The 55,214-nt window shown below is 63.6% G+C and carries 54 protein-coding genes (1 of these 54 running past the window's edge); 31 read left to right on the top strand and 23 right to left on the bottom strand.

Features of this window, described 5'->3' with window-relative positions; all coding sequences use genetic code 11:
• Positions 1-220: 220 nt before the first annotated feature.
• The 3 genes from ACODSK_RS02105 to ACODSK_RS02095 all read left to right on the top strand — a co-directional run bounded on the left by ACODSK_RS02105 (position 221) and on the right by ACODSK_RS02095 (position 3,741).
• Complete coding sequence (locus ACODSK_RS02105; RefSeq protein ID WP_489013519.1) at positions 221-2,239, top strand: TonB-dependent receptor family protein; 2,019 nt, start codon at positions 221-223, stop codon at positions 2,237-2,239.
• Positions 2,240-2,348: 109 nt separating this feature from the next.
• Positions 2,349-2,789 (top strand): lysozyme, encoded by a 441-nt coding sequence (locus tag ACODSK_RS02100; protein WP_489013517.1) that lies wholly within the window; start codon positions 2,349-2,351, stop codon positions 2,787-2,789.
• A gap of 76 nt (positions 2,790-2,865) precedes the next feature.
• Positions 2,866-3,741, top strand: coding sequence for a LysR substrate-binding domain-containing protein (locus tag ACODSK_RS02095; protein ID WP_489013515.1), 876 nt, complete (start codon positions 2,866-2,868; stop codon positions 3,739-3,741).
• A 38-nt stretch (positions 3,742-3,779) separates the two neighbouring features.
• On the opposite strand, the gene ACODSK_RS02090 is transcribed toward ACODSK_RS02095, so the two are convergent.
• The 4 genes from ACODSK_RS02090 to ACODSK_RS02075 all read right to left on the bottom strand — a co-directional run bounded on the left by ACODSK_RS02090 (position 3,780) and on the right by ACODSK_RS02075 (position 6,037).
• Entirely contained in the window at positions 3,780-4,061 is a 282-nt protein-coding gene (locus tag ACODSK_RS02090; protein WP_489013513.1) for a type II toxin-antitoxin system RelE family toxin, read from the bottom strand.
• Complete coding sequence (locus ACODSK_RS02085; protein WP_489013511.1) at positions 4,051-4,296, bottom strand: type II toxin-antitoxin system prevent-host-death family antitoxin; 246 nt, start codon at positions 4,294-4,296, stop codon at positions 4,051-4,053. The genes ACODSK_RS02090 and ACODSK_RS02085 overlap by 11 nt, the downstream gene beginning before the upstream one ends.
• 138 nt (positions 4,297-4,434) lie before the next feature.
• Positions 4,435-5,268 (bottom strand): bifunctional allantoicase/(S)-ureidoglycine aminohydrolase, encoded by an 834-nt coding sequence (locus tag ACODSK_RS02080; RefSeq protein WP_489013510.1) that lies wholly within the window; start codon positions 5,266-5,268, stop codon positions 4,435-4,437.
• Positions 5,269-5,404: 136 nt separating this feature from the next.
• Positions 5,405-6,037: an START domain-containing protein gene (locus tag ACODSK_RS02075; RefSeq protein WP_489013508.1), complete on the bottom strand. Its 633-nt coding sequence runs from the start codon at positions 6,035-6,037 to the stop codon at positions 5,405-5,407.
• A 424-nt stretch (positions 6,038-6,461) separates the two neighbouring features.
• Between ACODSK_RS02075 and ACODSK_RS02070 the strand changes: the two genes are divergently transcribed.
• The 7 genes from ACODSK_RS02070 to ACODSK_RS02040 all read left to right on the top strand — a co-directional run bounded on the left by ACODSK_RS02070 (position 6,462) and on the right by ACODSK_RS02040 (position 15,145).
• A complete protein-coding gene (locus ACODSK_RS02070; protein WP_489013506.1) occupies positions 6,462-8,579 on the top strand; it encodes a type VI secretion system Vgr family protein in 2,118 nt (705 codons plus the stop codon).
• A complete protein-coding gene (locus tag ACODSK_RS02065) occupies positions 8,579-9,454 on the top strand; it encodes a DUF4123 domain-containing protein (RefSeq protein ID WP_489013504.1) in 876 nt (291 codons plus the stop codon). Before ACODSK_RS02070 ends, ACODSK_RS02065 begins: the two co-directional genes overlap by 1 nt.
• A gap of 10 nt (positions 9,455-9,464) precedes the next feature.
• On the top strand, positions 9,465-10,250 hold the full coding sequence (locus ACODSK_RS02060; protein WP_489013503.1) for a toxin VasX: 786 nt from the start codon (positions 9,465-9,467) through the stop codon (positions 10,248-10,250).
• Between the two features lie 48 nt (positions 10,251-10,298).
• Positions 10,299-12,029, top strand: a complete 1,731-nt coding sequence (locus tag ACODSK_RS02055) for a T6SS effector BTH_I2691 family protein (RefSeq protein ID WP_489013502.1) — start codon at positions 10,299-10,301, stop codon at positions 12,027-12,029.
• Entirely contained in the window at positions 12,029-13,024 is a 996-nt protein-coding gene (locus ACODSK_RS02050) for a DUF6708 domain-containing protein (RefSeq protein ID WP_489013500.1), read from the top strand. Before ACODSK_RS02055 ends, ACODSK_RS02050 begins: the two co-directional genes overlap by 1 nt.
• A gap of 66 nt (positions 13,025-13,090) precedes the next feature.
• Positions 13,091-14,083 carry a DUF6708 domain-containing protein gene (locus ACODSK_RS02045; protein ID WP_489013499.1) on the top strand — a complete coding sequence of 331 codons (993 nt, stop codon included), beginning with the start codon at positions 13,091-13,093 and terminating at the stop codon, positions 14,081-14,083.
• 66 nt (positions 14,084-14,149) lie between these two features.
• Positions 14,150-15,145 (top strand): DUF6708 domain-containing protein, encoded by a 996-nt coding sequence (locus tag ACODSK_RS02040; protein WP_489013497.1) that lies wholly within the window; start codon positions 14,150-14,152, stop codon positions 15,143-15,145.
• 115 nt (positions 15,146-15,260) lie between these two features.
• Here the strand turns inward: ACODSK_RS02040 and ACODSK_RS02035 are convergent, their stop codons facing one another.
• From ACODSK_RS02035 to ACODSK_RS02020, 4 genes are all read right to left on the bottom strand, one after another.
• Complete coding sequence (locus ACODSK_RS02035; protein ID WP_489013495.1) at positions 15,261-17,204, bottom strand: autotransporter outer membrane beta-barrel domain-containing protein; 1,944 nt, start codon at positions 17,202-17,204, stop codon at positions 15,261-15,263.
• A gap of 219 nt (positions 17,205-17,423) precedes the next feature.
• Positions 17,424-21,674 (bottom strand): AAA family ATPase, encoded by a 4,251-nt coding sequence (locus ACODSK_RS02030; protein WP_489013494.1) that lies wholly within the window; start codon positions 21,672-21,674, stop codon positions 17,424-17,426.
• A 6-nt stretch (positions 21,675-21,680) separates the two neighbouring features.
• Complete coding sequence (locus tag ACODSK_RS02025) at positions 21,681-23,258, bottom strand: hypothetical protein (protein ID WP_489013492.1); 1,578 nt, start codon at positions 23,256-23,258, stop codon at positions 21,681-21,683.
• 15 nt (positions 23,259-23,273) lie between these two features.
• Positions 23,274-24,146, bottom strand: a complete 873-nt coding sequence (locus ACODSK_RS02020; protein ID WP_489013491.1) for a helix-turn-helix transcriptional regulator — start codon at positions 24,144-24,146, stop codon at positions 23,274-23,276.
• 417 nt (positions 24,147-24,563) lie between these two features.
• Here ACODSK_RS02020 and ACODSK_RS02015 point away from each other — a divergent pair, with 417 nt between their 5' ends.
• The 5 genes from ACODSK_RS02015 to ku all read left to right on the top strand — a co-directional run bounded on the left by ACODSK_RS02015 (position 24,564) and on the right by ku (position 27,129).
• Positions 24,564-25,169 carry an SCO family protein gene (locus tag ACODSK_RS02015; protein WP_489013490.1) on the top strand — a complete coding sequence of 202 codons (606 nt, stop codon included), beginning with the start codon at positions 24,564-24,566 and terminating at the stop codon, positions 25,167-25,169.
• Entirely contained in the window at positions 25,169-25,642 is a 474-nt protein-coding gene (locus ACODSK_RS02010; RefSeq protein ID WP_489013489.1) for a copper chaperone PCu(A)C, read from the top strand. Before ACODSK_RS02015 ends, ACODSK_RS02010 begins: the two co-directional genes overlap by 1 nt.
• A 177-nt stretch (positions 25,643-25,819) precedes the next feature.
• Positions 25,820-25,993 carry a con-10 family general stress protein gene (locus tag ACODSK_RS02005; protein WP_330075391.1) on the top strand — a complete coding sequence of 58 codons (174 nt, stop codon included), beginning with the start codon at positions 25,820-25,822 and terminating at the stop codon, positions 25,991-25,993.
• A 102-nt stretch (positions 25,994-26,095) separates the two neighbouring features.
• The gene (locus ACODSK_RS02000) at positions 26,096-26,275 is read left to right on the top strand and encodes a hypothetical protein (RefSeq protein ID WP_489013487.1); all 180 of its coding nucleotides are present in this window, start codon (positions 26,096-26,098) and stop codon (positions 26,273-26,275) included.
• Between the two features lie 23 nt (positions 26,276-26,298).
• A complete protein-coding gene (ku, locus tag ACODSK_RS01995) occupies positions 26,299-27,129 on the top strand; it encodes a non-homologous end joining protein Ku (RefSeq protein WP_489013485.1) in 831 nt (276 codons plus the stop codon).
• A 65-nt stretch (positions 27,130-27,194) separates the two neighbouring features.
• On the opposite strand, the gene ACODSK_RS01990 is transcribed toward ku, so the two are convergent.
• Genes ACODSK_RS01990 through ligD form a run of 5 tightly spaced genes read right to left on the bottom strand, consistent with a single transcriptional unit; the run spans position 27,195 to position 32,688 of the window.
• Positions 27,195-27,848 (bottom strand): glycosyltransferase family 2 protein, encoded by a 654-nt coding sequence (locus ACODSK_RS01990; RefSeq protein ID WP_489013483.1) that lies wholly within the window; start codon positions 27,846-27,848, stop codon positions 27,195-27,197.
• Positions 27,845-28,444 (bottom strand): class I SAM-dependent methyltransferase, encoded by a 600-nt coding sequence (locus tag ACODSK_RS01985; RefSeq protein WP_489013481.1) that lies wholly within the window; start codon positions 28,442-28,444, stop codon positions 27,845-27,847. The genes ACODSK_RS01990 and ACODSK_RS01985 overlap by 4 nt, the downstream gene beginning before the upstream one ends.
• Entirely contained in the window at positions 28,441-29,193 is a 753-nt protein-coding gene (locus ACODSK_RS01980) for a PIG-L deacetylase family protein (protein ID WP_489013480.1), read from the bottom strand. Before ACODSK_RS01980 ends, ACODSK_RS01985 begins: the two co-directional genes overlap by 4 nt.
• Positions 29,190-30,233 (bottom strand): acyl-CoA dehydrogenase family protein, encoded by a 1,044-nt coding sequence (locus ACODSK_RS01975; RefSeq protein WP_489013478.1) that lies wholly within the window; start codon positions 30,231-30,233, stop codon positions 29,190-29,192. The genes ACODSK_RS01980 and ACODSK_RS01975 overlap by 4 nt, the downstream gene beginning before the upstream one ends.
• A gap of 25 nt (positions 30,234-30,258) precedes the next feature.
• A complete protein-coding gene (gene ligD / locus ACODSK_RS01970) occupies positions 30,259-32,688 on the bottom strand; it encodes a DNA ligase D (RefSeq protein WP_489013476.1) in 2,430 nt (809 codons plus the stop codon).
• A gap of 152 nt (positions 32,689-32,840) precedes the next feature.
• Between ligD and ACODSK_RS01965 the strand changes: the two genes are divergently transcribed.
• Together ACODSK_RS01965 and ACODSK_RS01960 are read left to right on the top strand one after the other, a co-directional pair.
• Positions 32,841-33,308, top strand: coding sequence for a phosphotransferase system, HPr-related protein (locus tag ACODSK_RS01965; RefSeq protein ID WP_489013475.1), 468 nt, complete (start codon positions 32,841-32,843; stop codon positions 33,306-33,308).
• 18 nt (positions 33,309-33,326) lie between these two features.
• Positions 33,327-33,563 (top strand): metallothionein, encoded by a 237-nt coding sequence (locus ACODSK_RS01960; RefSeq protein WP_489013473.1) that lies wholly within the window; start codon positions 33,327-33,329, stop codon positions 33,561-33,563.
• A 36-nt stretch (positions 33,564-33,599) separates the two neighbouring features.
• Here the strand turns inward: ACODSK_RS01960 and ACODSK_RS01955 are convergent, their stop codons facing one another.
• Both ACODSK_RS01955 and ACODSK_RS01950 read right to left on the bottom strand, forming a co-directional pair.
• The gene (locus ACODSK_RS01955) at positions 33,600-33,971 is read right to left on the bottom strand and encodes a Rho termination factor N-terminal domain-containing protein (RefSeq protein ID WP_489013747.1); all 372 of its coding nucleotides are present in this window, start codon (positions 33,969-33,971) and stop codon (positions 33,600-33,602) included.
• Positions 33,972-34,149: 178 nt separating this feature from the next.
• On the bottom strand, positions 34,150-35,067 hold the full coding sequence (locus ACODSK_RS01950; protein WP_489013471.1) for a DUF72 domain-containing protein: 918 nt from the start codon (positions 35,065-35,067) through the stop codon (positions 34,150-34,152).
• A 180-nt stretch (positions 35,068-35,247) separates the two neighbouring features.
• Here ACODSK_RS01950 and ACODSK_RS01945 point away from each other — a divergent pair, with 180 nt between their 5' ends.
• The 5 genes from ACODSK_RS01945 to ACODSK_RS01925 all read left to right on the top strand — a co-directional run bounded on the left by ACODSK_RS01945 (position 35,248) and on the right by ACODSK_RS01925 (position 38,377).
• Positions 35,248-35,643, top strand: coding sequence for a low affinity iron permease family protein (locus tag ACODSK_RS01945; RefSeq protein ID WP_489013470.1), 396 nt, complete (start codon positions 35,248-35,250; stop codon positions 35,641-35,643).
• A gap of 27 nt (positions 35,644-35,670) precedes the next feature.
• Complete coding sequence (locus ACODSK_RS01940) at positions 35,671-36,222, top strand: ATP-dependent Clp protease proteolytic subunit (protein WP_489013468.1); 552 nt, start codon at positions 35,671-35,673, stop codon at positions 36,220-36,222.
• Positions 36,223-36,677: 455 nt separating this feature from the next.
• Complete coding sequence (locus ACODSK_RS01935) at positions 36,678-37,562, top strand: EamA family transporter (RefSeq protein WP_489013467.1); 885 nt, start codon at positions 36,678-36,680, stop codon at positions 37,560-37,562.
• A 138-nt stretch (positions 37,563-37,700) separates the two neighbouring features.
• Positions 37,701-37,892 (top strand): hypothetical protein, encoded by a 192-nt coding sequence (locus tag ACODSK_RS01930; RefSeq protein ID WP_489013466.1) that lies wholly within the window; start codon positions 37,701-37,703, stop codon positions 37,890-37,892.
• Between the two features lie 182 nt (positions 37,893-38,074).
• A complete protein-coding gene (locus ACODSK_RS01925) occupies positions 38,075-38,377 on the top strand; it encodes a hypothetical protein (RefSeq protein WP_489013464.1) in 303 nt (100 codons plus the stop codon).
• Positions 38,378-38,439: 62 nt separating this feature from the next.
• Here the strand turns inward: ACODSK_RS01925 and ACODSK_RS01920 are convergent, their stop codons facing one another.
• Both ACODSK_RS01920 and ACODSK_RS01915 read right to left on the bottom strand, forming a co-directional pair.
• Positions 38,440-38,859 carry a group II truncated hemoglobin gene (locus tag ACODSK_RS01920; protein ID WP_489013462.1) on the bottom strand — a complete coding sequence of 140 codons (420 nt, stop codon included), beginning with the start codon at positions 38,857-38,859 and terminating at the stop codon, positions 38,440-38,442.
• Between the two features lie 112 nt (positions 38,860-38,971).
• A complete protein-coding gene (locus tag ACODSK_RS01915) occupies positions 38,972-39,304 on the bottom strand; it encodes a hypothetical protein (protein WP_489013461.1) in 333 nt (110 codons plus the stop codon).
• Between the two features lie 468 nt (positions 39,305-39,772).
• Here ACODSK_RS01915 and ACODSK_RS01910 point away from each other — a divergent pair, with 468 nt between their 5' ends.
• Positions 39,773-41,263 (top strand): DASS family sodium-coupled anion symporter, encoded by a 1,491-nt coding sequence (locus ACODSK_RS01910; protein ID WP_489013459.1) that lies wholly within the window; start codon positions 39,773-39,775, stop codon positions 41,261-41,263.
• Between the two features lie 28 nt (positions 41,264-41,291).
• Here ACODSK_RS01910 and ACODSK_RS01905 read toward each other — a convergent pair whose 3' ends face one another.
• The 3 genes from ACODSK_RS01905 to ACODSK_RS01895 all read right to left on the bottom strand — a co-directional run bounded on the left by ACODSK_RS01905 (position 41,292) and on the right by ACODSK_RS01895 (position 44,577).
• Positions 41,292-41,840, bottom strand: coding sequence for a cupin domain-containing protein (locus ACODSK_RS01905; RefSeq protein ID WP_009408871.1), 549 nt, complete (start codon positions 41,838-41,840; stop codon positions 41,292-41,294).
• A gap of 115 nt (positions 41,841-41,955) precedes the next feature.
• A complete protein-coding gene (locus ACODSK_RS01900; protein ID WP_489013457.1) occupies positions 41,956-43,134 on the bottom strand; it encodes an MFS transporter in 1,179 nt (392 codons plus the stop codon).
• 186 nt (positions 43,135-43,320) lie between these two features.
• A complete protein-coding gene (locus ACODSK_RS01895; RefSeq protein ID WP_489013455.1) occupies positions 43,321-44,577 on the bottom strand; it encodes an OprD family porin in 1,257 nt (418 codons plus the stop codon).
• 178 nt (positions 44,578-44,755) lie between these two features.
• Here ACODSK_RS01895 and ACODSK_RS01890 point away from each other — a divergent pair, with 178 nt between their 5' ends.
• Both ACODSK_RS01890 and ppnN read left to right on the top strand, forming a co-directional pair.
• Entirely contained in the window at positions 44,756-45,964 is a 1,209-nt protein-coding gene (locus ACODSK_RS01890; protein WP_489013453.1) for a Bcr/CflA family multidrug efflux MFS transporter, read from the top strand.
• A 174-nt stretch (positions 45,965-46,138) separates the two neighbouring features.
• Positions 46,139-47,512: a nucleotide 5'-monophosphate nucleosidase PpnN gene (gene ppnN, locus ACODSK_RS01885; RefSeq protein WP_489013451.1), complete on the top strand. Its 1,374-nt coding sequence runs from the start codon at positions 46,139-46,141 to the stop codon at positions 47,510-47,512.
• A gap of 99 nt (positions 47,513-47,611) precedes the next feature.
• On the opposite strand, the gene ACODSK_RS01880 is transcribed toward ppnN, so the two are convergent.
• Positions 47,612-48,049, bottom strand: a complete 438-nt coding sequence (locus tag ACODSK_RS01880; RefSeq protein WP_489013449.1) for a hypothetical protein — start codon at positions 48,047-48,049, stop codon at positions 47,612-47,614.
• 155 nt (positions 48,050-48,204) lie between these two features.
• Here ACODSK_RS01880 and ACODSK_RS01875 point away from each other — a divergent pair, with 155 nt between their 5' ends.
• The 5 genes from ACODSK_RS01875 to ACODSK_RS01855 all read left to right on the top strand — a co-directional run bounded on the left by ACODSK_RS01875 (position 48,205) and on the right by ACODSK_RS01855 (position 51,768).
• Positions 48,205-48,492: a hypothetical protein gene (locus ACODSK_RS01875; protein WP_489013447.1), complete on the top strand. Its 288-nt coding sequence runs from the start codon at positions 48,205-48,207 to the stop codon at positions 48,490-48,492.
• Between the two features lie 105 nt (positions 48,493-48,597).
• A complete protein-coding gene (locus tag ACODSK_RS01870) occupies positions 48,598-49,122 on the top strand; it encodes a DUF3455 domain-containing protein (protein ID WP_489013445.1) in 525 nt (174 codons plus the stop codon).
• A gap of 67 nt (positions 49,123-49,189) precedes the next feature.
• The gene (locus ACODSK_RS01865) at positions 49,190-49,723 is read left to right on the top strand and encodes a sigma-70 family RNA polymerase sigma factor (protein ID WP_489013443.1); all 534 of its coding nucleotides are present in this window, start codon (positions 49,190-49,192) and stop codon (positions 49,721-49,723) included.
• Positions 49,720-50,424 carry an anti-sigma factor gene (locus ACODSK_RS01860; protein WP_489013441.1) on the top strand — a complete coding sequence of 235 codons (705 nt, stop codon included), beginning with the start codon at positions 49,720-49,722 and terminating at the stop codon, positions 50,422-50,424. The genes ACODSK_RS01865 and ACODSK_RS01860 overlap by 4 nt, the downstream gene beginning before the upstream one ends.
• 195 nt (positions 50,425-50,619) lie before the next feature.
• On the top strand, positions 50,620-51,768 hold the full coding sequence (locus ACODSK_RS01855; RefSeq protein ID WP_489013439.1) for an HPP family protein: 1,149 nt from the start codon (positions 50,620-50,622) through the stop codon (positions 51,766-51,768).
• Here the strand turns inward: ACODSK_RS01855 and ACODSK_RS01850 are convergent.
• Both ACODSK_RS01850 and ACODSK_RS01845 read right to left on the bottom strand, forming a co-directional pair.
• On the bottom strand, positions 51,765-52,628 hold the full coding sequence (locus ACODSK_RS01850) for a LysR family transcriptional regulator (protein WP_489013437.1): 864 nt from the start codon (positions 52,626-52,628) through the stop codon (positions 51,765-51,767). The genes ACODSK_RS01855 and ACODSK_RS01850 overlap by 4 nt on opposite strands.
• A 182-nt stretch (positions 52,629-52,810) precedes the next feature.
• Complete coding sequence (locus ACODSK_RS01845; protein ID WP_489013435.1) at positions 52,811-54,295, bottom strand: aldehyde dehydrogenase family protein; 1,485 nt, start codon at positions 54,293-54,295, stop codon at positions 52,811-52,813.
• Between the two features lie 260 nt (positions 54,296-54,555).
• Here ACODSK_RS01845 and ACODSK_RS01840 point away from each other — a divergent pair, with 260 nt between their 5' ends.
• Positions 54,556-55,214, top strand: partial view of a p-hydroxyphenylacetate 3-hydroxylase oxygenase component gene (locus tag ACODSK_RS01840; protein ID WP_489013433.1) — the 5' portion only. The gene runs 511 nt beyond the window's last position; the window shows 659 of its 1,170 coding nt (coding positions 1-659); the start codon lies at positions 54,556-54,558; the stop codon falls past the right edge of the window.

Below are 55,214 nucleotides of genomic sequence, written 5' to 3'. Positions count from 1 at the left end.
CAAGCCACGCTCCTACAGAAACAACGTAATCACATGTAGGAGCGTGGCTTGCCCGCGAAAGGACCGCAAAGCGGTCCCCTAATCCCCTGCCACTCCTACTTTCGACCCCCGCCCCAAGTACCGCAAACCCCGGCCCCAAGCCTGATAGTCCTATGCCCACCCGCTTGTTTATGGTCCACTCAGCCAGCCTCTCCCCTGGCACCACTTGACGGAACGACTCATGCCAAACAGCCAGCGGCAACGCGCCGCCCACCGCCGCGCAGCCCTTGGCGCCCTGTTGCTGACCTCCACTGCCGCCCTCGCCGACAGCCCTGCGGAAATCGACCCCGTGATCGTCAGCGCCACCCGCAGCGGTGATGAGTGGGCCCAGGCCGCACTCTCCGCCAGCGTGGTCGATGCCAACGACAGCCGCGGCGAACAGGCGCTGACCCTCGGCAACCTGCTGTCCACGGTCCCGGGGGTGGTGGTGCAGAGCCGCTACAACGCTGCCCAGGGACTGCGTCCGGCGATCCGTGGTTTCGGTTCACGTTCCAGCTTCGGGGTGCGTGGCATTCGTGTGCTGGTGGATGGCGTGCCGCTGACCATGCCCGATGGCCAGACCGAACTGGACGGCTTCGACCTGGGCCTGGTCGAGCGCATGGAAGTCCTGCGCGGCCCGGCGGCAGTTCTCTACGGCAACGGCGCCGGCGGGGTACTGGCGATCGAAACCCGCGAGCCGGGCGACCATCCCGGCGTCTCCGCCGATATCAGTGCCGGCAGCTACGGCTTCCGTCGGCAGAGCGTCGAGGCCAGCGGCACCGAGGGCAATTTCGGCGCGCTGATGGCCGTCAGCTCGACCCAGTCCGAGGGCTATCGCCAGCACGCCACCAGCGAGGCCAACAACCTCACCGGCAAGCTGCGCTGGTGGGGCGACACCGGTCGCCTGGCGCTGACCCTGCACGCGCTCGACAACCGTTCGGAGGACCCGGGTGGACTGACCCTTGGCCAAGTGCGTGCGGATCGCAATCAGGCGCGTCCGCAAAGCCTGAGCTTCGATTCCGACGAGCGCATCAGGCAACAGCGCCTGTCGCTGGTCTGGGATGGCCAGCCAGTGGGGGAGGACTCCTACCAGATCCGCAGCTACATCGGTCAACGCGACTTCGAGAATCGCCTGCCGCTCGCAGCCAACGGCCAGACCAGTTACGAACGCCTGTTCGCCGGTGTTGGCGCCAACTACACCCATGTCGCCGACTGGTTCGGCCTCAAGCACAAGCTCACCTTCGGCGGTGATCTCGAATCCCTGCGCGACGACCGCGATCGCAACAACAACATCGTCGGTGGCGAGAAGGGCGCGCTGACCTCGCGCCAGCGCGAAGAGGCCCGCAGCCTTGGCCTGTTCGTGGAAAACCAGACCGAGCTCGGCGAGAACTGGCTGCTCAGCCTCGGCCTGCGCCACGACACCGTGCGCCTGAGTGTCGATGACCGCTACCTGCGTGACGGCGATGACTCCGGCAAGCGCAACCTGCGCGATCTCAACTACAGCGCCGGCCTCAGCTATCGCCTGGATCCTTCCCACACGATCTATGCGCGTGTCGCTACGTCCTTCGAGACACCGACCGTCAGTGAACTGGCTAATCCCAACGGCGGCGGCTTCAACAGCAGCCTGGAGCCGGCAGAGGCGCTCAACCAGGAAATCGGCTTCAAGGGCGAAACCGCCCAGTGGCGCTACGAAGCCGTGCTCTACCGCATCGACACCCGCGACGAACTGGTGCCTTACGTCGATGGCCGTACCTTCTACCGTAATGCCGGCTCCACCCGCCGCGACGGCCTGGAGCTCAGCGCCCGCTGGCAGCCCGACGAACACTGGCAGGTCAGCAGCGCCTACAGCCTCAACGACTACAGCTACCGCAGTTTCGAAAATGCCGACGGCAAGCGCCTGCCCGGTATCCCGGTGCAAAGCCTGTTTGGCGAAGTCTCCTACAGCCGCGACAACTGGTACGCACGCATCAACACCTCGGTGTACGACCGCCAGTACGCCGACAGCGGCAACACCGCGCGGGTCGCCGGTTACGCCGTGCTCAACCTGCGCGCCGGTATCCAGCTCAAGGGCTGGGCGGAAAACATCGAACCCTATGCCGGGCTGGATAACCTCACCGACCGCCGTTACTACGACAACCTGCGGATCAATGACAGTGGCGGGCGCTATTACGAGCCGGCACCGGGGCGGACCGGTTATGTCGGGGTGAAGGTGCGTTTCTGAAGCACCCTCAAGTGCGGCGTTAAGTAGCGGCTTAGTGCTATCACGCCGGGTGGCGACTGAAGTAGTCTTGGGCAAGTTTGTCTCTCACTTTTCTGCAAGGAGCTGGCATATGCGACTGTCCCCGACAGGCCTGGACCTGATGAAACGCCGTAACGGACTGACCCTCAAGGCCCGCCAGGATCCCGCTGGCCTCTGGTTTATCGGCTTTGCCCACTATGGCGATGTGCAGGAGGGCATGGAGATCACCCAGGCCGAGGCCGAGGCGAAACTCGAATACGAGATCGCTCGCTACGAAACCCATCTGGCCAGCATGCTGGAGCGCCCCGTGAGCCAAGGGCAATGGGACGCGCTGTTGCTGCTGATCTTCGACTACGGGCTGGCGCGCATTCGCAGTTCGATCCTGATCCGCCACGTCAACGCGGGTGAGTTCGAGCGGGCGGCGGCGGAGTTTTCCAAATGGATACAGGTGCGTGGGCGCCCGGATATCCAGATGGTCAAGCGGCGGGAAATGGAGCGCCATCTGTTCCTGCAGGGCACGGCGGTCGTCTGAGGCACGAGATTGGCACGTTGTTCCCCGCTTGACGGCGTGCTAAAACCCCAGGGTCATTCAATCCTTGAATACCCCCATGTCTCTCATTCCAAAATCCACTAGAACCCTCTTCGACCTCGACCTGCTGCGGGCCATCGTCGTGGTCGCCGACTGCGGCAGTTTCACCACTGCCGCCTCGCGCTTGCACTCCACGCAATCCACCATCAGCCAGAAGGTTCGTCGCCTGGAAGACATGGTCGGCCACCGCCTGCTCGAACGCGGCAACCGCGAGGTGCTGCCCACCGATGCCGGCCAGACCCTGCTCGGCTACGCCCGCCATATGCTGGCGCTGAACGACCAGATGCTGGAGGCCCTTGCTGGCGCTACCGTAGGCGTCACCGTGCGTCTTGGCGTGCCGGAAGACTTCGTCGGTGGCCGCACCACCAACGCCTTGTCCGCCTTCAACCGCAAGCACCCCGAGGTCAAGCTGGAGGTCACCAGCGGCCTGTGCCGGGATATCGCGCAGAGCTACGACAACGGCGAACTGGACCTGGTCCTGCTGAAACAGCGACGCAATGGCCGCGAAGGAGTGGCGAGCTGGGCGGAGGAACTGGCCTGGATCGACAGCACCAACAATCCGGCCCTGGCCCTGGACCCGATCCCGCTGGTGACCTTCCCCCCGCGTGGCCTGTACCGCGACGAGATCATCAGCGCCGTGGAAGGGCTGGGCCGACGTTGGCGGATAGCCTTTACCAGTTCCAGCCTCAGCGGGATCCAGGCAGCGGTGGCGGACGGCATGGGCATCAGCCTGCTGCCGCCGCGGGCGGTGACTGCTGATCATCGGGTATTGGGTGAGCAGGACGGGCTGCCGACGGTGGACAGCTACGAGATCGTGGTACTGCACCGGCCGACGGCGCAGCCGATGGTGAAGGCATTGGGCGGGGTGTTGGCGGGGTTGTTGGATCAGGAGTGAAGAATGCGCATTGCTCCCGACTCATCGAGCTACCAGTGTCAGCGCTTCCTGGCTGATTGGTAGGCGGCACCGCGCTCTCGTTTCCCGACTGAAACCACTACAACGACCACTCGCTCGTCCTCGACCCGATAAACCAGGCGATAGCCGGAAGTCTTCAGTTTGATCTTGTAGTGACTTGGCATCTCTCGCAGGGCATCGGCTTGAACCCTTGGAGACTGGAGGCGTTCTCGGAGTTTTTTCTTGATCTGCTCGCGTACCGTGTGACCAAGCTTTTCCCATTCTTTCAGGGCGGAGGGAAGAAATTCGAGCTTATAAGTCATCGAGATCAACCGGTACTGGGGTTTCGCTGGCGCGCGCCTTGGCAATCTCCACCAGTTCCAGATCTTCCAGCCGCTCCATCATCGATTCGTACAACGCTGCTGGCACCATGTAACCCATGACACGGTTGTGATTGAGCACCGCGACCGGCATGCCCGCAGCGCCGGCCAGCACGCCGGATGGATTCTTTTTCAACTCGGATACGCTGACTGCCACGTCCGCCAGAATGTTTTGCATATTTTGGCCCTCAAATTTGGTCGCTATTTTGGTCTTTAAGTACTGGCCAAGCAAGTGTGACTTTGAGGAACAGCAGGCACAAAAAAGCCCGCCATCCACCGGCGGGCTTTTTCATTCAGGCTGCTAGCCCAACACCACTCAACGCTTCGGATTCAGCGTCAGGTGCACGTTGCGGTTCACATCCTTGTACAGCAGGTAGCGGAACGGGCCAGGGCCACCGGAGTAGCAGGCCTGCGGGCAGAAGGCGCGCAGCCACATGAAGTCGCCGGCTTCCACTTCGACCCAGTCCTGGTTCAGGCGGTAGACCGCCTTGCCTTCCAGCACGTACAGGCCGTGTTCCATGACGTGGGTTTCAGCGAACGGAATCACGCCGCCCGGCTGGAAGGTGACGATGTTGACGTGCATGTCATGGCGCATGTCGGCCATGTCGACGAAGCGGGTGGTAACCCAGGCGCCGTCGGTGCCAGGCATCGGGATCGGGGTGATGTCCTGTTCGTTGGTGACGAAGGCTTCCGGATGCGGCAGGCCTTCCACGGCTTCGTAGTGCTTGCGGATCCAGTGGAAGGTGACGTTGGCGCTGCTGTTGTTGCGCAGGCTCCACTCGGCGGCTGGCGGGATGAACGCGTAGCCGCCCGGCTTCAGGGTGTAGTTCTTGCCTTGCAGGGTGATATCGACTTCACCTTCGACGACGAACAGTACCGCTTCGGCGTTCTTGTCCAGCTCAGGACGCTCGCTGCCGCCTTCCGGCGCTACTTCGACGATGTACTGGGAGAAGGTTTCGGCGAAACCGGACAGCGGGCGGGCGATGACCCACATGCGCATCTTGTCCCAGAACGGCAGGTGGCTGGTGACGATGTCACGCATCACGCCTTTCGGGATCACGGCATAGGCTTCGGTGAACATCGCACGGTCGGTCAGCAACTCGGTCTGGGCCGGGTGTCCGCCGTGGGGAGCGAAATAGGATTTCGACATGGGGAGTCTCGCGGGGGGTGTTTGTTGTTGTGTCCCCGGGATCGGCTGGAACGGCCGGTCGACCGGGGCTTGCCGCTCTACAGTATGAGCATCGCAAGGCATCCACAAATTAAATGTTGGAATTCGTGGTATTCAATTACTGAATGGGGTGGCTGTTGTCGTCGGGATCATGAATGCCCTGGCGCTCGGCCACGGCGCGCAGGGTCATGAGGGTGATCATCGGCGCGTCGATAACGAACCGGTTGGCCAGCCAGGCGGGGATATCGCCGGCCGGATCGGCTTGCATTTCATAGGTGACCTCGGTTTCCCGTTCGCCCTTGGGCACCATGCGCCAGAGCCCCTGCAACTGTACGACGCGGATCTGTCCCGGTTCCCGCGGAACGCGGCCGGGCTGGGCGCTGAGCTGGCGGGTCAGGGTACCGTCGTCGCTGCGCTCGGTGTGCACCTTGAGCACCATGTCGCGGGTGGTGGCCGGCCAGGGCAGGGCGGTGGTCAGGTAGACCCAGGTATCGGCGCCCTCCACGCTGAGCAGGCGCATATCGGCGCAGGCGTACAGCCATTTGCAGGCGACCCGCAGATTTTCCTGGAGATCGCTCAAGGTGCGGACATCGGCCTTGATCGTGGTGACACCGCGAAAGCTCTGGTACTTCGAGCCGGGGACATCGCGCAGGTAGACCTGGATGCCGGCTTCTTCATGGGCCAGGTGCCAGGGTTCGGCGGCTTGGGCGGTGGTGGCGAGGAGGAGGGCCAGGAGGATAAGGCGGTGCATGACAGTGATCTGGGGTGATGGGGTGGTTTGCTAAGGATAGGCTGGATTTGTGGTGTTTTTACCGGCCTCATCGCTGGCAACGCCAGCTCCCACGAAGTCTTGTGTCGACCGGTGGGTCTGAGTACGACGCGGACCCTGTGGGAGCTGGCGTTGCCAGCGATGAGGCCAGCAAGAACACCACATCACCGAGGCGCCCGTCGGGAAACCGACGCGAACGCTCAGCCATTTCACCCTGATGCTTGGGATTTTTCCTATATATCCGCCGCTGATCGAGGTTCAGGATTTCCACGGAATCATTTCCATGGACATCCCCCTTGGTCAGCGGCCCGCCATTCTTCCGGCCCGACGCCCAGGTGGATACCCCGATCCACATGCGGCCCGGCGCTGATGCTTGCGATGGGTGCGTAGTTGCAGGGAGCTCTGCATGCCCGTCCAATCCGATCTGCGCTTTACTTTCAGCGCGGGCAACGAAGACTTTGAAGTCGTCGAATTTCGCCTGCGCGAAGGCCTCTCCGAAACCTTCCGCCTCGATATCGACCTGAGCTGCACCAACCCCGCCGTCGACTTCGCTGAAGTCCTCGACCGCCCGGCGCTGTTCACCCTCTGGCAAGGCGAACAGCCGGTGCGCTACGTGCACGGCTCGGTCAGTTCGTTCCAGCAGGGCGACACCGGTTTTCGCCGCACCCGCTATCACGCCGTGGTCGAGCCGCGCCTGGCGCGGATGAAGCTGGCCTCGGACTGGCGCATCTTCCAGACCCTCAACGTGCCCGACATCGCCACCGCGATGCTGAAGAAACACGCCCTCACTCTCGACTACGAGCAGCGCGTCACCAATCCCCATGAAACAAGAGAATATTGCGTCCAGAGCGGGGACTCAGACTATTCGTTCGTTGAGCGGATCATGAGAGAAGAAGGCTTCTTCTACGGCTTCCGGCACAGCGCCGAAGGCCACCGCCTGATCCACTGCGACCGCCTGTGGATCTTCGGCAAGCAGCCCGGCCTGCCGGTGGAATACAACGCCAAGCCCGGTGGCGACCGCCCCGGTCCGGCCCTGCATCGCTTCATCTACACCGAAAACGTGCGCACCGCCCGCCAGGTGCAGCGCGACTACAGCTTCAAGAACCCCAAGTACAACCAGCAGACCCGTCGCGAAGCCAGCGACCTGCAGCACCAGAACCGCAACTACGAGCGCTACGACTATCCCGGCCGCTACAAGGGCGAAGCTGGCGAGGCCTTCACCCGCGACCGCCTGCGCGGACTGCGTGGTGATGCCTGCCAGGTCATCGCCGAAGGGGACGATGCGCGACTGGTGCCAGGCATCTGTTTCGACCTGATCGGCCACCCCCGCGAAGACCTCAACCGCGGCTGGCGCCCGACCCATCTGGAGCACCACGGCAAGCAATACACCAGCCTCGCCGAAGACAGCGCCGATGCCCGCCAGGGCACCCACTACAACTGCATCGCCACCCTGGTGCCGGACGACACCGAATGGCGCCCCGAAGCCTTGCCCAAACCCCGCATCGACGGCCCGCAGCCGGCCAGGGTGGTGGGCCCGCCGGGCGAGGAAATCTATTGCGACGAATACGGCCGGGTGAAGGTGCAGTTCCCCTGGGACCGGGAAGGCAAGGAAGACGAGCACAGCTCCTGCTGGATCCGTGTGTCGCAGAACATCGCCGGGGCGCTGTGGGGGCATATGGCGATACCGCGAATTGGTCAGGAAGTGATTGTCGGCTACCTGGATGGGGATAGTGAGCAGCCTATCGTTATCGGGAGAGGGGTTAATCCCCTGCAGCGCCCGCCCTACGAACTACCCCGGCACAAGACCCGCATGACCCTCAAAAGCCAAAGCCACAAGGGCGATGGTTTCAACGAGCTGAGCTTCGAGGACGAGGCGGGCCAGGAAGAGGTTTTCATCCACGCGCAGAGGGACCAGAACAACGTCGTCCAGCATGACGAAACCACCTTCGTCGGGCACGACCGCAGCGAGCAGGTGGAAAACGACGAGACCCTCACCATCGGCCACGACCGCAAGGACACCGTGGGCAACGACGAAACACTGCTCATCGGGCGCAACCGGCGGCAGCGGATCGGCGAGGACGATGAGCTGGTGATCGATCGCAACCACAGCATCAGCATCGCCGGTGACCGAACCGAAGTGGTCGGCATTGACCGCCATGACACAACGACCGCCGATCACTACATCGAGATCGGTGGTCACCTGCACCAGCAGGTGCAAGGCGACGTCATCCTGCACGCGAGCCAGCGCATCGTGCATCACACCCGGACCCATGAAATCAGCACGGCCGACACCCTGGTCATCAAAGCCCCTGGCGGCACGCTGCGCATCGATGCGGCGGGCATCACCCTGGAAGGCATCGCCCTTGAGATGAAGGCTCCGCTAACGATCATCCCTGGCGGCAGTACTCACAGCATCGCTGCAACGGGGACTCCGAACATCAGCGAGTCGGTATGCGTGGGATGCCTGCTCAAGGCTATCGCCGAGGGTAGCAGCCTGATTCCGATGGAAGGGGGGATCGCCTGATGACGCCTTTTGCAGAAGCACTGATGGAGCAGCTTCGTGAGGACCCGAGCCTCAGGTTGACGGCCATCATGGAGCTGGCTCTTGTGCCGCTCCCGGCGCGTGAGCGCTTGATGGAACATTTCTCGCAAAGTGCGTGGCCGCTTCTGCATCAGCCATGCTTTGCCAATATCCGGGATATCGGCCCCTGGCTGCTCTCTTCCGGAGAACGCCTGAGCCTTGATGCCCAGTACGAATTTCACTGCAAGGTGTCCGAACTGGCAGGCGATGTGCCCTGGAGTTGGCTGGTCAGCTCCCAGGAGCCGGAGAGGCTCGCCAATCATCTCGGACAAGCCTGCATAGCCCGGATACCGGATGGCAGTTCCTGCCTGCTGCGTCCCTACACCACAGAAGCGCTTCCCGTCCTCTATGAGCGCCGCGATCTACCCGGCATCGACGACCTGTTCGCGCCGATCCGTTACTGGTGGGTGGTGCAACCGCAACCTCAAAAGAATCTCTGGCTGGACCACCGAGGGCATGACCGTCCCGATTTCTCCGGGCAGGTGTCGATTCGCCTTGATCAGCGCTGCGTGGACGCTTTGACCACGGATCCCCTGAGCCACAGCCTGGCTGATCAGCTACAGGAGGCACTGGTTTCCCAGGTCAGGGACAACTGCCGTGGCCACCGAATTGCACAAGTGCGTCGATTGTTGGCCGACGCACGCAAGCACGGTTTGACCCGGCAGGAAGACCTGGAGGCGTACGTCATTTTTGTCGCTCGCCACGGCCAGCTCCTGCATGACACCCCTGCATGGCAAGCCGCACTGGAAGCGGTGCGCGACGACGGCCATTCCCTCGCACAGGCGCTGCAGCAGCGCCTTCCCCGAAACGCAAAGTGAGCAATCATCCATGTACAGCTGGGAAGAATCCTTCGCGCTTTGCGAGCGTGTTCGCGAACTCCATGAGCGCAACTCCACCACCGGCCCTTTGGTGAATTGCACCCGCACCTTCACCTTCCTGCCGCTGCGCTATGGCGCGGTGGGCGGCAACGAAGCGCAGCGGGGACTGTTGCCGTTCCTCCCCCCGCATCTGAATCGACCCGCCAAGGTGGGCCGGCTCAGCGAGTCCGGCTATGCCCTGCGCCCCCTGCGCGAGGGCTTCCTGTATCTGCTGGTCAAGCGCATCGAGGAGCCCTACGTCTGGGACAGTCAGTACCGGGTTTCCGATGTGGGCACGCTCGAGATCATCGACCCGGACAACCCCTGGGCTCCACCGGCACCGGCCTTCGTTGCTGGCCAGGTCAAGGGACTGGCCTGGGTGCTGAGGGTTCACGACATGGACAGCATCGAGGACCTGCGTTTTCTCTACAGCCCGGTGCCCCTGACGCAAAAAGTCCGTGACCAGTACCGGCAGTTGTCCAGGTACCGCGACAGCATGACGGCGGTCGACGTTGCCGCAGTGATCGCGGAAAACCCGCCACGCCTGGACGGCATCCTCGCCCATGACGCCCTCGAACTCGTCGCGGACCTGGCGGCTGAAAACAAGCCCGGCCTGAAGGATCATCTCAAGTCCCAGGCATTCCAGCCGTTGCCGCCGCCATGGCTATCGGTCCGGGCGGAAATGAAACCGGCCGCCGGGGCCAAGGCGCAGCGCGGGGTTGCGGTCGTCCTCGACGATACCCTCGGCCTGGTCTAGGAGCTCAATGCCTGGCGCAACGCGAGCAGCGAGTCACTCGAAGCCTTCATGGCGCAAGAGGACGATGAAAAGATCGACAACCAGCGCAAGTTCACCATTGCCTTTGCCATCGACAACATCAGGAAGCTGGTCGAAGACGACGCGCAGGTCCGCTACTACGATCATCAGAAACACATCGGTGTGCGCTACACCGATCCCGAATACCAGGCCGCCAATCGCCACGCGGTGATCCAGTCGGCGGGCAACTACCAATCCTTCCGCAACCCGGCGCATCAACGCCAGGTGCAGGAGGCTGCCGCCAAGGCCGCCCGTGAAGAAAGCTGGGGCAAGTACGCCGGCTACATCGACGAGGCCATGCGCCAGGCGTTTCTCGCCCGCTACCGCGTCGAACTGGACAAGGCCGATACCGCCAGGAATGACCGCACGGCAGACCACCTGCTCTGGCTGCAAAGCGAACAGTTGCTCCAGGCCCTTGAGGTATTCGACCGCGACGACACCGAACAGGCGCTGCTGTTCGAAGACCAGATCGGCAAGGCCATCGCCGGGATGAATGCCACTGAGGCCGGCGAGGCGCTGCTGGAGCGCTGGCGCGATACGCCGCCGGCGCGGGAAAACCTGTTCTGGCGCTCGCTGGCGCAGAATCAGGAAGAGGCCGAAGCGGAAGTGGACAGCCTGTTCCAGGCGCGTGGCGAGCTGGAAGAGTTCGACTCCCTCACCTGGCAGGACCGCCTCAAGAAACTGACCGTCGTCTACGACCGGGCCCACGCCTTCATGGACACCCTCGCCGAGGGCGCGAGCGGGCCGCCGTCCAGCTATTTGGTGGGTGGTGCGCTGCTGATCAACACCCTGGGTAATTCGCTGTTTCAGAACAAGGCTGCGGCGATGCTGGACAAGACCACCAACAAGGTCGCGGCGGCAGTATTGCAAGCGCACCTGGGCCGCTATGCCCAGAGCTTCCAGCTGGAGATGCGTGGCGGCAGGTCGTTGAGCCGGGGCACGCTGGCCCGTATCGACCGCGCGGCGGCCCGCAGTTTCGACGAGGCGCTGCGGGCAGGCACCACGGGGCCGATGAGCGAACTGCGTCTCGGCGGCGTGCTGGTCTTTCTGGAAATGTGGAACCTGAGCAATCGCCTGTCGGTGGAGGACAAGCAGAGCCGACAGTACATCGAGGCGGTGGCGGCGTTGCTGGCGGTTACTGCGGCAGGGGTTGAGCTGGGTGCTGCGGCGGTGGCGTTTGGTACGCGGAGCAGTAATGCGGCGGTGCAGCAGGGGGCGAAGGTATTTGGGGGTGGGTTGCGGTTGGGGGCGGGGATTCTGGCGGGGGCGGCTGGGGTAGTGGGGGCTTGGTATGACGGTCAGGATGCTGTTGATAGTCGAAACCTGGGAAAGCACTCGATTGCCGCGCTTTATGCTTTGCGTGCATCTGCACAAATGGGGGCGGCGACTCTCTCGATTACTGTTGGTTTGGCTTATGCAAAACCGTACTTTGAATACCTACTCAAGAGATACGGAACCCAATTAATTATTGGAAAGGTGGTCAACTTTGGCGTGCAGGGATCGACTGCCCTAGCGGCGCGCATGGTGCCCATGCTCCGCCTATTCCTTGGGGTAAACATCGCAATCCTGGCTCTGTTGTTGGTAGAAATTTACTTGTTTCCGAACTCTTTGCAGAGATATTTGGATCACTGCACCTTCCGTAAGGAGCGTAGTAACGGAGTTGCCGATACAAGAGAAAAAGAAGTTGAAATCATGCAGCGCGCGATAGAAGGAACACTCTGATGTATTTTTTGGAAAGAGGTTTTGAGTGGTCCAAGACGCTGATGACTTACGAGGAGGCAACCGAACAAGCAATTAACCGAAAGCGACAGCCTGGGCAGGAGATGTTACATGCGCCAGAAGGAGTGGGGGAGTCGGTTTCTGATAAGGTCTACGACAATTCATCTGTTTATTTGCATAATGAAATATTTTTGGATGTTCGGACGCCGAGTGAGGAGAAAAGGGGGGTTGTTACTATATTTGCAGTTGTTTTGTATGGGATGATTATATATTCAATAGTAGTTAATTCAATGATCTCCATTGATCACGTTGTTGCCGGTCATGGATATCACGATGAGATACCGTTAACTACGGTTGACTACTTTTTTGCTGTGCTATTTCCGGTTTTTTGGCTGCTGGTGCTTGGGGTATTTTTGAAATATACATTTAAATTTTTTCGCTTAGAGTCATTCACAGCCCGCCGCATCATCGTCCGTTTCAACCGCATCACCCGCAAAGTTTACCTCCTCCGGCCTAAACACCTAGGCGGCATTCGCATTATGGATTGGGACAAGACCGAGATCATCGTCGACAAGAACATGAGCGAACTTGATGGCACGGGCGGCTACGTCATTCTCGGTTGGGAAAAAGGTGATGGAGTGGATCTGCAAGGAACACCCACCGACAACATCGAACTGACCTTCATCGGCAAACCCACCCGCAACGCCAGCGAGCTGTTGGCCTTCTGGGAATACATCCGCCGCTACATGGAGGACGGCCCCGCCGCCGCTCCAGCCCCCAAAAAGCTGATCTGCAAATTCCCCTGGCCATGGCTCTCGCTCAAGGCCGCCTGGGGCCTGGATACCAGCTTCATACGTCATCGCGAACTGAGGGTCTTCGTTCTGATCAACCTGCTGATGTGGCCGGCGATCCTGATCCACGCCATCGGTCACTGGCTGTCGCTGTTGCTGTGTTACGAACCGCGTTTTCCGAAGTCCATTGAAGAGGCAGGGCGTTAGCTTTATGGGCTCCTGCAAAGAAAAGGAAGTTGAAAACATGCAGCGCGCGATGGAGGGCACACTCTAATGTATTTCCTCGAGCGGGGCTTCGAGTGGTCCAAGACACTGATAACTTACGAAGAGGCTACTGAAAGATCAAATAATCGAAAGCGGCAGGCGGGACAGGAAGAGCTTCACGTTCCTATGGGAGTGGGTGAATCAGTTTTTAGTGAGGTTTACGATAACTCTTCACTTTACAGCTACAGTGATAGGTATATTGATTTGCGGACCCCGGGCGACGAGAAGCGCGGTGTAATTACAATATTTGCATTCTGCATATATGGGATGATTGTCTACATGATTTGTAGTCTTTCAGCTATTGCTGTCGAACGCATGGTTTCCGGTAGTAGACATGATGGGGTCGCATTGGAGGCTTATGAGTATTTTGTTCTTTCGCTGTTTCCGATGTTTAGTATTCTAGTACTGTGCGTTTTTCTGAAGTACACCGGCCGATTCGTTCGGCTAGAGTCCTTCACAGCCCGCCGTATCATCGTCCGTTTCAACCGAATCACCCGCAAAGTCTACCTGCTCCGCCCCAAACATCTCGGCGGCATCCGCATCATGGATTGGGACAAGACCGAGATCATCATCGACAAAAACATGAGCGAGCTGGATGGCACAGGTGGTTACGTCATTCTCGGTTGGGAAAAGGGTGATGGAGTGGATTTGCAAGGAACGCCCACGGACAACATCGAACTGACCTTCATCGGCAAACCCACCCGCAACGCCAGCGAGTTGCTGGCTTTCTGGGAATACATCCGTCGCTACATGGAGGACGGTCCCGCCGCGGCTCCAGCCCCTCAAAAGCTGATCTGCAAATTCCCCTGGCCATGGCTCTCGCTCAAGGCGGCCTGGGGCCTGGACACCAGCTTCATACGTCATCGCGAGCTGAGGGTCTTCGTTCTGATCAACCTGCTGATGTGGCCGGCGATCCTGATCCATGCCACCGGTCACTGGCTGTCGCTGTTGCTGTGTTACGAGCCGCGTTTTCCAAAGGCCATTGAAGAGGCAGGGCGATAGTTATATGGGGTCCTGCGAAGAAAAAGAAATTGAAATGATGCAGCGCGCAATAGAAGGAACACTCTGATGTACTTCTTGGAGCGCGGCTTCGAATGGTCCAAGACGCTGATGACTTATGAAGAGGCTACTGAGAGATCCATAAACCGAAAACGACAGCCAGGACAAGAGGAGCTTGATGCGCCGGATGGGGTGGGGGATTCAGTGTCAACTTTGGTCTGTGATAATAAGTCTATATATTTTCATGGCGATAGATATATTGATGTCCGCACCCCGAGTGATGAAAAGCGAGGCGTGATCACTGTATTTGCAGTTTGCATATATGGAATTATTATTTACGCCTTTGTGATGACAATGGTCATTTCTATAGAGCAATTTTCGCTCGGCGGGCGAGGCAGTGAAGTTGTGCCGCTGACTACAATAGACTACTTTTTTAATGTGTTGTTTCCACTACTTTGGCTTGTGGCTCTTGGCGTATTCCTGCGATACACGCTTGGCTTCTTTCGAATGGAGTCTTTCACCGCGCGCCGCATCATCGTCCGTTTCAACCGAATCACCCGCAAAGTCTACCTCCTCCGCCCTAAACACCTAGGCGGCATCCGCATCATGGATTGGGACAAGACCGAGATCATCATCGACAAGAACATGAGCGAACTGGATGGCACGGGCGGTTACGTCATTCTCGGTTGGGAAAAGGGTGATGGAGTGGATCTGCAAGGAACGCCCACGGACAACATCGAACTGACCTTCATCGGCAAACCCACCCGCAACGCCAGCGAGTTGCTGGCTTTCTGGGAATACATCCGTCGCTACATGGAGGACGGTCCCGCCGCGGCTCCAGCCCCTCAAAAGCTGATCTGCAAATTCCCCTGGCCATGGCTCTCGCTCAAGGCGGCCTGGGGCCTGGACACCAGCTTCATACGTCATCGCGAGCTGAGGGTCTTCGTTCTGATCAACCTGCTGATGTGGCCGGCGATCCTGATCCACGCCATCGGTCACTGGCTGTCGCTGTTGCTGTGTTACGAGCCGCGTTTTCCGAAGGCCATTGAAGAGGCAGGGCGCTAGCGCCCTCAAGATCGACGCGGTCCCGGTAATTGGATGGACCGCGTCGCATGGTTAGTTTGGGCAAACCCGACCCATGCCGCGATGAGGCCGGCAAGAACACCACTTCATCCGAGGCTTAGAACATCCACTGCACCCCCAGCGAATAGCCCGCCTGATTCCCTTCATCATGGGCAAAGCGACTATTGGCCTCGGCAAACACGCCCAGTTGCTCGGTCACCATCAACTGCGCCCCCAGCTGTGCCCGGCCGAAGTCCTTGTCGACCTTGCCCAGCTCCGCCGTGCGCACCCGGCCGTCGGCCCGGGCCGTCAGGTCGATTTCGTCCAGGCGCCCGTCGGCCAGTTCCCGTACCCAGCGCACGCTGGCGTAAGGTTTGATGGTCATCCCGGCGCCAAGCCCCAGGCTGCCATGCAGGCGCCAGCCGAGACTGGCCTCCAGCCCCTCGTAATCCTGCCGCTCATAACCCAGCGCGGTACGCAGCGATTCGTCCTCGTTGAAGTCGTCGATGCGGTAGTGCACGTAGTCCAGCCCCGCCAACGGCCCGGTCTTCAGCCCGCCAATATCGAAGTCATAGCCACCCTCGACCCGTGCTCCCCAGAACAGCGCCGAGGTATCCCCGGACAGGCGCTGGTCGAGCAGCACCGGCCCGCCATTGGCCTGGATGAACACCGAGCGTCGGGTGTCGAAGCGGGTATGCCCGGCGCTCAGCTCGCCCGCCAGCCACTGCGGTCCGCCGTCGTTGAGCAGGCCGAACACGCCGACCTGCCAGGTGTCGCCCTCGACCCGCCCGCCATGGTCCAGGCTGTCGCGGCTGCGCTCGAAGCTCAGGCTGGCGCCGACGGTGGCCAGCTCGCTCAGGCGATAGTCGCCCAGGACATGCACGTCGATACGCTTCGATTCTGGATTGCCCGCCACGTCGAAACCGCTGTCCGGCGACACTTCGCCCTCGACCCCCACCTCGCCATCGAAACTGCCCACCGCCCGCTGGCTGCCGAGCAGGCCCAGCCAGCGCCGGTCATGCAGGCGGGTCATGGCCTGGTGCTGGCGCTGCAACTGATCTTCCATCTGCCGCGCCATGGCCCCGCCCGAGGCGGTGGAGGCGAGCAGGTCGGCATTGGTCAGTTCCAGCACCAGGCGCGTCAGCAGCCGCGAGAAGTCGCGCAGGCGCTGGTCGATGCGCTCCTGGCCGAAGGCACCGGTGAGCACGGTCTCGTTGTCTTCGGCGGGATCGTGCCAAGTGGAGCCGCCGGGGATCGCCGGGTTGTCGGTCTGCTCGTAGCCATCCAGATCGCCCAGCTCCCAGTTGGTCGCCTCGATGAATAGCACCGGCACGTTCAGTCCTTCGAAGCTCTCGCCGTCGCTGCAGCAGCCGGTACCGGCGGGGTAGTCGGCATTCAGGCCAGGGTTGGTGAACAGGTCGATCTTCAGTTCGCTGGCGATGCGCAGCAACTGGTCGCGATAGGCGCCGAGCGCCGGGTTGTCCACGGCATTACTGCCGGCATGGGCGTACATCTTGTCGCCGGTGATCAGGCTGTCGAGGTTGATCATGCCCAGCAGATTGGCGCGCTGGCTGTCGCTGAGGGACGCGACGTAGGCCCGTGAGCCGCGCAAACCTTCTTCTTCCGCACCGAAGCCGACCACTTCCAGGCCGTTCTCCAGTCGCAGCCCGCCGAGGTTGCGGGCGATCTCGGTCAGCACCGCTGCCCCCGAGGCGTTGTCGTCCAGGCCCTGCAGGGTAGGGCGACCGAAGTAGGTGTCGAAGTGGGCACCGAGCACCACGTAGTTGCTGGTGGTACCGGCGGCGGAGGCGATGACGTTCTGCGAGCTGCGGGTGCCGGCCCAGGTGAAGTCCTGGCGGCTGGTCTGGTAGCCGTAGCTCAGTTGCGCCTGCATCCAGTCGGCGGCGCCGGCGAAGTTGGCGGTACCGCGGTAGCGGCCCGGATAGTCGTGGATCAGGCGATCCAGGGTCTGGCTGGCGTAGTCCCCGTAGTCGTAGGCCCCGGCCCCCAGGGGCAGCAGGGCGGATCCGAGGGCAACAGCGATGGCGAGCGGTTTGAGCACGGCACTTATCCTTGTGTGTCGTTAGGCGGGAGCATCTTGGCGATGCGACGGCCTGCCGACAGCAGGATTTGGGCCGATTTGTGACGAAACGCGGTGATTTGTCGGAATTGACTGTAGGGTTTGGCGGATCTCGCGCAAACCCTTGTTGGATCGGCAGTAAAAGTGTTCCAGCAAGTTTCTGGTATGGCTTGCGGGAACACTTTTTGCCGAGCGGTCGTCTCAGTCCTCCTCGCAGCTGGCGAGTGCTTCCTCCAGGGCTTCGCGGGTCTCGTCATCGAGGCCTTCCCTCAGCCTGGCGATCACCGCCTCGCTGTAGCGCATCTCGCCAAAGTTCAGGAACGACACGATCGCCTCCTTGACCTGGTGATTGCTGTCTCCCGCCAGGGTCAGCAGAATTTCCTCGCTGGTGACTGGAGGGCAAAGACCGAACAGGGTATGTGCCAGCGCGACACGCACGTTGACGTCAGGGTCGTTGGCCAGGGTCTTCTGCACCACCGGCAACAGACGGGGACCGTAGCTGCTGCCCTTTTCGCTCAGGGTCTTGCGCACCTTCACTTCGCTGTCCCGCGCCAGCGCCAGTTGCACATGGGGCAGCAACTGGGCGTTACCGGCCAAGGCCATGCGCACACTGGTTTCGCGATCCTTCAACAGGCGCAATTGCACGTCTTCGCTGAGGGCCCGACCCCACAGATAGGCTGGTTGCGCGGCAATGGCCTTGCGCACGCTGGCGGTATCGTCCTGGGCGAGAGCGTGCTGCAGGGCAAGGCTCAGATCCGGGTATTCGGCCAGCAGCGCGCGGACCTCGTAGGCGCTGTCCTCGGCGAGGATCGCTTGGGCCGCCAGGCTCAAGATGAACCCCGAACGACCACCCGCCTGCTTTATCAACTCGGCGCGGACATCCTCGTTGCTGTCTTCGGCGAGCGTCATCTGCGTCCGCTTGCCGATATGCGGGTTGCCGGCCAGTGCCAGGCGGAAGGTGGACGATTGCTCGTTGCACAGCCGCGCTTCGATATCGGCATCGAGTTTGCGGCGCTTGATCAGCGCCACCCGTACCGTCGTGGTGGAGTCCCTGGACAGCTTGACCACCAGCTCCGCACTCAGCTTCGAATTACGGGCGAGCGCCTCGCGAACCGGATAGTCGGTATGCCGGGACAGTTTCTCCTGCAACGTCTCATCGAGCGCCGGATTCGCCGCCAGTGCCTTCAGTACCTCCTGGGACTTGATCCAGGTGTCGTAATGACTCTCCTGCAAGTCCTTCGGCAGGCCGGGATTAGCGGCCAGGGCGAGGGTTACCTTCGACGGTTCATGGGTTACATACCAGGCGCTGGTTTCAGTCGAAGCGACCGCATGCTGGCCCAGTTCGCGCATCACCTCCTCGCCGATCACGGGATTGCCGGCCAGCGCTTCGCGGACCTCGTCGAAGCGGCTGCGGGTCAACTGCAGATATTGCGGCGTGGTCAGACTAGAGTGGCCGGCCAGTTTCACCTGTACCTGCATCACATCCTTCAACAGTACGGCAAAGACCGGCGCCGCAAGGCTCTCGTTACCCGCCAGATCGGTACGCACCTGAACGTCGTTGTCCTCGGCCAGCACGGCCTGGATTGCGGCACTGGTGTCGGAACTGCGGGCAAGGGCGCAGCGCACATCGTTTTCCGGGTCCAGGGCCAGGCGTTGCTGGATGTCCTGGCCAAGGCAGGCATTGTTGGCCAGCTCGGCGCGCACCTTGGGATTGTCGTCGAGCAATTGCTGGTGAATGTCGTCGAACGAGGCGTTGTACCAGGCGAAGCGCTCGCGCACGCGGGATTCCGGGTCGCTGACCATGCGCTGCTGTTGCTCGGCGGTGAGCGTTTTGTGCCAGAGCAGCACGTTTTCGCGAACCTCCACGCAGGGATCGCTCAGCAGGATATCGATGGTCTGAGGATCGATCTCGGCATTGCTGGCCAGCGCTTCGCGTACCGCAGGCTGCGGGTCTCGTGCCAGCAGGGCGAGCAGTGCCGGGCCGGCCTGCTCGTTGCCGGCCAGCGCCTTGCGCACGTCGACCGATTCGTTCATGACGAAACCCCGCAGGTGCAGCGGGCTCAAGGCAGTGTTGGCCGCCAGGCAGCCCTGTACTCTCTCGACATCCTTGACCAGATACTGGAGCGTTGCGCTGGCAAGGGCAGGGTGACGAGCCAGGGCCTTGCGCACTTCGACATGGGCATCCTGCGCCAGCAACAGTTGGGCAGGCGCACCGGTATTGGGGTTGCCGGCCAGCTCCAGGCGTACGTCCACCCTGCCATTGGCCAGTTCCAGTTGCACCGCGTCGGGCAGTGACGCGTCTGCGCTACGTGCCGCCAGGATCCTGGGCACGTCGGGGTCCGCATCCCGGGTCAACGCCAGTTGCACTGTTTCGCTCAGGGTCGGCAGCCTGGCCAAGGTTGCACGAATGTCTTCGTTCTGGTCCCGCGACAGCATCGATTGCGCCTCGCTGCATAGTGCAGGGTTCGCAGCCAGGGCAAGGCGCACGGCGTCATGGTTGTCCTTGCCGAGTTGACGCTGACCGTCGTTACCCAGGTGCCGGTTGCGCGCCAGGGCCCGCCGCACCTCCATATCCTTGTCCGCCAGCAACTGCTGCAACAACGGCTCATGGCTGCTCTTCAACGCCAGTTGCAGGCGATGCTCCGGTTTCAGGCCAAGCCACTGGAACTGCGACGCCAGCAGATCCTGCGGTGCATGGGGATGCACGCAGGCCAGATGCAACAGGTCGCGGTCGAAGTCGTCCTCGTCCTCGTCGATATTGATCCGCAGGGTCAGCACCCGCTCCGGGCAGTTCGGGTTGCGGTACACCGCCTCGCGGATTTCCTCGACCGGGTCGGCCGCCAGTTTTTCCAGCAGGTCGTCCGGGCAGTCCTCGTTGCGCGCCACTTCCTCGCGGCGCAGGGCGTTGGCGCTTTCGGCCATCTGGATCATCTGCGCCACGCTCAGGCCGTCACAGGCAGAGGCGGGCTTGAGCTTGAGCCGTTCGAAGATTTCCTCGTACTCGGCAACCTTGTCGCGCAGGGTTTCGCGCAACGGCACGGTCGCTTTGATGGCCGTTTGGAGATCGTCGAAGCACAAGGCACGTTCGCGGAGGAAGGCTTCTTCCCGGGCTTCGTTGATGGCGTTCTGGATGTCCGCACCAGCGTAATCGCGGCACTGGCTGACCAAGTGGCGCAGTTGCTCGTCCTCCAGCTCCAGCGCTTCGTCCTTGAGGTGGATCTTGAGGATCGCAGCACGCTCGGCAGCATTCGGGAAGCCGACGTAGAAGACCTCGTCGAAGCGGCCCTTGCGCAGCAGTTCCGGCGGCAGTGCGGCGACGTTGTTGGCGGTGGCGATGACGAACACCGCACCGGTCTTTTCCTGCATCCAGGTGAGGAAGTAGCCGAACAGCCGCGAAGACACTTCCGAGCCGCTGCCGCTGGTCATGCCGACGAAGGCCTTTTCCAGCTCGTCGATCCACAGGATGCACGGGCTGACCGACTCGGCCATGCTCAGCGCGCGGCGCATGTTGTGTTCGCTTTCGCCGACGTACTTGCCCAGCAGCGAGCCGATATCCAGGCGTAGCAAGGGCAGCTTGAAAATCCCGGCTGCGGCCTTGGCGGTCAGGGATTTGCCGCAACCGGGCATGCCGGCGATCAACACGCCCTTGGGCGCCTGGACCCGCGCCTCGCGCGCTTCGTCGAGGCGCCGGAAGATTTGCGCACGGCGATCGAGCCATTCCGTGAGGTCTTCCAGGCCACCGATATCGCCAGCCTTCTCGCTGGTGCGGACCATTTCCAGCACGCCACTCTTGGCAATGATCTGTTCCTTCTCGCGCTGGATCAGGGCCAGGGCAACATCGTCGATCTCTTCATGCTGCAGGCGCACCATCGCCAGTGCCGAGCGGATCTCCTCCTGACTCAGGCCGCTGCACGCGGCTTGCAGGCGCAGGGGCTCGGGTACCCGCAAGCCGCACTCCCGGGAAATCGCCTCGATCTGCTCGCCGATTTCTTCGCCACGGGGCAAGGGCAGCGGCAGCAAGGTGATCTGCGCTTCGATCGGCGCCGGAATGTGCAGGGTCTCCGAGACCAGCACCACTGCCGCCGTGCCGCGATGATGGCGCTGGATGCGGTTGAGCAACTGCTTCAGCCGCGCCACTGCCAGTGGCTGGTGTTCGAGGGCGCTGCGGGCGTCCTTGATGATGAACAGCTTGCCGTCCAGGTCATCGTCGAGCAGCGTCGGCAGGCTGCTGGCCAGGTCGATCTCGGCGCCCTGGCTGCCCCGTGGCTGCTTGTTGAAGAAGTCCACCCAGCCGTAGCCGAGGTTCCATTCCTTGGGGCTCAGTTGCAGGGTCGCGGCGATGTCCTGGAGCATGGCATCGACCCGCGCATCCTCCCCGGACTGGATGAACAGCCCCGGGTAACCGGCGACCAGGTGGGATTTGATCTTGTCCTTGAGTTCGAGCAGGTTCATCGGCGCTTACCAGGAGAAAAGGGAAGAGGCGAAATCGCGCAGGCCGCTGGCGGCCGACTGCATTAGCCGGGCGCCACCTTCGAGGACCCGCGCGGCGGTATTCAGGGCGGTGCCGACCAGCGATTTGCCAGCCTTGTAGACCAGTTCGCCGACCTGACCTCCGGCGATGCCGCCAGCCACGCCGCCGACGAAGCCGCCGATCACGCTGCCCACCGGCCCGAGCACGGTACCCAGGCTGGCGCCGAGGGCCGCGCCCTTGGTGGCGCTGGCAATGGCCATGGAGGTGGTGACCGTGGTGTTGCCGATAGTGTCGAGGGCTTCGTCGCGGGTCAGTTCGCCCTTGCCCAGCTTGTACAGGGCCTTGGCGTTCTGCAGGCCGACGCAGACGATATTGGTCACCAGCCCGGCCGGGGTGCCGCGCAGGGCGGCGCCGAGCCAGCCGTTCTTCACTGCCACCACCACCGCACCGGACACCGCCACCTGGGCACCGGTTTCGCCGGTACTGCGCAGCGAGCTTGCGAAGAACGCCTTGAGTTCGTCGTTGGCGTCGGGGTTTTCCTTGCCCGTCAGGCTGTTCCAGGCACGCCGGGCGAGGATCCGCACACCCTGCAGGCCGACGCTGATACAGGCACCCACCAGCGCTTGCTTGCCGATCTGCTTGGCGATATCGATCCGGTTGGTATCGCTCCATTCGTACTGGCGTGCTTCCGCCTCGGCCTGGGCCTTGGTTTGCAGGGCCTTGGCTTCCTCCTTGGACAGCGGCTTGGACTTGACCCCATCGACCTCGATCACTTCGCTGCTGTCGGCCACATCGGCGCCGTGACCTTCCGGCACCAGGCGCTGCTGGTCGGCGTAGTCGCCATTCTCGAACTGGCGCTGGGTGGCGCTGGCGTCCGAGCCGTACTTGGACTGGTACTTGCCGACCACCTTGCCATTGCCGTCGACGATCTCGATGTCCACCGAGTTCAGCTCGCGGGAGTTGACCATCCGCGCCCGGTACGGGCTGCCCTTGGTGGTGGCGTCGATATTGAAGGTGTCGACGTGGTGCTGTTCGGCGATAAAGCCGTCGAGGTTGGGGTTGAGGCTGATCGCGCCGCCCTGGGTGGTGACGATGCGCCGGGCGTTTTCGGTGGCTTCGGCCAGGGCCTGGTCGATGCGTCCGGCATATTGGCCGACGTGGATCGAACCGCTGACCCCGGCGTTCTTCTCGATCTCGCCGGCCAGCCAGGAGGCCTGGCTGCGGCCCTTGTCCAGATGACCTTGCAGCGACTCGCGGGACTGGTTGAAGGCGCGGGTCGACTGCATCACCTCGCGGCTGGTGTGCAGCAGGTCGTCCTCGTTCTTCCACAGGTCCGGGTACTTGCGAAATTCATCGCTCAGCCACTGCTCCAGCGGCTTCTCGCCGCGGGCATTGCAGGAGGCGACGAACGAGGCGATCACCGCGCTGGTCTTGCCGGCGTTGTCCTCGTTGTCGAACAGCGCACCTTCAATGCGCCTGGCCTGGTCTTCGGCGACCTGGTCGAAATCAAGGCTGTGTTCCGGGTCGTTTTGCTGGCCCAGGTTCTTTTCCATATCGGCGGTCATTGATGGTGTCCTGGTCTAGTGCAGATAGTCGGTGAGCTCGTCGCGCAGCTGTTGCTGCAGCCAGGCGGGCTCGACAATGCGTACGTGGGGAATCCAGTAGCGGATGATCGGCAGCAGCTGGTTCGGGTGGTTGACCTGGCAGCGCAGGAGCAGGCGGCCGTCGGCCTGCTGTTCGATCAGTTGCTGTTGCGGCAGCACATTGCGCCGCAGGAAGTAATAGGCGTTGCTGGCAGCGACCTGCACGGTGACTTCAAGGCGGTCCTCGCTGAACCAGATGTCATCGTCCTGTTCGATCCGCGCCTGGGTCTGCGGGTCGGGGACGAAGGTCTGCTCGGTTACCCGCAGCGCCTCGATACGGGCGAAGGCGAAGCTCTTCAGGCGGCCGTCCTCGCTGGCGGCGAGGTACCAGATGCCCTTGTTGTGCACCAGCCGGTAGGGCTCGATGCAGCGTTGCTTGCCGGTGTAGTCCAGCTGGCAGCGACGGCGTTGCTCGATGGCCCGGCCCAGCTCGCGAAAGTCGCGGCTGTCCGGGCGTTCGGCGGCGAAATGGCCGTCGCGGACGAGGAAACTGGTCGGGCCGGGCTTGAGCAGTTCCAGCCAGGAGCGGCGGTCGCTGGCCGGGAACAGCTGCTCGACCCCGCTGATGCGGGCGAAGGTGCGCAGGTCGGCAGGGGAGAGGCTGCCACGGTATTGCCCGGCCAGTTGGTAGACGCCGTCGTCGCCAGGCTCCACCGCATCGCCGAGGCGGTTGAGGTCGCGGTAGATGGTGCGCTCGCTGACCCCGAAGCGTTCGGCCAGTTGCAGGCGGGTAGGGCGCTCGCCGCCCAGCAGCAGGCGCAGGATATCGGCGAGGCGCAGGGCCAGGGTGTCGTGGTCGGTGGCCGCCATGGCGGGTCCTTGTCGATGGGCTTGGCGGCGACTCTAGCGAGGGCGACTGACAGGTCGTGTCAGTGGCACTGACAACGTTTAGAGCGTCCCTGCCGGAAAAATGGCGACAATAACCCGGATGCTGGCTCAGGGCCACTTCATTGGCCTGAAACTGCAACGCGGACGCTGTGGGAGCTGGCTTGCCAGCGATTGCTGCAGTGAATTCACCATCGCATTCGCTGGCAAGCCAGCTCCCACAGCGTCCGCGTTTCACAGCTTGTAACGCTTTGATGGGTGCCTCTGCGACACCACGCCGCACCCTTCCGGCGCCCTGCGCTGGCCCCTCCCTGCCTCGCATGACAAAATGCCGCCTCGCAAAAAACCATGAAATGAACAGCTTCCCTGCTGAAGCGTGCACCTTCCCGAAAGGATGGTTACATGAACGATCTGATGAGCCGGCGCACTGTTATCGCCGGGCTCGGCCTGGCGGGGCTGGCAGCCCTGACCGGCTGCGATACGACGCCCAAGCTCGATTTCAAATACGGCAAGGACCTGAGCAACAAGATCCTCGGCCGCTCCTTCAAGCTCCAGGATGTCCACGGCGATACCTACGCGCTGTCGAGCTTCTACGGCTCGATGCCGATGGTGTTCTTCGGCTTCACCCAATGCCCGGCGATCTGTCCGACCACCCTGGCGCGGGCGGTGCAGATCAAGAAGCTGATGGGCCGCGATGGTGACTTCCTCAAGGTGGTGTTCATCACCCTCGACCCCGAGCGCGATACCCCGCAGGTCCTGGAAGACTACGTGAAGGCCTTCGACCCGACCTTCACCGCACTGTCCGGCACCCCCGAGCAGATCGCCGCCACTGCCAAGGAATTCGGCGTGTTCTACGAGAAGGTGCCGCTGGGTGACAGCTACACCGTGTCGCACACGTCCACCAGTTTCGTCTTCGACTCCCGCGGCCGCCTGCACCTGGGCCTGTCCCACTCGCTGACCGCCAAGGAATGCGCCGAAGACCTGTTGACCCTGATGGAGATCTGCTGATGCTGCCGATTCGTAAAACCCTGGCCGTGCTGGCCCTGTGTGGCGCTGCCCTGCCGGCGCTGGCGCAAACCACCGTGGAAAATGCCTGGGCCCGTGCCACCGTGGCCAACCAGCAGTCTTCCGGTGCCTTCATGACCCTGGTCGCCGACACCGACAGCAAGCTGGTCGCGGTGCAGTCGCCGGTGGCAAAAACCGTGCAGATCCACCAGATGCAGATGAAGGACGACATCATGAGCATGGGCCCGGTGGCGTCCCTCGACCTTCCGGCCGGCAAGCCGGTGACCCTGGATGTCGATGGCTACCATGTGATGCTGATGGGCCTGGTGCAGCAACTGAAGGAAGGCGAGCAGGTACCGCTGACCCTGGTGATCGAAGACGCCAAGGGCACCAAGGAAAATCTGCAAATCCAGATCCCGGTCCGCTCGTTGACCAGCGGCAAGCAGGAAATGCACCACGACCACGGTCACATGTAACGCCCTCGCGGGGCCCGTCGTGGCCCCGCTTTCTTGCGCACCAAACAAGCGCCTGCTGCTATTTCCCGCCACCCGTCCGGCCGCTGCGAATCAAAGCGAATCCCTGCACCGCCCTGTACTCAGACCTCATGTACGGCACACGTCGTGCACCCTTCGTTTTCTATGAGGTGAAAGATCATGGCTAACAATGAAAACCGTACTGGCTCCAAGCAAGGTGGCAACCCGGGCAACTTTGCCAATGACCGGGAAAAAGCCTCCGAAGCCGGCCGCAAGGGCGGGCAACATTCGGGTGGCATGAATCAGGACCGGCAGAAAACCCAGGACACCGGCCGCAAGGGTGGTCGCTCCTGATGCAGTAACGCAGTAATTGGCGGGGCATCGCGCATGCCCCGTCCGTCTGGCGCATCGAGGCCTGGCTTTGATGCGCCGTTTGCTTTTGCGGAGGATGCCGTCATGAACCACGGTACAGCCCTGCTTCTGCTGACCGGCGTGCTGGCGCTGGGCGGCTGTTTCGACAACTCCAACCATCCGGGCAAGGATTCCGATCCGAGCAAGCCGTCGCTGCAGATGCAGCAGCCGCAATCGGAAAGCCCGGCCGCGCAGTTGGCCCCAGGCAAGGACAGCGACAACTGATCGTTCATTCCCAGGAGTCCGCCATGCCCCGTGCAATCTGGAAAGGTGCGATCAGCTTCGGGCTGGTGCACATCCCCGTCGCCCTGGCCTCGGCGACGAGCGAGCAGCGGGTCGATTTCGACTGGCTCGACCAGCGCAGCATGGACCCGGTGGGCTACAAGCGGATCAACAAGGTCACCGGCAAGGAGGTGGCCAAGGAGCATATCGTCAAGGGTGTGCAGGTCGAGAAGGGCCGCTATGTGGTGATCAGCGAAGAGGAGATCCGCAAGGCCCGGCCGGAGGCGACCCAGACCATCGATATCTTCTCCTTCGTCGAGGCCGGCGAGATTCCCTTGCAGCACTTCGACACTCCCTACTACCTGGCGCCGGACAAGCGTGGCGGCAAGGTCTACGCGCTGTTGCGCGACACCCTCGACAGCACCGGCAAGGTCGCCCTGGCCACCCTGGTGCTGCATACCCGGCAGCATCTGGCGCTGGTGCGTCCACTTGAGGACGCCCTGGTGCTGATCACCCTGCGCTGGCCCGATGAAGTGCGTGACCTCGACAGCCTGGAGCTGGACAGCAGCGTCACCGCGGCCAAGGCCAGCAAGGCCGAACTGGACATGGCCAAGCGGCTGGTCAAGGACATGAGCAGTCACTGGACGCCTGGGGATTATCACGACGTCTTTCGCCAGACCATCATGGACCTGGTGCAGGAGAAGGCCGACAAGGGCAAGGTCAGTGTGGTCGAGCAGGGCGAGGAGGAGGGTGGCAAGGGCGCGGATATCATCGACCTGACCGAATTGCTCAAGCGCAGCCTCGGCGGCAAGGCCAAACCGGCGGCGAAGAAAAAGGCACCGCGCAAGGCCTCCTGATTGCTGGCGCGGACCTTGTGGGAGTCGGCTTGCCGACGATGAGGCTGGCAGCCACACCCTCGATCTCAGGGCATCAACGACCTCAGATAATCCCCAAACCCCTCCCGCGCCCGACCGTCCATGCGGCTGCTGGTAGCAACGCTGTTCATCGCCGTCCAGACGATATGCGCCCCGCAGGCCAGCAAATCATTGACCAGTTGCACATCCTCATGCGCCGCCAGCGGACGGAATCCGCCCACTCTTTCGTAGGCCCTGGCGCAGATGCCGAGATTGGCGCCGTGGATATGACGATGACCCTCGCGCATCTGGTAATGGGCCAGGTAGCGCTCGCGCAGGGTCTGGTCCTGGTCCGGCTGCCACTGTGTGATATGCACCGTGCCGCAGACCGCATCCGCCGCGAAGCCCAACTGGCAGAGCAACCAGCCTTCAGGCACGCAACTGTCGGCATCGGTACAGGCCAGCCAGCGGGCGCCGCGTTGCAGCATGTGTTCAGCGCCGGCCCGGCGTGCCTGGCCGACATTGCGTGCATCCACCTCAAGGATCTGCACGGCAAAACTGCGCGCGACCTCGGCACTGGCATCGCTGCAGCGATCCAGTACCACCAGGATCTCCACCTGGTGCCCGGCCGCTTCGGCGGCGCGGGCGGCGACGTGAATCGCGGCCAGGCAATTGGGCAGGCTGGCGGCTTCGTTATGCGCGGGGATGATCACGGCAATCATGGGCAGGTCTCGTCGAGGTCGACCAGGCTGGGCCGGCAACTCCAGTACTCGAGCAAGAAGTCCGCTTCCTCATGGCGCAGCACCCGGTACAGCGGCAGGCGCTGCTCCAGCAGCGCATGCACCTGGCGCCCGTCCTGCGGGCAGCCGTCGATCGGGTGCAGCCAGTGGCAGGCGAGCAGCCCACCGTCTTCGGCCAGGCTGGCCACGGATTGCTCGATCACCTGCAACCAGTGTTCGGGATCGAGGTAGTAACCGATTTCACCGAGCACGATCAGGTCGAAGCATCCTCCCGGCCAGTCGCCTGGCAATCGTCCCTGCTCGACCCGGACCTGTGGCAGCTGCGCCAGACGCTGGCGAGCAAGCGACACGGCGGTGGTATCCAGGTCGTGGCACAGCAGTTCGGCGCTGCGCTCGGCCAGGGCCGCGCTCAGCTCGCCATTGGCACAGGCCGGTTCGAACACTCGCGCGTAGAACTGCCGCGGCAAGCTGGCCATGATCAGGTCGCGCTTGCGCTGCTCGTACCAGCGGCTGCGGAAGGCCCAGGGGTCGTCGCTGGCGGCGAACAGCTTGGCGAAGTACTGCGCATCGACACTCATCGGAACACCAGTTCAAAAGGTTGCATCAGGCATTCAAGGGTCGCTTCCGGCAGCACCGGCGGACTGTCGCCGTCGGCTTGCAACTGGCTGACATGAGCCGTGATCGCCTGCTGTTTGCGTTGCAGCGCATCGCCATCCAGGCGCACCTTGAACGCCCGCTCCCAGGGAATTCGCGAATCCTCGGGCTGTGCCCAGTACCAGGCCCATACCGGGACCTCCAGCAGCTCGACGCCCTTGGCCTGCGCCGCCCGGGCACAGGCCCGACCGACCGCTTCGTGATCGCCGTGACCGTCGCCGCGCCAGGTGCACAGCAGTTGGTCGCCGCTGTGCAACAGGTGGCCGAGGTGGTTGACCAGGAAGGCTTCGTCGCGGGCCACGGCACTGTCCTTGAGCGCCAGGCGTTGCCAGTCCAGCGCCTGCACATCGAGGCCAAGCTTGTGCAGGGCGTTGCGGCTTTCCTGCGGGCGCTGGCGGCGCAGGCGATGCTCGGTCCACTGGGTCGAGCCCGGATGGCTGGCTTCGCCGTCGGTGACCGAGATCAGCAACAGATCCTGCTCGCGCCCGCGGAAGCTGGCGAGCAGGCCGCCACAGGCCAGGATCTCGTCGTCAGGATGGGGCGCAACCACCACCAGGCGCTGGCCGGGCGGGCACAGCTGGTCGGGTTCGATCCAGGTAGCACGGGCCAGATGGGCCGAGTGCTGCCATTGCTCGGCGCGGGTGGCCGGGCCCTTGAACAGGTCTTCGCTCATAGCTGCCATGCCCCTGCCGGCAACTGCGCCAGCTGTTGGCCAAGGACGGCGAGATCGCGCTCGGCATGGCTCTGGCGCAGATACACCGGCAGGTCGGCGGCGAGTCGGGCGAAGTGGCTGTTGTGGCAAAACGGCGTGGCCCCGAGGGCCCGGCCGACATGCTCGATCACCTGGCTCACCGCCTGTTCCACTTGTGCCCGGCACCGTCGTACCTGCAGCTCAGCGTCGCCACCGGGGTTGGTGTCGATCGCGGCGGCACATTCGCGCAGGGCTGCACGGGCCCCGCACAGGGCGGCATCGACGGCGCCCAGATGGGCATCGGCATGCGGGTCCGGACGCGGTTTGCGGCAGTGTTCGCGCAGGTAGTCGGCCAAGGCTTCGGCCGCACCGTACCAGCACGCAGCGATCCCGCCGCCGCCATGCCAGAACCCCGGGCGCGACAGATATTGCCCCGGCGCGCCGATGGCCTGGGCCGGCGAACGGTTGAACTCGATCACCACGCTGGTGGTGGTGGCCATGCCCACCGCCTGCCAGCCCTCGGCGAGAATGCGCTGGCTGGGATGGGACAGCTCGATGGCGACCAGTTGCGCTTGATCGTCCTCGTCCCAGGCGGTCAGCAGGGCGTTGTCGATCTGCAGGGCGCCGGAGCACCAGGCCTTGCAGCCTTCCAGCAGCACCTGGTCGCCGTCACGCCCGACGATCCGCGTGCGCGCATCCGGCGGCTCGGCCGCCCATACGCCCCAGATACCCTGGCCGACCTGATGGCTGGCCGCGCATTCGGAAAGAATCGCCAGGGCATCGGTATGCCCTTCGTACAGTTTGGCCAGGCTCAGGTCGCAACCGGCGACCCGGGCCAGGGTCTGCCAGCGCTGCAGGGTGTGGCCCTGGCCGGGCAACGGCAGCAGGTCCAGATGATCCTGGCGCAAGGACTGCAGGATCAGCGGCAACTGGGTGTCCAGGTGCAGCGCCTGGGGGCGCTGGGTGAAGCTGCGCAGCAGGGTGTCCAGACTGCCCAGGTCGAAGTCCTGGATGATGCTCATGGGCGTTGCTCCTGGTCGTTGAGGTTCACTTCAGGCCGAGTTGCTTGCGCATGGCGGCGGTGATCGACTGGCGGGTCCCGGCGTAGTCCTGCCAGGGGGCGTTGCCCTCGGCCAGGCGCTCATCGATGTTGGTCAGGGTCCATTGATTGGCACCCTTGAGCCCGGCCAGCTCCTGCGGCCAGATCGGCACCGACACCGGCAGGCCTTCGCGGGCGCGCAGCGACCAGGCGCAGGCGGTGGTCGCCCCCAGGCCGTTGCGCAGGTAGTCGATGAAGATCCGCCCGACCCGGTTCTTCGGCCCGGACACCGCCGACAGCCGCTCGGGGAACAGCCCGGCCAGATGGCGGACGATGGCGTGGCTGAAGTCCTTGACCTCGTCCCAGCCAGCCCTGCGTTGCAGCGGCACCACGACATGGATGCCCTTGCCGCCGCTGGTCTTGAGGAAGCTGCGCAGGCCCAGCTCCTCCAGCAGGGTGAGGGTCAGGGTGGTGGCCTCGACCATGGCCTTCCATGGCAGCTTCGGGTCCGGGTCGAGGTCGAGGACAAAGCGGTCGGGGCGCTGGAACTGCTTGTCGGTGGCATTCCAGGTGTGCAGTTCGAGCATGTTCATCTGCACGGCGGCGAGCAGGGTGTCCTCGCGGTTGATGACCATGGCTGCCTGGCCGGCCGTTGCCTTGTCGTAGGTCTTTATCCGGGGCAGGTCGAGGGCGGCGGCGTGCTTCTGGAAGAACAGCTCGCCGTCCAGGCCGTCCGGGGCACGCACCAGCGCTACCGGGCGGTCCTTGAGATGGGGCAGGAGCAGCCCGGAGACCTTGGCGTAGTACTCGGCGATATCCCGTTTGCGGGTACCGCTGCCGGCATCGACGATGCGATCGGGATGGGTCAGGCGCAGGGCCTTGGTCGCGGCTTTCTGCGTGGGCATGGGGCGCTCCAGTTCGATGGCGCTGGCCGGTTTGTCGTTGCGCAGTCCGTGGAATACCGCGTGGCGGACGATGCCGTCGCGGGTCATCTGGGCGAAGCTGACTTCCGCCAGCAGGTGCGGCTGCAACCAGTGCACGCCCCGGACTTCGGCGCCGCCGGGCGGATTGGCCAACGGTGGACGCTGGCTGTGCAGGGGCTGCAGTTGCTTGAGCAGGCGCTGCAAGGTGGCCGCGCTGAAACCGGTGCCGACCTTGCCGGCATAGCGCAACCGCTCGCCGTCATGCAGCGCCAGCAGCAGGGCCCCGAAGCCCGTGCGGCTGCCTTTCGGGTCTGTGTAGCCGACCACCAGGAACTCCTGGCGCTGCTGGCACTTGAGCTTGATCCAGTCGCTGCTGCGCTGCCCGCTGTAGGGGCTGTCCTGGCGCTTGCCAATCAGCCCTTCGAGGTTCATCCGGCAGGCGCTGGCCAGTAGCGAGTCGACCGGTTCGGCGAAGCTGGTGGAGTAACGCAACGGTTCCGGGGCATCGGCCAGTAGCTTTTCCAGGGCGGCGCGCCGCTCCTGCAATGGCAGCGTCCGCAGGTCGTGGCCATCGAGCCAGGGCAGGTCGAACAGGTAGTAGAGAAGGGCAGCGTCGTCCTCGCTGTCGAAGGCGTTCTGCAAGGCCTGGAAATCCGTCAGGCCGTTGTCATCGAGCACCACCATCTCGCCATCGAGCCAGGCGGACTTGAGCTTGAGCTTTTTCAGCGCGGCCACCTGGCGTGGCATCTTCGCCGTCCAGTCGTGGCCATTGCGGGTAAACAGCTGCACCTTGCCGTGCTTTATGCGGGCGAGGATGCGGTAGCCGTCGAACTTGATCTCGTAGTGCCAGTCGCCTGCGGGCGGTGAGTCGACCAGGGTCGCCAGTTGTGGCTTGAGGGTTGCGGGCAGGGCCGTCTTGCGCGTACCGCGCGTGGCGTTCTTCGGCGCGGCCCGGGTGGCCGGCAGGCTGCGGTCGCTGAGCACGCTGTCCGGCTCGGCCTGGAGGATGTCGTAGTCGCTTTCCTCGCGGGCCCGGCTGTCCGACGACTTGACCAGCATCCACTGCTCCTTCTTCCCGGCCAGGCGGGTACGGAACAGGTTCCAGCGGCCAGCGAGTTTTTCCCCTTGCAGCTCGAAGCGCAGATGGCCCTTGGCGTAGCCCTGGTGCGGATCGCCTTCGGGGATCCAGATGCCGCGATCCCAGACGATCACATCGCCAGCGCCGTAATGACCCTCGGGGATATGCCCCTCGAAACTGGCGTAGTCCAGGGGATGGTCCTCGACATGCACCGCCAGGCGCTTGACCTTGGGATCCAGCGACGGCCCCTTGGGGATCGCCCAGCTTTTCAGGGTGCCATCCAGCTCCAGGCGGAAGTCGTAGTGCAGGTGGCTGGCGTCGTGTTTCTGGATGCAGAACTGCAACGCCTGGGCCTTGCCCCGGGCGCGCTTGCCGGCGGGTTCCGGGGTGGCGGCGAAGTTGCGCTTGCGCTGGTATTCCTCAAGTGGCTTGACCATGGCGAATGCTCTGTTTCCGGCGTCCTATCCAGTGGGAGAGGGCGGGCTCGAACGGAGTTCAATCGGCGTGGCGACCGGGCGGCAGAAAGACTGAATCATTGGCCAAGGGCGTGAGTCGACTCAGGTACAGCCCATCCGCAATCGAGGTTGCCATGATCGAGAAAAGCGCAAAGCCCGCCACCCACGTTCCCCAGGAAATCGACGATCTGCAGGACCGCATGGGTGAAATTCGCGAGCTGGATTTCAGCGAGCGCCACGACGAGCGCCAGGGCCGCGCTGGCGACGCGCGACCGGCGGAAGAAGTGAACCGCGAATTTCCCGCCGAGCGCGTCGAGCGCAGTGGCATGAGTGGTGGTGAAGCCCTCAGCGAAAGCCTGCATGAAGACAACGTCACCTGGGACGACCTGAGCCCCGACACCCTGTACGACCAGAGTGGTGCACGCGATCCGTCCGAGCGCGGCGGCGATGGCCCGGTGGACAAGCAACTGCGTCGTGTAGATGAAAACGAGATTGGTGGCGGCATCGGTCTCGACGAAGCCGAACTGGCCCGCTCGGCGCCGCTGGACGGCAAGCCCTGGACCGACCGTGTCTCGCCCGCTGAAGGCGACGAAGAATCCTGATCGAAGGAGGACAAGACCATGAGCGAACAACACTGTGCCTGCCCCGGATGCACCTGCGAGGTGGACGCCAATGCCGTGCAGCAAGGCGGTGAGGCCTATTGCTGCGAAGCCTGTGCCAGCGGTCACGCCAATGGCCAGGCGTGCCGGATGAGCGAGTGCCATTGTGGCGATGACAAGGCCAGGCAGCCGGATGAATCAAATATGGACAACGCGCTGGAAGAGACTTTTCCGGCGAGCGATCCGATCTCGCCGTGACAGTATCGGGACCGGGTTCCCGGTCCCGTTCATCCGCTATCTGGATAACGCCGAAATCAGTTCAGCCTTCTTCATTTTCGATCGCCCGGCGATGTTCTGTTTGCGTGCCTTGTCCATCAGCTCCGCTTTGGTCATGTCTTCCATCGGCTGATCGGGGCGGGGCTCGCCTTGCCTGGTCCTGGCTGCGCGCCGGGCCGACGACTGGCGCGAGCGGTGCTTGGCGGCCTCGCTTTTTTTCTGCCCCGAACCCCCGGCTCTTTCGCCGCCGCCGGACTGCTTGTTGACCGTGGCCCAGGCCCGGGCTTCGGCTTCATCCTTGGGCACGCCTTTGGCCTGATAGCTGTCCTCGATATGTTCGGCTTTGCGCTTCTGTGCTTGGGTGTATTTGTCCTTGCTTCCACGTGGCATGGGGAAAACCTCTGGTGGTTGTGTTGAGGGTTCGGCGATACGGCTCAAGGGGGGCACCACGTCCCGCCAGCTTTCTCGCAATCGATCCGTGCCTTGCGCCCGAGGGGACCATTGCTGGTGGCTATGGGATTGGCCAGGCTTTCCTGGGGCAGGGTCGCGGATGGCCATTTCCCGGGTTTCACAGTGGTGGATCCGGAGCCTTGCCCGGTTCGGTTTGCAACGGCCCATCGAGCTTCAGGCGCTGCAGCAGGTTGCGTGCATCAAAGGGGGCACGGACTTTCAGGTCGTTGTCGAAATAGCAGTACACCCTCTTGCCGCCCTTGCAGGCGTCCTCGCGCCGGCCGGCCAGTTGCGCATCGCCCGGCTGCTGGCCGCGATGCCAGGTACGGATGCGTCGGGCCCAGTTGCGCAGGGCCGCCTCGGTGTAGCCGCTGGCATACAGCTCGGCGTCGCCATGCAGGCGCAGGTAGACGAAGTCGGAGGTGAGATCTTCCAGGCAAGGCCATTTGCCCGCTGTGTCGGCTACCACCAAGGCAACCTTGTGCTGGCGCAACAGGTCGATGAAGGCTGGATCGCGGAAACTGTCGTGGCGGATTTCCATGGCATGACGCAGCGTGCCCTTGCCCGGGCTGGCGAAGGCGCCATCCTTCTTCAGGCGCTCGGCGCAGTGCCGGGCACATTGGCTGGCAGCGTGATGGTCTTGGGGCAGGCGCTGGAGGAAATTGGCAAGGCGCTGCGCATCGAACTTCAGGCTCGGCGGAAGCTGCCATAGGATCGGCCCCAGCTTGGCACCCAGTTGCAGTACTCCCGAGGCGAAGAAATTGGCTAGCGGTTCATCGATGTCCTTGAGCCGGCGGACATGGGTGATATAGCGAGGTGCCTTGACCGCGAAGACGAAGTCGTCCGGCGTGTCGTCGCGCCATCCGGCGTAGCGTTGTGGCGTTTGCAGGGCATAGAACGAACCGTTGATCTCGATGCTGTTCACTGCCCGCGAAGCAAACGCCAGCTCCCGTGCCTGGGGCAGTCCCTCGGGGTAGAAGACTCCGCGCCATGGGGCATAGCGCCAACCGGAAATGCCGATGCGAATTTCGCTCACCGTCTCGCCCCTTATCGTGTCCTTGAGGGTGCGACTGGAGTAGCGCGCGAGGTGTTCATGAAGATGGACGAGTGGTTGTTCCCGGTGTGCCGCCGCTATCTGAAAAACGGAACTTTGCCCCTCCCGGGTTTTCCACCGAATGGCGGGCCGGCGTCGCCCGGCCATGACGAGGAAGCTGCCATGAAGTTTTCCCGCTTTGCCCAGAAGCTGGCCAACTGGACGGGTCGGCCCCTGACGTTTGCCATTGCCTTCGGGCTGGTCCTGGCCTGGGGGATCAGCGGTCCGTTGTTCCACTTCAGCGACACCTGGCAACTGGTGATCAATACCTCGACCACCATTGTTACCTTCCTCATGGTGTTCCTCATCCAGAACACCCAGAACCGCGATACCGATGAGCTGCACATCAAGGTCGACGAACTGCTGCGAGCCACGCGCCGGGCGCATCAGGCCCTGCTGGGGCTGGACGACCTCGACGAAAAGCAGTTGCACGAATTGCGCAAACGCTATCAGCACCTGGGCGAGCTTGCCGAGGACAAGGGCGCCGACAAGGAGCCGCGCGGCCGGCACGCCCGCTGACCCAAGGAATCACAGCACGAGGTGAGCATGGCCAGTCATATCATTCACTTCACCGGACCGATCAACGCCTCTACTTGCGGCAACCTCATCAGCACCTGCTCCAAGGCCCTGCAGCAGGGCGCCGAGCGGCTGCAACTGAACATCGCCACCATGGGCGGCGAATGCAGCTACGGCTTCAGCCTGTACAACTTCCTGCGCTCGCTGCCGGTACCGGTAGCCACGCACAATCTGGGCACGGTGGAGTCGATGGGCAACATCCTCTTTCTCGCCGGCGAGCGGCGTACCGCCTGTGCCCTGAGCAAGTTCCTGTTCCATCCGTTCCACTGGACCCTGCATGGCTCGGTGGATCATGCACGGATGGCCGAGTACGCCATGAGCCTGGACTACGACCTGGAGCTGTATGCGCGGATCGTCGAGGAACGCACCCAGGGAGCCGCGGAGGTGCTGGATATTCCGCGCTACCTGATGGCGCATCCGCGCATCGTCACGCCGGAGGAGGCGATTCGCTGCGGGCTGATTCAGGCGGTGGATGATTCGGTGATCGGGATGGAGGTGGTGCAGTGGAGTGTGCATGCCTGATCGGACACAGGAACCATGGTGGGTCGGGAACTCTGTGGGAGTCCGCCCAGCCTCTCAGGCTGCGCTGTCGCGCAGAGAACAGGTCTAAGAGCGGCGCGGACCCTGTGGGAGCGGGTTTACCGGAACGCCGGACCGCCGCGATTGCCATGGTGAGTTCGCTACAGTAATCGCGGGTAAACCCGCTCCCACAAGTTCCCGTTAGATCAATGAGTTATGTGTTGTTCTATGAGAGCTGGCTTGCCAGCGATAACGATGCTGAATTCACCGACGTAATCGCTGGCAAGCCAGCTCCCACAGGGTCCTCATTGCCCTTGAATCAGACTCGAAGGACTGCATCATTCCTGTGCGCCTTGCTACATCACCGTGCACTTCCCGGCCTTGAACCGCTTTCATGACACCCCCCACGCCAATGACGATATGATGTTTCAAATTATTACGCGTGCGATGGGGGGAAAATGCCGCTCAAGGATTTGTTGCTGGCGCTGGTGGTGATCGTTGCCTGGGGCCTGAATTTCGTGGTGATCAAGGTCGGACTGGACGGCCTGCCACCGATGTTGCTGGGGGCGCTGCGCTTCATCCTGGTGGCGATTCCGGCGGTGTTCTTCATTCGCCGACCGCAGTTGCCGTGGCGCTGGTTGATCGCCTATGGCTCGACCATTTCCCTCGGGCAGTTCGCCTTTCTCTTCGAAGCCATGCATAACGGCATGCCGCCGGGCCTGGCCTCGCTGGTGCTGCAGTCCCAGGCCTTCTTCACCATGATCTTCGCCGCCGTGTTCCTCGGTGAGCGTCTGCGTGCGGCCAGCGTCCTCGGGCTGCTGGTGGCGGCAGGCGGGCTGGCGCTGATCGGCAGCGAGAACGACAGCCACGTGCCCTTGCTGGCGCTGGTCCTGACCCTGTGTGGCGGGGCCTGCTGGGCCATGGGCAATATCATCACCCGGCGCTTCGGCAAGATCGATCTGGTCGCCCTGGTGATCTGGGGCGCGCTGATTCCGCCGCTGCCGTTCCTGGCGTTTTCCTGGTACCTGGAGGGCCCGGCGCTGATCGAGTCGTCGCTGCGCAATATCGGCCTCAACTCGATCCTGGCGCTGATCTACCTGGCGGCCGTCGCCACCATGCTCGGCTACGGATTGTGGAGCCGGCTGCTGTCGCGCTACCCGGCAGGCAAAGTGGCACCGTTTTCGCTTCTGGTTCCGGTGGTGGGCCTGACATCGTCGGCCTGGCTGCTGGATGAACGCCTGAGCGCGGTGCAGTGCTGGGGCGGTCTGCTGGTGATGCTGGGGCTGCTGATCAATGTGTTCGGGCCACGCCTGCGCGACGCATTGCGTACCGCCCAGGCCTGAAGATGCCACTGGTCGGGGATTACCGATATGACCGGTCAGTCTGCAAATGTCCGGCTAGTCTCTGAAGCATTGAGACCGATATTTTCAGGTCCTCCGCTGGAGGATCGGTATCGGTCGCTTTCAGAGGGGAGCAGGAAAATGAAGGATCAATTTCTCGAAGACCTCGGCGATGAGTTTCCGATCAACGCTGTGGTGCGCTGCGGTCAGTCCGCATTCCGCCTGGGCTTTGCCCACATGACCCTGGACGATGCCCAGGTCACCTTCAAGTCGCGGGTACCGGCTCGTATCGAGAGCCGCCGGTTCCTGCCCGCCGCACTGCCGAAACGCTGAACCCGTGCCGCTCGTAGGCGCTTGCGGCTAGCTGCGCAAAGCGTCGACGGGTACGCGGTTCGTGCCAATTGATGCCGTTTTGCTTGATCTCGCTCATTGCGCCGCCCGGCGGCGCTGGAGCGTGATGGCAATCTATGCCTTACTACGTGCCGTCAATGCGCTGATTCCAGTGGAGGAAAGCAATGCGTATCAGGGAAGAAAAATACTGGGAATGGGCGGACGCCATGTTGCACAGCCGCAGTCATGACGAGGTGCTCAGCGACGGCACCAGCATCGATGTCCAGGTTCGGCTGTCGCGCACCGGCGCGACCCAGCTGTTCCTCGGCGTGTATGCCCGGCAAGGCAAGGCGCTGCTGGAGGAGTACTACCCGTCGCGGCCCGGCGAGAGCATGAGCCGGGCGCTGGTCTGGGGTGTCGATCGGGCCAGGGCGCTGGTCGCCGACCTGCAGCCGGAGGAGCCGCAGGTGCTGTTGCGCCAGGCGTAGACAGTAATCACCGAACAGCCGGAGCTGTCCCAGGGTAGCTCCGGCTTTTTCATGCCTGCCTGTCAGTGGCCGTGGCGCGCGCGGCTGGCCTGGACGATGCGCGCTGCGGGCACGCGCAACTGGGCCAGCAGGTAGTCGGCGAATTCAGCGTTGTAGGGCTGGCGGGCGATGGCCTGGCTCATGCAGTCGAGCCAGATTTGCGCGTGCTGTTCATCCATCGGCCATTGCGCGTGGAATGACGGGATGCCGATCGGGCCGTAGCGCTCGGCGAACAGCCGCGGCCCGCCGAGCCAGCCGCTGAGAAAGCACGCCAGCTTGTCCCGCGACAGGCTCAGGTCGGCGGCGTGCATGCGCCGCACCGGCCGGGCAGCGGGGTCCTCATCCATGATGGTGTAGAAGTCGTCCACCAGCCGGCGCAGGCCATCGAGGCCGCCGGCGGCCTGGTAGGACGCATCGCCGGTGCCGAAAGCGGGTTGGGTCATGGGTCGGGTGCTCCGGGGAAAAGCCGCATTCTAACCAACGACAGGCGGCGGACCTTGATTCCGGGCATGAAAAAGCCCGGCCTTGCGGGCCGGGCTCAAGCGGACGGAAGACTCAGCTGAGGCGGTCGATGACCCGAACGCCCTGGCCTTCACGCAGCGCTGGCCACTCCTGTTGCAGGGTTTCCAGCACGCGGCCGACGAACTGGGTATCAGCGGCCGCTTTCTTGCCGACGTAGCCCTGGCCACGACGGTACATCTTCATCCGGGCACGCATGCCGGGTTTGCGCTGTTCGAATTCATCTTCGGTGGTGCAGGGCGACAGGCTGTCGATATGCACGTCACCGGCGTCGCAGATCCACAGGATGTGGCTGTCGAGCGTGTCTTTGCGCGCAGCGAACAGTTTGGCCAATTCCTGGATGGTCGGTTTTTCGTTCAGGTTCATCATTAAAGCCCCCATGACTCTTCAGTGATTGATTTCTCGCTCTGGCGCTACGTCATGTAGCGCACTACCAAGGCTGCTACAGCAGCAATCGCAACAGGGGCTTTCTTCACTCTGCCTTTTGGACAGTCCCACTCCACGGACGGTCTCGAAGTATCGCTCGATCCGTCTGGAACACCCTTGCCAGCCCTCCCGATCGGGGAGATGGGCTCATCATGCAGAGGGCGATGAATGGCGTCAACAGCTTTTGTAGTAATTTTTTTCTTGCACTACAAAATCGTTTTTCGACCGCCTGGTCGCGTTTTGTAGTGCGCTGTTTGGTTGTCCTACAAAATCCGCGGTGCAGCTTTGCGGCCAATGGCCGACGTATTGACCGGGGTCAGTTTTCTCCGGTGTGCCCGGGAGGATCATCGAAATACAGGGCAAAGTCGCGACGCAGAGCGCTTGCCAAGGTTGTTTGCCAGCGAGGTGACGATGAGCCAGCCAGATCTTTCTTCTTCCAGCCGCAGCGCCAGGCCGGCGTTGCCCATCGGCCTGCTGGTCGGCATCGCCGCCCTGGTAGTGGTGCTGATGCTGCCGCTACCGGCTGACCTGCCGGTGGCCGGGCAACGGGTCCTGGCGATCCTCGCCTTTGCCGTGGTGATCTGGATCACCGAGGCGGTGTCCTACGAAGCCAGTGCGATCATGATTACCTCGCTGCTGGCGTTTCTCCTCGGCACCGCGCCGACCCTGGCCGACCCGAATCTCACCTATGGCTCCTCCGCCGCGGTGGGCATGGCCCTGACCGGCTTCTCCAACACGGCCCTGGCGCTGGTGGTCGGTGCGTTGTTTCTCGCCGCCGCCATGACCCACACCGGGCTGGACCGGCGCATCGCCCTGGTCACCCTCGACCGCATCGGCGTCAGCACCCGGCGTATCCTGCTCGGTGCGGTGGTGGTTACCATCCTTCTCAGCCTGGTGGTGCCCAGCGCCACGGCGCGCAGTGCTTGCGTGGTGCCGATCATGATGGGGGTGATCGCTGCGTTCGGCGTCGACAAGCGCTCCAACATCGCCGCCGGGATCATGATCATCGTCGCCCAGGGCACCAGCATCTGGAACATCGGTATCCAGACCGCCGCCGCGCAGAACCTGCTGACCGTGGGCTTCATGGACAAGATGCTCGGCGCCCGGGTGTCGTGGATCGACTGGCTGATCGCCGGGGCGCCCTGGGCAGTGCTGATGTCGCTGGTGCTGATCGTCGTGGTGCTGAAGATGCTGCCGCCGGAAACCGACAGTATCCCCGGCGGCAAGGCGGCGGTGGCCGAGCAACTGGCCGCCCTGGGCCCCATGAGCGGCCCGCAGAAACGCCTGCTCGGGGTGTCCCTGGCCTTGCTCCTGGCCTGGGCCACCGAGGGCAAGCTGCATGCCTTCGACACCACTTCGACCACCTACGCCGGGCTGGTCCTGCTGTTGCTGCCGCGCTTCGGCGTGATGACCTGGAAGGACGTGCAGGCGCGGATTCCCTGGGGCACGGTGATCGTCTTCGGTGTCGGTATCAGCCTCGGCACCACGCTGCTCACCACCCAGGCCGGGCAATGGCTGGGGGCGCAGGTGGTGGCCCATACCGGGCTGGATCAACTGGGTACTCTGGGCGTGTTCGCCATCCTCGGCGCATTCCTGATCCTCATCCACCTCGGCTTCGCCAGTGCCACGGCGCTGACCTCGGCGCTGCTGCCGATCCTCATCGCCGTGCTGCAGACCCTGCCGGGAGACTTCAACCGACTGGGCATGACCATGGTGCTGGGTTTCGTGGTCAGCTACGGCTTCATCCTGCCGATCAACGCACCGCAGAACATGGTGTGCCTGGGGACTGAGACCTTCAACGCGCGGCAGTTCGCCAAGGTCGGTATCGCCGTGACCCTGGTTGGTTACCTGTTGATGCTGGTGTTTGCCGCCACCTGGTGGCACTGGCTGGGCTGGATGTGAAAACGGCGGCCTGAAGGCCGCCGTTTCATCAGAAGTTCGCCGGGGTGTTGGCGCTGATGATCTCGGCCTCGTCCTGGCCGATATTCTTGAAACTGTGGGGCAGGGTGGTGGGGAAGTAGTAGCCGTCACCGGAGTTGAGGATGCTCACCTGGCCATCGACCCGCAGTTCGATGGTGCCACGGGTGACCAGGCCGCATTCCTCGCCTTCGGCATGCACGATCGGCTCTTCGCCGGAGTCGGCGCCGGGCGCGTACAGCTCGCGCAGCATGCGCATCTGCCGGCCTTCGACGCTGGCGCCGACCAGCAGCATGCGCATGCCGCTGCGGCCCAGGTCGGGCTGCTCGGCGGCGCGGAAGACGAAGCGTTCTTCCCGTGGCGGCTCGTCGAAGCTGAAGAACTCCGCCAGGGACATGGGAATGCCTTCGAGCAGCTTTTTCAGGGAGCTGACCGAGGGGCTGACGCGGTTCTGCTCGATCTGCGAGATCGTCGAGTTGGTCAGGCCGCTGCGTCGGGCCAGTTCCCGTTGGGAGAGCTTGTTGCGTTCACGCACCAGTCTGAGTCGTGTCCCCGTGTCCATAGCCGCCTTGGTGTTAAGAAGAAAAAATGGGCGACGCATTAAAACACAATCACAGGGACAGCGCGCAGTGTGGCGGCACTCTGTGTATTGCGTGGGAGCGGGTTCCTGCGTCGTTCTAGCGCTTGGAGACGGGCCAAAGTCCTACCAGCACCAGCAATACCGCTGCCAGCAGCCACGGCAAGCGTGGGTCCAGGCTGTAGACCAGGGTTCCGGCCAGCGGTCCGATCACCACACCAAGTCCTTGCATGGCGCCGATCGAGCCGGCAGTAGCGCCCTGTTCCGAAGCCTCCACCGCGTTGGCCGCCATGGCCGCGAAGGCCGGGAAGATCCAGCCCATGCCGGCGGCGCAGATGAAGAACCCGGCCGAGAGCATCACGCTGTTCACGGCGAAGGCACTGACCACGAAGCCCAGGGCGGCAACGCCGGCACCAACGCGAATCATCCGTAGCGGCGGCCATTGCAGCTTGCGCACCAGTAGTTGGGAGAATATCAGCGCCACACCGACCATGGTCAGGGCGATCCCCGCGGACTGGGCTGCGGCACCAGGTTCAAGGCCGAGGCGGTCGAGGGCGAAGAAACCCACGGTGATCTGCGCCAGAGACACGCAGAGCATGGCGACGAAGGCCGTCGCCAGCGGCCGGCGCAGGCGCGGGTCGGCCAAGCGCACCGGACGTGGTGGCTGGGCCAGATGCAGTTCCTGGCGCTCCAGCTTGTGGCGCAGCACCAGCAGGGCCAGCAGCGGCAGGATCGCCAGGGCATACATCGGCAGGCTCAGGCTGAAGCGCGAGAGCAGGGCAGCCAGCGCCGGGCCGAGGACCAGGCCGACGGCATTGGCGGCACCCAGCGAGGCCATGGCCCGGGCCCGGTTGGTGGGTTCGACGTTATCGGCGATCAGCGCGTTGCTGCCCACCGGCAGGGCCGCATAGAAGGCGCCGATCAGGCCACGGCCGAGCATCATCCCGGCGAAGGCGATGGATGCCGGTGGCAGCCAGCGCAGGGCGCCGTCGATGAACAGGCACAGAGCCAGATAGGCGACGCTGAAACCGCCGGCGCCGAGCAGCAGGATGCGCCGCCGACCATAACGGTCGCTGGCTCGGCCCCAGGGGCGGGCCAGGAGCATCCAGATCAGCCCGGACACGGTCATGGCCGCGCCGGCCTGCCAGGGGGCCAGTTGCAGGACCCGGGCGATGGGGCCGATCAGCGAGACGAAGGCCATCATGGCGATGGTGCAGGCCATGTGGGCGAAGAGCAGGGGGCGCAGGTCGAAGGCAGGGGCTACCTGGGCTTGGGTCATAAGGAGTCCGAGGCTGTTGTGGTGTTCTTGAAGGCCTCATCGCTGGCAAGCCAGCTCCCACAGGTACTGTAGGCACCTAACTTGTGGGAGCTGGCTTGCCAGCGATGAGGCCCGAAAGGCCGACCATTGTGCCCCGGTCTGAAACAAATCCTGAAGATAAAACCGGTATTTACGTTTTTTCTGCCGTCACCACAGCGCCAGGGTGTAGCCGAGGATCAGCCGGTTCTCGTCGATATCGGTAGTCAACCCGCCACTGGAGCGGAAGGTCGCATTCCTCAAGCGCACGCTGAAATTCTTCAACGGCCCGCTCTGCACCACGTAGGCGATATCGGTATCCCGTTCCCATTCCTTGCCGCCGCTGACCGTGGCCGTCTCGATGTTCTTGCCGTTCACGTAGCGGGTCATGAAACTCAGCCCGGGCAGGCCGAAGCTGGCGAAGTTGTAGTCGTAGCGCGCCTGCCAGGCGTCGGTCTCGGCCTTGGTGAAGACGTTGACCGTGACCAGGTTGACCGAATACGGGTCCAGTCCCGGATAGGCGAAGTCACCATCGCCAGACAGGTTCTGGTAGCCGAGGCCGAATTTGTGCGCACCGACGCCGAGGGTCAGCATGCCGTTGAAGAAGCGGTTGTCGATCTTGCCGCCATCGACCCGGCTGGCCGAGCGCAGGGCGTCGTGGCCGGTTTCGCGGGTGTCGAAGTAGCGCAGGTCGCTGCGCAGGTTGATGCCGTCACCCAGCGGCAGGTCGTGGACCAGGCCGGTGTAGTGCTGGCGGTAGATGTCCTGCATCTGCGCGTAGTAGTAGCTCACCGCCAGGCGCGGGGTCAGGGCGTAGGTGCCGCCGGCCAGGTCGAGGTGGCTGCTTTCGACGCCGGCGTAGCTCATCTCGTCGTTGCTCGATGAGTCGCGCAGGTTCTGCTTGTCCAGGCGCCCGACGTTGAGGGTCAGGCCGTCGATGTCCTGGGAAGTCAGCAGGCCGCCGCTGTAGGTCGACGGCAGCAGGCGCACATCGTTGATCGCCGCCACCGGCAGCATGGGTTGCAGGGTGCCGAGCTTGAGGGTGGTCTTGCTGATCCGCGCCTTGGCGGTCAGGCCCAGTTCGCTGAACTCGTCCACCGGCTCCTGGCTGGCGCCGTAGGGCAGCAGGCCGGTACCGCGGCGATCGCGGCTGGAGTCGAGCTTGATGCCGAGTTCACCCAGGGCATCGATACCGAAACCGACGGTGCCTTCGGTAAAGCCGGACTCCAGGCGCAGGATGAAGCCCTGGGCCCATTCCCGGGCCTGGCTTTGCGGGGCGTTGTCCTGGCGGAAATCGCGGCTGAAGTAGAAATTGCGAGCTTCCAGGCTGCCTTTGCTGTCCTTGATGAAATCGGCCTGGGCGAGAAACGGTGTACAACTGGCGCAGACAGCGGCGCCGGTCGCGAGGAAACGACGGGGGAGGGACATGGACTTCATACCTGTTGTTTTTGTTGTGGTGTCGGTGGTGCTGCAACGGGCCCGAGGTCGCGGGCTTGAGATATAGTTAACATATTATCTTTTGTCGAAGAAAGACCTTTTGCTACGACTGATAATAAAATTAAGATATTAACGTTATGACGCCTTCGTCCCTGAGTCCGGAGCCTCGATGACCCACTCTTCCAACCCGGGGCGCCTGATCGTCCTGCTCGCTGCGCTGGTGGCCTTCGCGCCGCTGTCCATCGACACCTACCTGCCCAGCCTGCCGCTGATCGCCAGCGACCTGAACGCCAGCGCCGCCAGCGTGCAACTGACCATCAGCCTGTTTCTCGTCGGCCTGTGCCTGGGCATGCTGGTCTATGGCCCGCTGTCCGACCGCTATGGCCGACGCCCGCTGCTGCTGGGCGGCATGGGCCTGTACCTGGTAGCGACCCTGGGTTGCATCTTTGCCGATTCGGTAGAGCAACTGGTGGCCTGGCGCTTCTTCCAGGCCCTGGGCGGCGCGGCGGCGTCGGTGCTGGCGCGGGCCATCGTGCGCGATCTGTTCGCCCTGGCCGAAGCCGCCAAGGTGCTGTCGCTGATGCACCTGGTGACCATGCTCGCCACCCTGGTGGCGCCACTGCTGGGCAGCGTGCTGATGGAGTTGAACGGCTGGCGCACGGTGTTTTTCGGCCTGCTGTCGTTCGGCGTGCTGTGCCTGGTGCTGACGGCGTGGAAGATCGGTGAAACCCATGCTCCGGACCAGCGTGGCGAATCCCTGGCCAAGGTCTTCCTCGCCTACTGGCACATTGCAACGCAGCCACTGGCACTGGGCTACATCCTGTGCATGGGCCTGGCTTTCGGCGGCATGTTCGCCTTCATCACTGCGTCGCCGTTCGTCTACATGGAAGTCTTCGGCGTCTCGCCACGGGGATATGCCTGGCTGTTCGGCCTGAACGTCGCCGGGATCATCCTGATGACCCTGATCAACGCGCGCCTGGTCAGCCGTCTTGGCCCGCTGCGCATGCTGGCGCTGGGTGCGGCGATGGCCGGGCTGGCGGCGGTCGGCTTGCTGGTGGCGGGACTGACAGGCTGGGGCGGTCTGGCGCTGATCGTCGCCTGGGTGGTGGTGTACGTGAGCGTCACCGGTTTGCTCGGTGCCAACTGCGTGGCCAGCCTGCTGGCGCTGTACCCGCGTCAGGCCGGGGCCGCGGCGGGGTTGGCGGTGGCTTGCCAGTTCGCCCTGGGCGCGGTGTTTTCCGCCGTGGTCAGTGCCCTGGCGGATGGCACGGCACGGCCGATGTGCCTGACCCTGGCGGCCGCCGGCCTGGGTTGTCTGGCCTGCTACGGCCTGATCGCCCGGCGCACTCGACGCCAGAGCGTCAGCCAGACGGCTTGAGGCTGGCAGGAAGAAGCTTCAACGTTCGTCGGAAGCGTCCATACTCAGTGAACTCCGGTGTCGTTTGCCTGATGCCGGGGCACCTGTTACAAACAGGTGCGAGACCCGCGCGTGCGGTGTTCACAACAGCGGTGCCACAGTGGTTCGCAGGCACCGAACAGCATGGAATCCAGAATGACCCAAAGACAGGTAATCAATGCTTCGGTCGCCCCCAAAGGTAGCCTGGAGACGCTTTCCCAACGTGAAGTCCAACAATTGAGCCAGGCCGGCTCGGGCAGCATGTATACCCTTTTCCGCCAGTGCGCCCTGGCCATCCTCAACACCGGCGCCCATGTCGACAATGCCAAGACCATCCTCGATGCCTACAAGGACTTCGAGGTCCGCTTCCATCAGCAGGACCGTGGCGTGCGCCTCGAACTGCTCAACGCCCCGGCCGACGCCTTCGTCGATGGCGAGATGATCGCCAGCACCCGGGAAATGCTCTTCAGCGCCCTGCGCGACATCGTCTACACCGAAAGCGAGCTGGACCGCCTGAACATCGACCTGGACAGCTCCCAGGGCATCACCGACTACGTCTTCCAGCTCCTGCGCAATGCGCGGACCCTGCGTTCCGGTGTCGAGCCGAAGCTGGTGGTGTGCTGGGGCGGCCACTCGATCAGCAGCGAGGAATACCAGTACACCAAGAAGGTCGGCCACGAGCTGGGCCTGCGCAAGCTGGACATCTGCACCGGCTGCGGCCCCGGCGTGATGAAGGGGCCGATGAAGGGCGCCACCATCGCCCATGCCAAGCAGCGCATGAGCAGCGGTCGCTACCTCGGCCTGACCGAACCCGGGATCATCGCGGCCGAGGCGCCGAACCCGATCGTCAACGAACTGGTGATCCTGCCGGACATCGAGAAGCGTCTGGAAGCCTTCGTCCGTGTCGGCCACGGCATCATCATCTTCCCCGGTGGCGCCGGTACCGCCGAGGAGTTCCTCTACCTGCTGGGCATCCTGATGCACCCGGACAACCGCGAACTGCGCTTCCCGGTGATCCTCAGCGGCCCGCGCAGTGCCGAGCCGTACTTCGAGCAGTTGCACGCCTTTATCGGCGCGACCCTCGGCGAGGCGGCGCAGGGCCTGTACCAGATCATCATCGACGACCCGGTGCAGGTGGCGCGGGTGATGACCGAGGCGCTGAAGGAGGTCAAGCAGTTCCGTCGCGAGCGCAACGACGCCTTCCATTTCAACTGGCTGTTGAAGATCGAGGAGAGCTTCCAGCGGCCGTTCGACCCGACCCATGCCAACATGGCCAGCCTGCAACTGAGCAAGTCGTTGCCACCCCATGAGCTGGCAGCGAATCTGCGCCGGGCGTTTTCCGGAATCGTTGCGGGCAACGTCAAGGACAAGGGGATTCGCCTGATCGAGGAGCATGGACCCTACGAGATCCATGGTGATGCGCAGGTCATGGGGCCGCTGGACAAGCTGTTGCAGGCGTTTGTTGAGCAGCACCGGATGAAACTGCCGGGTGGGGCGGCCTATGTGCCTTGCTATCGGGTAGTGGCGTAGCTTCTTAGGGCCTCATCGCTGGCAAGCCAGCTCCCACAAGGACCGCGTGCACCGCGGACCCTGTGGGAGCTGGCTTGCCAGCGATAGGGCCCTCAAGACCTATACGAAATCGCCGTCAGCCATCAATTGCAGGCCACCATCGGCCTGCTCCTTGACCAGCCCGCTGGCCAGCAGCAGCGGCTTGACCCGCACCTGCAGGCTCGGCTCGACGAAGGCCTTGACCGCTTCCAGGTCGAGGCTGCCGTTGGCCGGCATGTCTTCCTTGTTGTACGACAGCCAGGCCTTTTTCAGGGTGCCCAGCACATCCGCTGCGGTGGTCACGGCAAAGCGTCGATGCAGCGGAATGCCGTTGAACTCGAAGCTGTGGGCAAAGGCGTAGGCGCTTTCGTCGTTGGCGCTTTCGCGGCAACGGATGCACACGCACTTGCCGTCGCCGAAGGCGTTGCTCAGGTAGGTGTTGAAGTCCACCACGGGCTTCAGGCTCAGGCGCTTGTCGACTTCGAACAGGTCACCGGTCAGTTTGGCTTCGGCACTCAAGGTCATCTCCTTTGCGGTCGTGCGGATTCAGCCCGGCACCATACCAGCGCGCACGCTGTCGTGCTCGTCTTCGTGATGGCCGGGCGGGCTTTTGCCAGCGTCCTGGCTTATCCTGTACGGCTTTTCGCCCCCGACCTTTCCGGAGCCTCCCGAACATGCACAAGTACACCGCCACCGTAACCATCAGCGCCGAGCAGCGCGATGACGTCGAAGCCGTCGAGAACACCGGCGTGCAGGTCTCCCTCGAAGCGGTGTCGGAAACCCTGAAGAAGGTGCATTTCAACGGCGCCCTGGCTGCCCCGGAAAACCCCACCCACATCTGCGTCACCCTGGACAACGGCCTGACCTACTACGGTGAGATCCTCAACGGCCACGCTGAGCTGGAATACGGCTGGATCGCTTTCGAGTCGGACATGCTGACCCCGGAAGAGCTGGGTCTGTAACGCCAGGTTTTTTTTCATCGACGTGCATCCAGTCGGCGTTCTCGCCCGTAGATCCAACAGCAGCGATCACGCTGCCCGACTGATCTTCCGACTGGAGTCATGCTCATGAACGTCAAGTCCTGCCTTCTGCTGGCCACCACCAGCCTGCTGCTTAGCGCCAGTGTTCACGCTGCCAACCCGGTGCCGGACAGCATCAAGGTGCCCGATGGACACAAGGTCGCCCTGGAAACCACCGGGGTCGGCGAAATCACCTACGAGTGCCGCGACAAGGCCGATATGCCCGGCCAGACCGAATGGACCTTCGTCGGGCCCAAGGCGGTGCTCAACGACCGCAGTGGCAAGGCGATCGGCGATTACTTCGGTCCGCCCGCCACCTGGCAGGCCAAGGACGGTTCGAAGGTCACCGGTACGCAACTGGCGGTGGCCCCGTCGAGTGCGGGCAACCTGCCGTATCAACTGGTCAAGGCCAATCCGGCCGAAGGCAAGGGGGCGATGAGCGGGGTCACTTATATCCAGCGGGTCGCGCTCAAGGGCGGGGTGGCCCCGGCCAAGCCCTGCACCGCGGCGGACAAGGGCAAACGGGAAATCGTCGGCTACCAGGCCGATTATATTTTCTGGACGGCCCGCTGAAGGCCGGTGGCACGGTACGGGGTGGTCTAGGCTTGCAGCCGTAATGACCACCGCGACGACGAGCCCCGTGACTGCATCCCGACCTGCGTTCGACCACCAAGCCCACCTGGCGGCCTGCGCAAGCGGTGACCGCCAGGCCTTGCAGCGCCTGTACCAGGAGGAGGGCGCCCACTTGCTGGGGGTAGCCCGGCGCCTGGTCAAGGACACTGCCCTGGCCGAGGACGTGGTGCACGACGCCTTCATCCGCATCTGGACCCGTGCCGCCACCTTCGACCCGGCGCGTGGCAGTGCCCGGGGCTGGATGTTCAGCATTACCCGGCACCTGGCCCTGGATTTTCTGCGCCGTCATGAGCGCGATGTGCCGCTGGACGACGAAGCCGGGCCGGCCGATGTTGCCAGCGAGGTGGACGGGCCGCTGCACAGCGGACGCATGGGCGCCTGCCTGGAGCAACTGGAGCCGGTGCGCCGGAACTGCCTGATCCAGGCTTACGTCGAAGGCTTTTCCCATGCGCAGATCGCGCAGCGCCTCGGCGCCCCGCTGGGCACGGTGAAAGCCTGGGTCAGACGCAGCCTGGCTGCCTTGCGCGAGTGCCTGGGATGAACAGCGACGAGTACGACGATATCGACACCCTGGCCGGCGAGTATGTGCTGGGCACGCTGCCCTATGCCGAGCGCCAGGACGTGGCCCGCCGTCTCGAGCATGACCTGGCGCTGCGCAAGGCGGTCGATGCCTGGGAGCAGCGCTTGCAGTCGATGCAGGCGCTGGCGCCTGCGCAGACCCCGAGCGACTACCTGTGGCAACGCATCGAACGCAGTATCGATGCGGTGCCGGCAACTCCCGCCCAGGCGCCCCGCGAGCGCTGGTGGCAACGCCCGGCGCCCTGGCGCTGGACCTCCGCCATGGGCCTGGCGGCCAGCCTGCTGTTTGCTGTGCTCTGGTTTAACCAGCCGCCACCGGCCGCGACCACCTGGATGGTGGTGCTGGTGGCGCCGCAGGACAAATCCCCCGGCTGGGTGGTGCAGGCCCGCGATTCGCAGCATGTGCAGCTGATTCCCTTGGGCATGACCACGGTGCCCGCCGACAAGGCCCTGGAATTCTGGACCAAGGCCGACAGCTGGAGCGGCCCGGTGTCCCTGGGCCTGGTCAAGCCCGGGCAGAGCGTCGAGGTCCCGCTGGAGGCCCTGCCGCCGCTGGAAGAGAACCAGCTGTTCGAACTGACCCTGGAGAGTCCGACGGGCTCGGCCACCGGCAAGCCTACCGGGCCGGTGCAGTTCATCGGGCGTGCGGTAAAGGTGCTGTGAAGGGCGATACTGCAAAAAAATTGCATTGAAACAGCATTTTTTTCCGTTTGAGCAAGGCAAAGGTTTTATTCACACTGCCGGCCATTCTTTCCATCTCCACGGAAGGAGCCCTTTGCGTATTGCCCCCTCGCGATACAAAGTCCGCCCGATGTTGGGCGGGCTTCTTTTACTCAAACAGGTGCCTGGTCGTCACACATGTCTAGTCGTGGTCCGAGTCGCTGGTTCGATCGCTTCATCCCCGCCGCCCTGAATATTCCGCCCAAAGAATGGTTCCGCGCCGCCATCGGTGCGCTGCTGGCCCTGGCCGTGGCCGGCAGCGTCACCGGCTACCTGTTCGGCAGCCCGGTCGCCCTGCACCTGATGGCGCCGTTGGCGGCCTCCGCCGTGCTGTTGTTCGCCGTGCACTCCGGTGCGCTGTCGCAGCCCTGGCCCTTCGTCGGCAGCTACCTGTGCGCCGCTGCCATCGGCCTGGGCCTGCACCACTGGATCGGCCCCGGCCTGCTGGTGGCGTGCATGGCCTTGCCGCTGGTGATCCTGCTGATGTGCCTGCTGCGCTGCCTGCATCCGCCGGGTGCGGCGCTGGCGGTGAGCCTGGCCCTGGCCGACCCGTCGCTGGCGGCGATGGGCTTCAAGGTGGTCGAGCCGGTGTTGCTCAATGCCGCGATCCTGCTGACCCTGGCGACTCTGTACAACCGCCTGACCGGCGTGCGCTATCCGAAACTCGCCGTCGTGCCGAAAACCACCCATGCCACCGCCGATCGGCCGGCCAGCGAGCGGGTCGGGGTCAGCCCGGGTGACCTGGACCAGGCTCTGGAAGAAATCGGTGCATTCGTCGACGTGACCCGCAACGACCTGGAGCGGATCATCGGTGCGACCCAGCGGCATGCCGTACAGCGCAGTCTGGGCGGGATCAGCGCAGCCCGGGTGATGTCCCGCGACGTGCAGTTCGCCACGCCTGATACCCGTCTGGACCAGGCCTGGAAGCAATTGTCCGTGCATCGCCTGAAGAACCTTCCGGTGCTGGACGAGGCCGGCAAGCTGGTGGGCATCGTCAGCCTCAGCGACCTGGTCGCACCGGCCATGGCCCAGGCGAAGTTCAGCTGGCGCGGGCTGTTTGGCCGGAGCAAGGCGGTGACCCTGGCGCAGATCATGAGCGAACCGGTGATCACCGTGGACAGCGATCGCCCGGCGGTGGAGCTGATTCCGCTGCTCTGCGACCGCGGCCTGCACTGCCTGCCGGTATTGGAGAAGGGCAAGGTGGTCGGCGTAGTCACCCAGACCGATCTGATCGCCGCCTTGAGCCAGCATCTGCTGACTCAGGAACCACTGCCCAAGGCCGCCTAGATCAACGGATCCCAGCGCTGCGACCAGTCGGCATCGCGCTCCACCACCTCGCGTAGCAGTCCGAAGGCCTGGCGCAGTACCGCCGAATCCCGCTCCCGCGGGTAGACCAGCCAGGTCGGATAGGGAAATTCCGGCGCCTGCTCCACCCGTTGCAGCACGCCACGCTCCAGGTAGCTCTGTACCACCCGGGTGCGGAAGTAGCCGCTACCGCCGTGTTCGAGGATGTACTGCAGGGCCAGCGGGCCGAGGTTGAAGCTCAGCGCCGGACGCGAGCATTCCGGCAGGGCTTCATCGTGGCGGCGGCGGAAGGCCTCGCCCCAGTCGATGTAGACGTAGGGCTCGGGATTGCGGGTCAACTGGATGCGGATCAGTTTTTCTTCCAGCAGTTGCTCCACTTGCAGGCCGGGGCTGTAGACCGGCTGGTAGAGCAGGGCAGCGTCCAGGGTTCCGGCTTCCAGCTTGCGCAGCAGCGACTCGCTGTCGTTGACCTCGCAGCGGATGGCGTGGCTGGGTAGTTGCTCATGGAGTGCCCGCGCCCAATCCAGCATCAATGGGTTGTACAAGCTGACCTCGCCGCCGATGCGCAGCACCTGGCTGCGTCCGTCCGGCAAGGGCAGGTCGCGGCGCGCGGCTTCCCAGGTGTGCAGCAGTTGCGTGGCGTAGGGGACGAAGGCTTCGCCGTTGGGCGTCAGGCTGGCGCCGGCGCGGCTGCGGATGAACAGGGTGCAATCCAGTTGCTGTTCGAGTTTCTGCACCCGGGCGCTGATCGCGGTCTGGGTCAGGTGCAGGCGTTCGGCGGCGGCAACCAGGCTGCCGTGGCGCACGATTTCGAGAAAGGTCCGGGCCAGCTCGATGTCCATGGGGGCACCTGGGTTGCGGGGGAGCGGGCCATTCTAGAGGTTTGCTGCAGTCTTTGGGACAATCCGGATCACTGTGGGAGCTGGCTTGCCAGCGATGAGGTCGGCATTGACAGCCAGGTTGTCAGGTCTGGCCCAATCGCTGGCAAGCCAGCTCCCACAGGGTTAGCGGTGTGCTTGCGAAATCAGTAACGGATCATCACCGACTTCAGTTCGGTGTAGTCCTCGATGAACGCATCACCGAACTCGCGCCCCACACCTGAGGCCTTGATCCCGCCGAACGGCACCGCCGGGTCGAGCAGGGTGTGCATGTTGACCCACAGGGTGCCGGCCTTGACCTGCGGGATCAGGCGCATGGCCTTGCCCAGGTCGTTGGTCCACAGGCTGGCGCTGAGGCCGTAGGGGCTGTCGTTCATCAGCGCTACCAGTTCCTCTTCGTCGTCATAGGCGAGGAAGGTGGCCACCGGGCCGAAGGTTTCTTCGGTCATCAGGCTGTCCTTGGCCGAGTTGGCGAGGATCACGGTCGGTTCGACATAGCAGCCCGGGCCATCGATCAGCTTGCCGCCATGAATGATCCGGCTGCCTTCCTCGCGGGCCTTGGCGAACAGCTGGCCGAGCTTGGCCTGGTGCTGCTTGTTGGTGACCGGGCCGAACTCGCTGCCTTCGTCCAGCGGCGAGCCGATCTTCAACTGGCTCAGGCGTTCGCTCAGGCGCGTGGTGATGGCGTCGATCTGCGAGCGGTGCACATAGAAACGCTCGGCCGCCGCGCAGATCTGCCCGGAGTGCAGGAAGCCTGCCTCGATGATGCCGTTGACTGCGGTTTCCACGTCCACGTCCGGCAGGAAGCCCGCCGCGTTCTTGCCGCCCAGTTCCAGGGTGGCGCGGGTCAGGTTGGCAGCCATGGCGGTCTGGCCCACGGCCAGGCCGGTCGGGACCGAACCGGTGAAGGACACCTTGTCGGTGTGCGGGTGTTCGATCAGCGCCTTGCCGACGCCGCCGGCCCCGGTCACCACGTTGAGCACGCCTGCCGGCAGGCCGGCGTCGATGGCCAGTTCGGCGATGCGCAGGATGGTCAGCGGAGTGAACTCGCTCGGCTTGATGATCACGCTGCAGCCGGTGACCAGCGCCGAGGCCAGTTTCCAGATGGCGATCATGGTCGAGAAGTTCCACGGCACGATGCCCACCACCACGCCCACCGGCTCGCGCAGGGTGAAGGCGCTGTAGCGCTCGCCGTTGAACGAGGGCAGCGACGGGGTGATGGTCTGGCCGTTGATCTTGGTCGCCCAGCCGGCGTAGTAGCGCAGGAAGTGCGCGGCCTGGGTCACTTCGAAGTGACGGGAGATCTGGATCAGCTTGCCCGATTGGCAGGTCTCGATCTGCGCCAGTTCCTCGCAGTTCTGTTCGATCAGGTCGGCCAGCTTCAGCAGCACGCTGCCGCGCACGGCGGGAGCGGCCTGCGACCACTGGGCGAAGCCCTGGCGGGACGAAGCGACGGCGGCGTCGATATCGCTGGCGCTGGCTTCGCCGACGCGGCTGATGACTTCGCCGCTGGCCGGGTCGATCACCTCAAGGTGGCGGCCGCCGTTGGCGGGCTGCGCGCGGCCGTCGATAAACAGGCCGTGGTCACGCTGGAAGAAGGCCTGGACGGCGGGCAGAAGGGCAATGCTCATGTCGGATGTACCTGTGCAAAGAGGCAAAGCCGCACCCTAGCGCAGGCCCGCGTGGGTGACTTGACTGTGCCTGCCATGGCGACATGACCGGGTCTGCCAGTCGCGCCGGGCGCAGGGCAGGCTGCGCCATGGAAAGTACAATTTTGTCTGTGGAAGGTGCATTTTCAGCGCTTCCCACGCCTCCCATACTGGCCCCGAATCCGCCGCAGTCGCTGCCACCGGTAGCTCAGTCGGACATCCAATAATAAGCAGGGCCTCCCATGAAAAAGCCAAACCCGCTGCTCGAAGATCTCAAATCCGTACTGCCGGCCATCGCCGCCAATGCCCCCCGTGCCGAAAAGGACCGCATGGTCCCTGCCGAGAACATCGCCCTGCTCAAGGGCATCGGCCTGCACCGCGCCTTCCTGCCCAAGGCCTATGGCGGCATGGAGATCTCCCTGCCGGAATTCACCGATTGCATCGCCCTGCTGGCCGGTGCCTGTGCCAGCACCGCCTGGGCCATGAGCCTGCTGTGCACCCATAACCATCAACTGGCGATGTTCCCGGCCAGGCTGCAGGAAGAAATCTGGGGCGTGAACCCGGACCACACCGCCTCCAGCAGCATCGCGCCGTTCGGCCGCGTGGAAGAGGTCGAAGGCGGCCTGCTGTTCAGCGGCGAGATGGGCTGGAGCAGCGGCTGCGACCACGCCGAATGGGCCATCGTCGGTTGCCGCCGGGCCAATGCCGAAGGTACCCAGGACTACTGCTTCGCCGTGCTGCCACGCAGCGACTACGAGATTCGTGACGACTGGTACGCCGCCGGCATGAAGGGCAGCGGCACCAAGACCCTGATCATCGACAAGGCCTTCGTTCCCGAGCACCGCATCCAGAAAGCCAAGGACATGATGGAAGGCAAGTCCGCCGGCTTCGGTCTGTACCC

The sequence above is a fragment of the Pseudomonas sp. FG98 genome (assembly GCF_057808595.1).
The sequence above is the reverse complement of the archived record's forward strand: the minus strand, read 5'-3'. Positions and strand labels throughout refer to the sequence as shown.

Excerpts from the sequence above, each read along its gene's own strand:
- ACODSK_RS02105 (WP_489013519.1), top strand. The coding sequence starts at position 221 with ATGCCAAACAGCCAGCGGCAACGCGCCGCCCACCGCCGCGCAGCCCTT.
- ACODSK_RS02100 (WP_489013517.1), top strand. The coding sequence starts at position 2,349 with ATGCGACTGTCCCCGACAGGCCTGGACCTGATGAAACGCCGTAACGGA.
- ACODSK_RS02095 (WP_489013515.1), top strand. The coding sequence starts at position 2,866 with ATGTCTCTCATTCCAAAATCCACTAGAACCCTCTTCGACCTCGACCTG.
- ACODSK_RS02090 (WP_489013513.1), bottom strand. The coding sequence starts at position 4,061 with ATGACTTATAAGCTCGAATTTCTTCCCTCCGCCCTGAAAGAATGGGAA.
- ACODSK_RS02085 (WP_489013511.1), bottom strand. The coding sequence starts at position 4,296 with ATGCAAAACATTCTGGCGGACGTGGCAGTCAGCGTATCCGAGTTGAAA.
- ACODSK_RS02080 (WP_489013510.1), bottom strand. The coding sequence starts at position 5,268 with ATGTCGAAATCCTATTTCGCTCCCCACGGCGGACACCCGGCCCAGACC.
- ACODSK_RS02075 (WP_489013508.1), bottom strand. The coding sequence starts at position 6,037 with ATGCACCGCCTTATCCTCCTGGCCCTCCTCCTCGCCACCACCGCCCAA.
- ACODSK_RS02070 (WP_489013506.1), top strand. The coding sequence starts at position 6,462 with ATGCCCGTCCAATCCGATCTGCGCTTTACTTTCAGCGCGGGCAACGAA.
- ACODSK_RS02065 (WP_489013504.1), top strand. The coding sequence starts at position 8,579 with ATGACGCCTTTTGCAGAAGCACTGATGGAGCAGCTTCGTGAGGACCCG.
- ACODSK_RS02060 (WP_489013503.1), top strand. The coding sequence starts at position 9,465 with ATGTACAGCTGGGAAGAATCCTTCGCGCTTTGCGAGCGTGTTCGCGAA.
- ACODSK_RS02055 (WP_489013502.1), top strand. The coding sequence starts at position 10,299 with ATGGCGCAAGAGGACGATGAAAAGATCGACAACCAGCGCAAGTTCACC.
- ACODSK_RS02050 (WP_489013500.1), top strand. The coding sequence starts at position 12,029 with ATGTATTTTTTGGAAAGAGGTTTTGAGTGGTCCAAGACGCTGATGACT.
- ACODSK_RS02045 (WP_489013499.1), top strand. The coding sequence starts at position 13,091 with ATGTATTTCCTCGAGCGGGGCTTCGAGTGGTCCAAGACACTGATAACT.
- ACODSK_RS02040 (WP_489013497.1), top strand. The coding sequence starts at position 14,150 with ATGTACTTCTTGGAGCGCGGCTTCGAATGGTCCAAGACGCTGATGACT.
- ACODSK_RS02030 (WP_489013494.1), bottom strand. The coding sequence starts at position 21,674 with ATGAACCTGCTCGAACTCAAGGACAAGATCAAATCCCACCTGGTCGCC.
- ACODSK_RS02025 (WP_489013492.1), bottom strand. The coding sequence starts at position 23,258 with ATGACCGCCGATATGGAAAAGAACCTGGGCCAGCAAAACGACCCGGAA.
- ACODSK_RS02020 (WP_489013491.1), bottom strand. The coding sequence starts at position 24,146 with ATGGCGGCCACCGACCACGACACCCTGGCCCTGCGCCTCGCCGATATC.
- ACODSK_RS02015 (WP_489013490.1), top strand. The coding sequence starts at position 24,564 with ATGAACGATCTGATGAGCCGGCGCACTGTTATCGCCGGGCTCGGCCTG.
- ACODSK_RS02010 (WP_489013489.1), top strand. The coding sequence starts at position 25,169 with ATGCTGCCGATTCGTAAAACCCTGGCCGTGCTGGCCCTGTGTGGCGCT.
- ACODSK_RS02005 (WP_330075391.1), top strand. The coding sequence starts at position 25,820 with ATGGCTAACAATGAAAACCGTACTGGCTCCAAGCAAGGTGGCAACCCG.
- ACODSK_RS02000 (WP_489013487.1), top strand. The coding sequence starts at position 26,096 with ATGAACCACGGTACAGCCCTGCTTCTGCTGACCGGCGTGCTGGCGCTG.
- ku (WP_489013485.1), top strand. The coding sequence starts at position 26,299 with ATGCCCCGTGCAATCTGGAAAGGTGCGATCAGCTTCGGGCTGGTGCAC.
- ACODSK_RS01990 (WP_489013483.1), bottom strand. The coding sequence starts at position 27,848 with ATGATTGCCGTGATCATCCCCGCGCATAACGAAGCCGCCAGCCTGCCC.
- ACODSK_RS01985 (WP_489013481.1), bottom strand. The coding sequence starts at position 28,444 with ATGAGTGTCGATGCGCAGTACTTCGCCAAGCTGTTCGCCGCCAGCGAC.
- ACODSK_RS01980 (WP_489013480.1), bottom strand. The coding sequence starts at position 29,193 with ATGAGCGAAGACCTGTTCAAGGGCCCGGCCACCCGCGCCGAGCAATGG.
- ACODSK_RS01975 (WP_489013478.1), bottom strand. The coding sequence starts at position 30,233 with ATGAGCATCATCCAGGACTTCGACCTGGGCAGTCTGGACACCCTGCTG.
- ligD (WP_489013476.1), bottom strand. The coding sequence starts at position 32,688 with ATGGTCAAGCCACTTGAGGAATACCAGCGCAAGCGCAACTTCGCCGCC.
- ACODSK_RS01965 (WP_489013475.1), top strand. The coding sequence starts at position 32,841 with ATGATCGAGAAAAGCGCAAAGCCCGCCACCCACGTTCCCCAGGAAATC.
- ACODSK_RS01960 (WP_489013473.1), top strand. The coding sequence starts at position 33,327 with ATGAGCGAACAACACTGTGCCTGCCCCGGATGCACCTGCGAGGTGGAC.
- ACODSK_RS01955 (WP_489013747.1), bottom strand. The coding sequence starts at position 33,971 with ATGCCACGTGGAAGCAAGGACAAATACACCCAAGCACAGAAGCGCAAA.
- ACODSK_RS01945 (WP_489013470.1), top strand. The coding sequence starts at position 35,248 with ATGAAGTTTTCCCGCTTTGCCCAGAAGCTGGCCAACTGGACGGGTCGG.
- ACODSK_RS01940 (WP_489013468.1), top strand. The coding sequence starts at position 35,671 with ATGGCCAGTCATATCATTCACTTCACCGGACCGATCAACGCCTCTACT.
- ACODSK_RS01935 (WP_489013467.1), top strand. The coding sequence starts at position 36,678 with ATGCCGCTCAAGGATTTGTTGCTGGCGCTGGTGGTGATCGTTGCCTGG.
- ACODSK_RS01930 (WP_489013466.1), top strand. The coding sequence starts at position 37,701 with ATGAAGGATCAATTTCTCGAAGACCTCGGCGATGAGTTTCCGATCAAC.
- ACODSK_RS01925 (WP_489013464.1), top strand. The coding sequence starts at position 38,075 with ATGCGTATCAGGGAAGAAAAATACTGGGAATGGGCGGACGCCATGTTG.
- ACODSK_RS01920 (WP_489013462.1), bottom strand. The coding sequence starts at position 38,859 with ATGACCCAACCCGCTTTCGGCACCGGCGATGCGTCCTACCAGGCCGCC.
- ACODSK_RS01915 (WP_489013461.1), bottom strand. The coding sequence starts at position 39,304 with ATGATGAACCTGAACGAAAAACCGACCATCCAGGAATTGGCCAAACTG.
- ACODSK_RS01910 (WP_489013459.1), top strand. The coding sequence starts at position 39,773 with ATGAGCCAGCCAGATCTTTCTTCTTCCAGCCGCAGCGCCAGGCCGGCG.
- ACODSK_RS01905 (WP_009408871.1), bottom strand. The coding sequence starts at position 41,840 with ATGGACACGGGGACACGACTCAGACTGGTGCGTGAACGCAACAAGCTC.
- ACODSK_RS01900 (WP_489013457.1), bottom strand. The coding sequence starts at position 43,134 with ATGACCCAAGCCCAGGTAGCCCCTGCCTTCGACCTGCGCCCCCTGCTC.
- ACODSK_RS01895 (WP_489013455.1), bottom strand. The coding sequence starts at position 44,577 with ATGTCCCTCCCCCGTCGTTTCCTCGCGACCGGCGCCGCTGTCTGCGCC.
- ACODSK_RS01890 (WP_489013453.1), top strand. The coding sequence starts at position 44,756 with ATGACCCACTCTTCCAACCCGGGGCGCCTGATCGTCCTGCTCGCTGCG.
- ppnN (WP_489013451.1), top strand. The coding sequence starts at position 46,139 with ATGACCCAAAGACAGGTAATCAATGCTTCGGTCGCCCCCAAAGGTAGC.
- ACODSK_RS01875 (WP_489013447.1), top strand. The coding sequence starts at position 48,205 with ATGCACAAGTACACCGCCACCGTAACCATCAGCGCCGAGCAGCGCGAT.
- ACODSK_RS01870 (WP_489013445.1), top strand. The coding sequence starts at position 48,598 with ATGAACGTCAAGTCCTGCCTTCTGCTGGCCACCACCAGCCTGCTGCTT.
- ACODSK_RS01860 (WP_489013441.1), top strand. The coding sequence starts at position 49,720 with ATGAACAGCGACGAGTACGACGATATCGACACCCTGGCCGGCGAGTAT.
- ACODSK_RS01855 (WP_489013439.1), top strand. The coding sequence starts at position 50,620 with ATGTCTAGTCGTGGTCCGAGTCGCTGGTTCGATCGCTTCATCCCCGCC.
- ACODSK_RS01850 (WP_489013437.1), bottom strand. The coding sequence starts at position 52,628 with ATGGACATCGAGCTGGCCCGGACCTTTCTCGAAATCGTGCGCCACGGC.
- ACODSK_RS01845 (WP_489013435.1), bottom strand. The coding sequence starts at position 54,295 with ATGAGCATTGCCCTTCTGCCCGCCGTCCAGGCCTTCTTCCAGCGTGAC.